54 protein-coding genes, 5 pseudogenes and 2 riboswitches are annotated in these 57159 nt (G+C 51.2%); of the genes and pseudogenes, 37 read left to right on the top strand and 22 right to left on the bottom strand.

The features are described from left to right. Positions 1-196: 196 nt before the first annotated feature. Positions 197-391, bottom strand: coding sequence for a hypothetical protein (locus CCB157_RS17590; RefSeq protein ID WP_077615274.1), 195 nt, complete (start codon positions 389-391; stop codon positions 197-199). A 290-nt stretch (positions 392-681) separates the two neighbouring features. On the opposite strand from CCB157_RS17590, the gene CCB157_RS07415 reads away from it, so the two are divergent. From CCB157_RS07415 to CCB157_RS07400, 4 genes are read left to right on the top strand one after another with little or no spacing between them, the layout of a single operon-like run. After that, entirely contained in the window at positions 682-2199 is a 1518-nt protein-coding gene (locus CCB157_RS07415) for a TIGR02677 family protein (RefSeq protein WP_077615328.1), read from the top strand. Then, positions 2183-3349: a TIGR02678 family protein gene (locus tag CCB157_RS07410; RefSeq protein WP_077615273.1), complete on the top strand. Its 1167-nt coding sequence runs from the start codon at positions 2183-2185 to the stop codon at positions 3347-3349. The genes CCB157_RS07415 and CCB157_RS07410 overlap by 17 nt, the downstream gene beginning before the upstream one ends. Next, positions 3339-7466 (top strand): TIGR02680 family protein, encoded by a 4128-nt coding sequence (locus CCB157_RS07405; RefSeq protein WP_077615272.1) that lies wholly within the window; start codon positions 3339-3341, stop codon positions 7464-7466. The genes CCB157_RS07410 and CCB157_RS07405 overlap by 11 nt, the downstream gene beginning before the upstream one ends. Continuing rightward, positions 7463-8752 carry a TIGR02679 family protein gene (locus CCB157_RS07400; protein ID WP_077615271.1) on the top strand — a complete coding sequence of 430 codons (1290 nt, stop codon included), beginning with the start codon at positions 7463-7465 and terminating at the stop codon, positions 8750-8752. The genes CCB157_RS07405 and CCB157_RS07400 overlap by 4 nt, the downstream gene beginning before the upstream one ends. A 326-nt stretch (positions 8753-9078) precedes the next feature. Here the strand turns inward: CCB157_RS07400 and CCB157_RS07395 are convergent, their stop codons facing one another. The 3 genes from CCB157_RS07395 to CCB157_RS07385 are packed head-to-tail and all read right to left on the bottom strand — an operon-like array spanning position 9079 to position 10121. Continuing rightward, positions 9079-9732: an HD-GYP domain-containing protein gene (locus CCB157_RS07395; protein WP_077615270.1), complete on the bottom strand. Its 654-nt coding sequence runs from the start codon at positions 9730-9732 to the stop codon at positions 9079-9081. A gap of 6 nt (positions 9733-9738) precedes the next feature. After that, positions 9739-9948 carry a response regulator transcription factor gene (locus CCB157_RS07390; protein ID WP_077615269.1) on the bottom strand — a complete coding sequence of 70 codons (210 nt, stop codon included), beginning with the start codon at positions 9946-9948 and terminating at the stop codon, positions 9739-9741. Next, complete coding sequence (locus CCB157_RS07385; RefSeq protein ID WP_077615268.1) at positions 9915-10121, bottom strand: hypothetical protein; 207 nt, start codon at positions 10119-10121, stop codon at positions 9915-9917. The genes CCB157_RS07390 and CCB157_RS07385 overlap by 34 nt, the downstream gene beginning before the upstream one ends. Before the next feature lie 231 nt (positions 10122-10352). On the opposite strand from CCB157_RS07385, the gene CCB157_RS07380 reads away from it, so the two are divergent. The 3 genes from CCB157_RS07380 to CCB157_RS07370 all read left to right on the top strand — a co-directional run bounded on the left by CCB157_RS07380 (position 10353) and on the right by CCB157_RS07370 (position 14861). Continuing rightward, positions 10353-11423: an HD-GYP domain-containing protein gene (locus tag CCB157_RS07380; RefSeq protein WP_077615267.1), complete on the top strand. Its 1071-nt coding sequence runs from the start codon at positions 10353-10355 to the stop codon at positions 11421-11423. A gap of 191 nt (positions 11424-11614) precedes the next feature. After that, positions 11615-12244: a TetR/AcrR family transcriptional regulator gene (locus CCB157_RS07375; RefSeq protein WP_077615266.1), complete on the top strand. Its 630-nt coding sequence runs from the start codon at positions 11615-11617 to the stop codon at positions 12242-12244. Positions 12245-12566: 322 nt separating this feature from the next. Then, entirely contained in the window at positions 12567-14861 is a 2295-nt protein-coding gene (locus tag CCB157_RS07370; protein WP_077615265.1) for a YhgE/Pip domain-containing protein, read from the top strand. Positions 14862-15073: 212 nt separating this feature from the next. Here the strand turns inward: CCB157_RS07370 and CCB157_RS07365 are convergent, their stop codons facing one another. Then, positions 15074-15406: a spore coat protein gene (locus CCB157_RS07365; RefSeq protein ID WP_077615264.1), complete on the bottom strand. Its 333-nt coding sequence runs from the start codon at positions 15404-15406 to the stop codon at positions 15074-15076. Continuing rightward, positions 15403-15690, bottom strand: coding sequence for a hypothetical protein (locus CCB157_RS07360; RefSeq protein WP_077615263.1), 288 nt, complete (start codon positions 15688-15690; stop codon positions 15403-15405). The genes CCB157_RS07365 and CCB157_RS07360 overlap by 4 nt, the downstream gene beginning before the upstream one ends. A 177-nt stretch (positions 15691-15867) precedes the next feature. Here CCB157_RS07360 and CCB157_RS07355 point away from each other — a divergent pair, with 177 nt between their 5' ends. The 9 genes and pseudogenes from CCB157_RS07355 to CCB157_RS07315 all read left to right on the top strand — a co-directional run bounded on the left by CCB157_RS07355 (position 15868) and on the right by CCB157_RS07315 (position 26347). Then, positions 15868-16785, top strand: coding sequence for a proline dehydrogenase family protein (locus tag CCB157_RS07355; protein WP_077615262.1), 918 nt, complete (start codon positions 15868-15870; stop codon positions 16783-16785). Positions 16786-16989: 204 nt separating this feature from the next. After that, a pseudogene (locus tag CCB157_RS07350) lies at positions 16990-19375 on the top strand (3-hydroxyacyl-CoA dehydrogenase/enoyl-CoA hydratase family protein). A 17-nt stretch (positions 19376-19392) separates the two neighbouring features. Further along, on the top strand, positions 19393-20565 hold the full coding sequence (locus CCB157_RS07345) for an acetyl-CoA C-acetyltransferase (protein ID WP_077615261.1): 1173 nt from the start codon (positions 19393-19395) through the stop codon (positions 20563-20565). Between the two features lie 27 nt (positions 20566-20592). Then, positions 20593-22376: pseudogene (locus tag CCB157_RS07340) on the top strand (acyl-CoA dehydrogenase FadE). 334 nt (positions 22377-22710) lie between these two features. Continuing rightward, positions 22711-23085, top strand: coding sequence for an arsenate reductase family protein (locus tag CCB157_RS07335; RefSeq protein WP_238594627.1), 375 nt, complete (start codon positions 22711-22713; stop codon positions 23083-23085). 92 nt (positions 23086-23177) lie between these two features. Continuing rightward, on the top strand, positions 23178-23561 hold the full coding sequence (gene gcvH, locus CCB157_RS07330; protein ID WP_077615326.1) for a glycine cleavage system protein GcvH: 384 nt from the start codon (positions 23178-23180) through the stop codon (positions 23559-23561). Positions 23562-23828: 267 nt separating this feature from the next. Next, on the top strand, positions 23829-24587 hold the full coding sequence (sigI, locus tag CCB157_RS07325; RefSeq protein ID WP_439951310.1) for an RNA polymerase sigma-I factor: 759 nt from the start codon (positions 23829-23831) through the stop codon (positions 24585-24587). Positions 24588-24630: 43 nt separating this feature from the next. Beyond that, positions 24631-25779: an anti-sigma factor domain-containing protein gene (locus CCB157_RS07320; protein ID WP_077615260.1), complete on the top strand. Its 1149-nt coding sequence runs from the start codon at positions 24631-24633 to the stop codon at positions 25777-25779. Between the two features lie 223 nt (positions 25780-26002). Further along, positions 26003-26347 carry an SCP2 sterol-binding domain-containing protein gene (locus CCB157_RS07315; RefSeq protein WP_077615259.1) on the top strand — a complete coding sequence of 115 codons (345 nt, stop codon included), beginning with the start codon at positions 26003-26005 and terminating at the stop codon, positions 26345-26347. 131 nt (positions 26348-26478) lie between these two features. Here the strand turns inward: CCB157_RS07315 and CCB157_RS07310 are convergent, their stop codons facing one another. Then, positions 26479-26943 (bottom strand): peroxiredoxin family protein, encoded by a 465-nt coding sequence (locus CCB157_RS07310; RefSeq protein WP_077615258.1) that lies wholly within the window; start codon positions 26941-26943, stop codon positions 26479-26481. A gap of 478 nt (positions 26944-27421) precedes the next feature. After that, a riboswitch (SAM riboswitch) is annotated at positions 27422-27534 on the top strand. Positions 27535-27640: 106 nt separating this feature from the next. Continuing rightward, positions 27641-27753, top strand: a riboswitch (SAM riboswitch). 144 nt (positions 27754-27897) lie between these two features. Between CCB157_RS07310 and CCB157_RS07305 the strand changes: the two genes are divergently transcribed. From CCB157_RS07305 to sufB, 8 genes are all read left to right on the top strand, one after another. After that, the gene (locus CCB157_RS07305; protein ID WP_077615257.1) at positions 27898-29214 is read left to right on the top strand and encodes an O-acetylhomoserine aminocarboxypropyltransferase/cysteine synthase family protein; all 1317 of its coding nucleotides are present in this window, start codon (positions 27898-27900) and stop codon (positions 29212-29214) included. A 10-nt stretch (positions 29215-29224) separates the two neighbouring features. Further along, on the top strand, positions 29225-30319 hold the full coding sequence (metX, locus tag CCB157_RS07300; RefSeq protein ID WP_238594626.1) for a homoserine O-acetyltransferase MetX: 1095 nt from the start codon (positions 29225-29227) through the stop codon (positions 30317-30319). Then, complete coding sequence (locus CCB157_RS07295) at positions 30309-31298, top strand: homoserine dehydrogenase (RefSeq protein WP_077615256.1); 990 nt, start codon at positions 30309-30311, stop codon at positions 31296-31298. The genes metX and CCB157_RS07295 overlap by 11 nt, the downstream gene beginning before the upstream one ends. 421 nt (positions 31299-31719) lie before the next feature. Then, entirely contained in the window at positions 31720-32508 is a 789-nt protein-coding gene (gene sufC, locus CCB157_RS07290; protein WP_077615255.1) for a Fe-S cluster assembly ATPase SufC, read from the top strand. A gap of 26 nt (positions 32509-32534) precedes the next feature. Continuing rightward, positions 32535-33845 carry a Fe-S cluster assembly protein SufD gene (sufD, locus tag CCB157_RS07285; protein WP_077615254.1) on the top strand — a complete coding sequence of 437 codons (1311 nt, stop codon included), beginning with the start codon at positions 32535-32537 and terminating at the stop codon, positions 33843-33845. After that, positions 33845-35065 (top strand): cysteine desulfurase, encoded by a 1221-nt coding sequence (locus CCB157_RS07280; RefSeq protein WP_077615253.1) that lies wholly within the window; start codon positions 33845-33847, stop codon positions 35063-35065. The genes sufD and CCB157_RS07280 overlap by 1 nt, the downstream gene beginning before the upstream one ends. After that, the gene (gene sufU, locus CCB157_RS07275) at positions 35055-35504 is read left to right on the top strand and encodes a Fe-S cluster assembly sulfur transfer protein SufU (RefSeq protein ID WP_077615252.1); all 450 of its coding nucleotides are present in this window, start codon (positions 35055-35057) and stop codon (positions 35502-35504) included. Before CCB157_RS07280 ends, sufU begins: the two co-directional genes overlap by 11 nt. A gap of 47 nt (positions 35505-35551) precedes the next feature. Further along, positions 35552-36949: a Fe-S cluster assembly protein SufB gene (sufB, locus tag CCB157_RS07270; RefSeq protein WP_077615251.1), complete on the top strand. Its 1398-nt coding sequence runs from the start codon at positions 35552-35554 to the stop codon at positions 36947-36949. A gap of 365 nt (positions 36950-37314) precedes the next feature. Here sufB and CCB157_RS07265 read toward each other — a convergent pair whose 3' ends face one another. Then, positions 37315-38214: an SDR family oxidoreductase gene (locus CCB157_RS07265; RefSeq protein WP_077615250.1), complete on the bottom strand. Its 900-nt coding sequence runs from the start codon at positions 38212-38214 to the stop codon at positions 37315-37317. A 216-nt stretch (positions 38215-38430) separates the two neighbouring features. Beyond that, positions 38431-39081 carry a cupin domain-containing protein gene (locus CCB157_RS07260; protein WP_077615249.1) on the bottom strand — a complete coding sequence of 217 codons (651 nt, stop codon included), beginning with the start codon at positions 39079-39081 and terminating at the stop codon, positions 38431-38433. A 205-nt stretch (positions 39082-39286) separates the two neighbouring features. Between CCB157_RS07260 and CCB157_RS07255 the strand changes: the two genes are divergently transcribed. Together CCB157_RS07255 and yunB are read left to right on the top strand one after the other, a co-directional pair. After that, positions 39287-39706, top strand: a complete 420-nt coding sequence (locus tag CCB157_RS07255) for an NUDIX hydrolase (protein WP_077615248.1) — start codon at positions 39287-39289, stop codon at positions 39704-39706. Between the two features lie 444 nt (positions 39707-40150). Next, positions 40151-40936 (top strand): sporulation protein YunB, encoded by a 786-nt coding sequence (gene yunB, locus CCB157_RS07250; protein ID WP_158077241.1) that lies wholly within the window; start codon positions 40151-40153, stop codon positions 40934-40936. A 144-nt stretch (positions 40937-41080) separates the two neighbouring features. Here yunB and CCB157_RS07245 read toward each other — a convergent pair whose 3' ends face one another. Then, a complete protein-coding gene (locus tag CCB157_RS07245; protein ID WP_077615323.1) occupies positions 41081-42007 on the bottom strand; it encodes a M23 family metallopeptidase in 927 nt (308 codons plus the stop codon). Positions 42008-42209: 202 nt separating this feature from the next. Further along, positions 42210-42821, bottom strand: coding sequence for a YhcN/YlaJ family sporulation lipoprotein (locus CCB157_RS07240; RefSeq protein ID WP_077615246.1), 612 nt, complete (start codon positions 42819-42821; stop codon positions 42210-42212). Positions 42822-42975: 154 nt separating this feature from the next. On the opposite strand from CCB157_RS07240, the gene CCB157_RS07235 reads away from it, so the two are divergent. After that, positions 42976-43284, top strand: coding sequence for a YutD family protein (locus tag CCB157_RS07235; RefSeq protein WP_077615245.1), 309 nt, complete (start codon positions 42976-42978; stop codon positions 43282-43284). A gap of 149 nt (positions 43285-43433) precedes the next feature. Here the strand turns inward: CCB157_RS07235 and CCB157_RS07230 are convergent, their stop codons facing one another. Then, complete coding sequence (locus tag CCB157_RS07230) at positions 43434-43727, bottom strand: cytosolic protein (protein WP_077615244.1); 294 nt, start codon at positions 43725-43727, stop codon at positions 43434-43436. Between the two features lie 140 nt (positions 43728-43867). On the opposite strand from CCB157_RS07230, the gene CCB157_RS07225 reads away from it, so the two are divergent. Beyond that, the gene (locus CCB157_RS07225) at positions 43868-44320 is read left to right on the top strand and encodes a DUF86 domain-containing protein (RefSeq protein ID WP_077615243.1); all 453 of its coding nucleotides are present in this window, start codon (positions 43868-43870) and stop codon (positions 44318-44320) included. 87 nt (positions 44321-44407) lie between these two features. After that, on the top strand, positions 44408-45172 hold the full coding sequence (nucF, locus tag CCB157_RS07220; protein WP_077615242.1) for a 5' nucleotidase NucF: 765 nt from the start codon (positions 44408-44410) through the stop codon (positions 45170-45172). A gap of 216 nt (positions 45173-45388) precedes the next feature. Here the strand turns inward: nucF and CCB157_RS07215 are convergent, their stop codons facing one another. Continuing rightward, positions 45389-45880 (bottom strand): phosphatidylglycerophosphatase A family protein, encoded by a 492-nt coding sequence (locus tag CCB157_RS07215; RefSeq protein ID WP_077615241.1) that lies wholly within the window; start codon positions 45878-45880, stop codon positions 45389-45391. A gap of 133 nt (positions 45881-46013) precedes the next feature. On the opposite strand from CCB157_RS07215, the gene CCB157_RS07210 reads away from it, so the two are divergent. Beyond that, positions 46014-46991 (top strand): 2-hydroxyacid dehydrogenase, encoded by a 978-nt coding sequence (locus CCB157_RS07210; RefSeq protein ID WP_077615240.1) that lies wholly within the window; start codon positions 46014-46016, stop codon positions 46989-46991. A gap of 95 nt (positions 46992-47086) precedes the next feature. Here the strand turns inward: CCB157_RS07210 and CCB157_RS07205 are convergent, their stop codons facing one another. Further along, positions 47087-47344 (bottom strand): NifU family protein, encoded by a 258-nt coding sequence (locus CCB157_RS07205; protein ID WP_193432269.1) that lies wholly within the window; start codon positions 47342-47344, stop codon positions 47087-47089. A 131-nt stretch (positions 47345-47475) separates the two neighbouring features. Between CCB157_RS07205 and CCB157_RS07200 the strand changes: the two genes are divergently transcribed. The 5 genes and pseudogenes from CCB157_RS07200 to CCB157_RS07180 all read left to right on the top strand — a co-directional run bounded on the left by CCB157_RS07200 (position 47476) and on the right by CCB157_RS07180 (position 50189). Continuing rightward, positions 47476-47784, top strand: a complete 309-nt coding sequence (locus tag CCB157_RS07200; protein WP_077615238.1) for a DUF1462 family protein — start codon at positions 47476-47478, stop codon at positions 47782-47784. A gap of 192 nt (positions 47785-47976) precedes the next feature. Further along, positions 47977-48213 (top strand): YuzB family protein, encoded by a 237-nt coding sequence (locus CCB157_RS07195; protein WP_077615237.1) that lies wholly within the window; start codon positions 47977-47979, stop codon positions 48211-48213. A 77-nt stretch (positions 48214-48290) separates the two neighbouring features. Continuing rightward, the gene (locus CCB157_RS07190; RefSeq protein ID WP_077615236.1) at positions 48291-48521 is read left to right on the top strand and encodes a hypothetical protein; all 231 of its coding nucleotides are present in this window, start codon (positions 48291-48293) and stop codon (positions 48519-48521) included. 306 nt (positions 48522-48827) lie between these two features. Continuing rightward, a pseudogene (dapF, locus tag CCB157_RS07185) lies at positions 48828-49711 on the top strand (diaminopimelate epimerase). Positions 49712-49835: 124 nt separating this feature from the next. Continuing rightward, the gene (locus tag CCB157_RS07180; protein WP_077615235.1) at positions 49836-50189 is read left to right on the top strand and encodes a HesB/IscA family protein; all 354 of its coding nucleotides are present in this window, start codon (positions 49836-49838) and stop codon (positions 50187-50189) included. Between the two features lie 92 nt (positions 50190-50281). Here the strand turns inward: CCB157_RS07180 and CCB157_RS17585 are convergent, their stop codons facing one another. Both CCB157_RS17585 and CCB157_RS07175 read right to left on the bottom strand, forming a co-directional pair. After that, complete coding sequence (locus CCB157_RS17585) at positions 50282-50431, bottom strand: hypothetical protein (RefSeq protein ID WP_158077240.1); 150 nt, start codon at positions 50429-50431, stop codon at positions 50282-50284. 260 nt (positions 50432-50691) lie between these two features. Beyond that, positions 50692-51069 (bottom strand): hypothetical protein, encoded by a 378-nt coding sequence (locus CCB157_RS07175; protein WP_077615234.1) that lies wholly within the window; start codon positions 51067-51069, stop codon positions 50692-50694. Between the two features lie 425 nt (positions 51070-51494). Here CCB157_RS07175 and CCB157_RS07170 point away from each other — a divergent pair, with 425 nt between their 5' ends. Continuing rightward, a complete protein-coding gene (locus tag CCB157_RS07170; RefSeq protein WP_193432271.1) occupies positions 51495-52733 on the top strand; it encodes an NAD(P)/FAD-dependent oxidoreductase in 1239 nt (412 codons plus the stop codon). A 248-nt stretch (positions 52734-52981) separates the two neighbouring features. Then, entirely contained in the window at positions 52982-53500 is a 519-nt protein-coding gene (locus CCB157_RS07165; protein ID WP_077615233.1) for a YbaK/EbsC family protein, read from the top strand. Between the two features lie 101 nt (positions 53501-53601). Here CCB157_RS07165 and CCB157_RS07160 read toward each other — a convergent pair. The 6 genes and pseudogenes from CCB157_RS07160 to CCB157_RS18450 all read right to left on the bottom strand — a co-directional run. Further along, positions 53602-54048: pseudogene (locus tag CCB157_RS07160) on the bottom strand (peptidoglycan-binding domain-containing protein); the annotation flags it as partial. Between the two features lie 606 nt (positions 54049-54654). Continuing rightward, entirely contained in the window at positions 54655-55440 is a 786-nt protein-coding gene (locus CCB157_RS07155; protein WP_077615231.1) for a hypothetical protein, read from the bottom strand. A gap of 122 nt (positions 55441-55562) precedes the next feature. Next, entirely contained in the window at positions 55563-56201 is a 639-nt protein-coding gene (locus tag CCB157_RS07150) for a hypothetical protein (protein ID WP_077615230.1), read from the bottom strand. Between the two features lie 120 nt (positions 56202-56321). Beyond that, entirely contained in the window at positions 56322-56582 is a 261-nt protein-coding gene (locus CCB157_RS07145) for a hypothetical protein (RefSeq protein ID WP_077615229.1), read from the bottom strand. A gap of 65 nt (positions 56583-56647) precedes the next feature. Continuing rightward, positions 56648-56791, bottom strand: a complete 144-nt coding sequence (locus tag CCB157_RS18325; RefSeq protein ID WP_369688664.1) for a hypothetical protein — start codon at positions 56789-56791, stop codon at positions 56648-56650. 215 nt (positions 56792-57006) lie between these two features. Then, a pseudogene (locus CCB157_RS18450) lies at positions 57007-57159 on the bottom strand (IS256 family transposase); the annotation flags it as partial.

Below are 57159 nucleotides of genomic sequence, written 5' to 3'. Positions count from 1 at the left end.
CTTGAATTTCGAGCGGGCGATCGGTCAAAATCTTTAGCGAAGATTTTGGAACCTGACATAAAATATTACGCATGACATGTACACGGCCGGGGAAGTCACAGCCTTTTCGCAATTTAGGGATAAGGTCAATCGTTCCGACCCATGTGCTCCGATATTCGGTTCGATCATTCTTTCGGTTTTCGTTCGTTCATACCGTTCAGCACCAATGTGCTTGACTCACCTCTGCATCCATCAATGCTTCAGACGTAACTTTCAGCCCTTCCTGTAAAAAGTCGACATCCCCTTTTAAGCCAACTTTTCGAATCCATTCCAACAGGGTAAACTTGTCAATAGAAACCATCGAGTTACACTTCTTACTATTGATTTGCTTGTCACTTTTTGTAAATTGCACTCGATGGCTTCTTTGTTAATAATGAGATTAAAATTTACATCGGCTACTTTAGCCTTTAACTTTGCCATGCCGGATCAGAACAAAAATTCTTTTTCTTAGAAATGATTCGATAAACTTCCGTTTTCTCAAAATTCGACATAAATATGGATGAAAATGTAAATAGCGATGCATAAAATAAGGGATGGCAACACAAAAGGCAAAAGACTGCGTCGATGGTATAGATTTTTAGCAGAGTTATCGTAAATGACGTACAACAAATAAAAAGATGACAAAAGGTAAGGAGAATGGCGATGGATACTTCGTGGCTCAAGCCGATTTCGGAAGTAAAGTATTTAGCGGCTGACAATGCCTATCGTTATCGCGCGATTTTGCGCTATTTTTACACACAGCACGAACGGATGCGTCAATACTTGTTTCCGGAAGAGGTGTATGCTTTTTTAAAGCAGCATGATGAATTCCGCGATTATACGGAAGACGATTTGCAACAAGACTTGGATCAGCTTGTCAAGTGGAAAAACTTAATTGCGAGACAGGAGACGGCGTACATTCGCACGATTGAGGAGTTTAAAAAGAAACGGTTTCGCTATCAGTGTAGCCCGTACACGGTCGAAATCGAGCGCATGATCCGCACGCTCGAGCAGCTTGGCGATTCGTTTGGCGGCTCACTAGAGAAAACGCGCTTTGACCGCTTGTATACCTCGCTTGTGCGCATCGAAACGATTATCAAAAACGAATTTTCGGAAAAACAAGATGAGATGAACCAAGTATGGGAAGAAACGTTTGATTATTTCAAAAAAATTATTCAAAACTCCGCCGACTATATCGCTTATTTAAACAGCGAAAACATGGAAGAACAAATGATGTCGGATGCGTTCCTCGTATACAAGGAAAAGTTCACGACATATTTGCGAGATTTTATCGTTGCCCTGCAAAAAACATCGATGCAGATTGAAAAGCTGCTTGAAGATTTGCCGGAAGAAAAGGTGCGCCAGTTTGTCCACTTTGTCGTTGAATACCAAATGACGATTCCGCGCTGGGAAGATCTTTCGCTTACAAGAGAGCAAATGGTGGAAGAACGGATGGAAACGTGGCGCAGCTTAAAAGAATGGTTTTTAGGGCGGAACGGTCATGACAGTGAATTGGCGTTTTTACAAAAACAAACAAATGAAGCGATCCGACGTATCACAAGGGTCGTGCAGCGGCTTGGTGAGCGGCACCACCATCTTCGTAGCCGCAAAAACGACTATTTATATTTGGCACAATGGTTTGCGCGCCTTGATTCGATCGAAGAAGCGCATAAATTGTCAGCGGTTGTGTTTGGCTGTTTTCATACGAAACATGTCGTGACGGACAACGATGCGACGGAAGATATGTATCGCGACATTTGGGAGGAAGCGCCGAGCGAATGGACGGTGAAGCCGCGCGTCCGCCATTACCAGGAAAAGAAAAAGCCGCAGGCCATCGTGGACAATGAAGACAAAAAGAAACAAACAATGTGGGAGTTTTTGCAGCAAAAACAGCGTGAAGAAGAAGAGCTCAAACAGCTGGTTCAGGACGGCAAAATTATTTTGCGAGAATTGCCGGTCGTCGCTTCCCATGTTCGCAAAACGTTATTAAACTGGATTGCCAAAGCGATGTCGCGCGAAGACCGCGTTGTCAAAACGGAAATGGGCTGGAAAGTGAAAATTGTGCAAAAGGATGAGGAGCTCATTCCAATATATTCAGAGGATGGAACGATGATCATGCCAAATTATGAAATTCTTTTTTTAGAAAACGAGGAGGTGCCAGCCGGTGGAGCGCGACTTTGATGAAAAGGCGAAAGCAGCGCTAACCGCGCTATTCGAACGCTTTTGGATTGTCCGCGAACATGATCCGGAATTGTTTCAGCTCGTTCGTGAACGTGAAAACGCCATTAAGCGTTATGTGCTAGACAAATTCGGCTACCGCCTCATTGTCCACCGGTATTTCGCCAAATTAGAAAAAATACCGGCCGAACCGGAGGCATGGATGGGCATTGAGTCGTTTCAAGAGCCGCTCGATTACGTGCTGTTTTGCTGTTTGATGGCCTATTTGGAAGGGAAGGACGTCGAAGAAAAGTTTTTATTGTCCGATGTGTGCGAGGAAATAAAAACAATGAATCCTGGAGAAGTTCCGCTTGACTGGACGAATTATCAGCAGCGTCGCGCGCTGATTCGCGTCTTGAAAACCGCCGAGCAGCTTGGCGTTGTCAAGCGGGTCGACGGCGAAATTGAAGGGTTCGCCCAGCGCGAAGATCATGAAGCGCTTTACGAAGTTCCGGTGCTTGCCCGTTATTTTATGCGATCTTATCCGAAAGATTTGCTCCAGTTTACAACGGTCGAACAATTGCTGGAAGAGGAATGGAAAACGTCCCCGGAAGATTATCGGCGCCATCGCATTTTCCGGCAGCTGTTTTTATCGCCGGTCATCTACCGCCGGCAAAAGGATGATCCCGATTTCTATTACTTGCGCAACTTCCGCCACCGATTGCGTGTAGATATTGAAGCGCATAGCGATTTCCGTTACGAATTGTACAAAAACGCCGCACTGCTCACCTTTCCGGAACGGGAAGCCGTTTATACATTGTTCCCTGATCAAAAAGGAACATCCGATATTATTCTTCATTTGTCGGCAATCATTCGTAACCATCTTTCCGATTATCCGCCTGATGAATACGGAAACATTCGCATGACGCGCGCCGATTTTCAGCAGCTGCTTACATGCTGTAAAGAGCAGTACGGTGAAGGATGGGGAAAAACGTACCGCGACATGACTCCCGCCCAACTGGCCTCCGTGCTTTTGGAAGTAATGAAACAATGGAAAATGGCCGATATCGAACAAGAAACGGAAATGATTATACTATATCCGCTGCTCGGACGTATTGTCGGACATTATCCTTCTGATTTTGTTAAGAAAGGAATAGATGATAATGACGAATAAATGGCTGCTCCATCGCGCAGGGCTATTAAACTTTTGGTATTACGATGAAGAATATTTTCATTTTGCAGACGGCAGGTTGTTTCTCCGCGGCAGCAACGGCTCGGGGAAATCGGTGACGATGCAAAGCTTGATTCCCGTTTTGCTAGACGGGAAGAAAACTCCCGACCGGCTCGATCCGTTCGGGTCTCGCGCACGGCGCATGGAAGATTATTTGCTTGGCGAAAGGGAATTGGTCGATCGTGACGAACGGACAGGCTATTTGTTTTTGGAATATAAACGAAAGCATAGCGACCATTATATCACAACCGGAATCGGTTTAAGGGCGAAACGGCAAAAAGGGATGGATTTTTGGGGATTTGTCATTTTTGACAACCGCCGCATTGGCAAAGATATATGTTTATATAAAAAAGAAAAAACAGGGGAAAAATTCCCGCTTACGAAACGGGAACTCATTACCCTGCTTGGTGACGGCGGCACGGTTGTCGATACGCAAAAAGAATACATGGAGCTGGTCAATAAGCATATATTCCGTTTCGAATCGCTCGAAGCGTTTCAAGAGCTGATCGAGCTTTTGATTCAGCTGCGCAGTCCAAAACTATCGAAAGATTTTAAGCCGACCGTCATTTATGAAATTCTCGAAAGCTCGCTGCCGCCATTGACTGATGAGGAATTACGCCATTTATCGGAGACGATCGAAAACATGGATCAGGCAAAGCAGCAGCTGGAACAGCTTGAACGGGATGAAACGTCGCTGCGCCGCCTTTGCCAGCACTATCAGCAATATAACGAATACATGATATGGGAAAAAGCGAACGAATGGCTAAAAACGGTTAAGCAAGAAGAGGCGTTGACGGAAGAACAAGAACAATGCTGGCGAGATCAGCAGCAATCCACCGCTCGGCTTGAAGAGCTCAAAGCGGAAATAAAAAACTTGCAAAACGAGCAAGCGGTGCTGCGCAAACGGGAGCTGGATTTAGCGAGCCACGAAGTATTTCGCGCCGAAGAAAAATATCGGGAAACGAAACAGCGGTTTTCCGATGGGCGAATGCAAATAGAGAAAAAAGAGCGGCAACTCGATGAAAAGCAGCGTCAAGAGAGAAAATGGAAGCAGGAAATTGCCGCTGCCGAGCAAGAACTCGATCAGTCCGAACGGGCGATGGAGGAACAACTGGAGGAATTGCGCTATAGTGCGGAAGAAACCGCGTTTGCCGCCCACGATTTAAATGAGGCGGATTTTGCGCGCCATCGGGGCAATGCGTTTGATTTCGCCCTTTGGCGCAAAGAAGCGGAAGCCCATGAAAAACGGCTGGAGGAAATCGTATCGCTTTGGGCGCGCCATGACAATCTAAAGCTCCGCTATGAGGATGCTTATCATGAGCTTGGCGAGCAGCAGCGCCTGTTAGACGATCTGCATCATGAGGCGAAAAAATGGGCCGAGCTTTTGGAAAGCGAAAAATCAAGCTTTCAAGAGGCGGTATTTGCCTGGAAGGAAACGTATCCGGACCTTCCTGTCGAGGAGGAAACGATGCGGTCTTTCCTCCGCTATTTGCATGAATTGTATGAACGCTACCATTTTGAAGATGTTAAAAAATTGTTTGCCGATCGCTATTATGAAGCGCTAGAGCGGCGAAAAGCAGAAAAATTGAGATGGGAGCACGAAATCGGATTAGTCCAACAAGAAATCGCTGAAACCGAAGAAGAGCTGCGCCGTTGGAAAACAGAAAAAGATCCTGAGTTGGAACATGATGAACAAACGGCGCAGGCGCGTGCTGCTTTGCGGACGCAAGGAGTGGCGTACGTGCCGTTTTACGCCAGCGTCGAGTTTTATGACCATGTGCCGGAAGCGGTGCGCGAACGCATCGAATCATCGCTGTACCATGCCGGAGTGCTTGACGCGCTTGTGACTGAAACCGACGTACCGATTGTTCACGACCGCATTTTGCGGCCAAACCCGGTGGAACTGGCACACACGCTTGCCGACTATTTGCGGCCAGACATCGATGAACGCGCCGGCGTCTCGGCCGCGCGCGTCGAGTCCGTTCTCCGCAGCATTATCATTGCCGATGAAGCGGAAGAAGGGCATTTTGTGATCAATGAGTCAGGGAGCTACTCGTTCGGGCTGCTAAAAGGCCATGCTCCGCAACGGGAGCAGGCGCTGTTTATCGGGCGAAACGTCCGCAAACGCTGGCGTCTCGCCAAAATTGCGGAATTTGAAGCAAAATTGGAGCATCTTCACCATCTTCTCGGACAAAAACTGGAGCAGCTTGCCGATGTGGAAGCGAAAATCGCCGCGCTGCACGAAGCGATGGAATCTTTTCCATCCGACCGCGATGTGCGCACCGCTTTTGACGAATGGGATCGAAAACAGCGCGCTATTGCAAGCAAGCAACAAGAAGTCGAACAAAAAAGCGAAAAGTTGAATCAGCTCGTCCGTGCCTGGCAGGAAATCAAGCAGACGCTTCGCGAACAAACCGAGGGGCTCGATCTAGAGTGGACAAAAGCGCGTTATGAAGAAGCGCGGCAGGCGATGAAAGAGTATGTGCGGCACTTAACGAAATTAGAGCTCGAGCACCGCACGTACCTCCATCGTGCCCAAGCCTTGCGTTATCATCAAGACCAGCTTGCGGCCGTTCAAGAGGAAATCGATGAAATAAAAGGGGACCTCAGCATTTTGGAGGGCAGCCAACAGCGCATCCTATTGGAACTGCAGCATATGGAACAAACGTTAAGACAGATGGGGGCAGATGACCTTCGCGCGGAAATTTCCCGCGTGCGGGACCGTCTCGAATGGGTGAACCAGACGCTGCCGGACAAGTTGAATGAGAAAGCGCGCATTGAGCAAGCGCTGCAATCCATCGAGCGCCAACAACGAGGGCTCGAACGAAAGCTGCGGTTTACCCGTATACTTCTAGCCGCCTGGCAGCGTTCATTTACCGCGGAATTAGAGCTTGGGTTCGTGGAAGTGACGGAAAAAGAAAGTTTGCGGGAACAAGCAAAAGAGATCGTCCGCCGTTATGGATCAAGCGGAAAGGAGCAAACCCGTTCCGCGGTGATGACGAAATTAAGCTACGCGTTTTTCCAAGAAGGAGCCAATTTGGTCGAATACCGTTTAACAAAAGAATCGATCGTGATAGAAGAAGATCCGTTCGCCGCAGTCGGGATGGACGAACAGATGGAAATAAGGGCAAAAGATTGGCGGGAAAAGCGGGACAGAGAAGTGTTGCTTCTTGATTACAAAGGAGAGCGCGTCACGCCGTTTTACGTGCTAAAAGAAATGGAAAAAGAGATCATGCTGCAGCGTGAGTACATTAACGAGCGCGACCGTGAATTGTATGAAGACATTTTGTTAAAAACGGTCGGCCGCATTTTGCGCAGCCGCATTCAGCGCGCTGAACGCTGGGTGAAAGAAATGAACGCGCTCATGCAAAAGCGCAACGCTTCCATGGGCCTGCTGCTGTCGATTCAATGGAAGCCAAAAACAGCGGAAACCGAAGAAGAGATGGATACGAAAGAACTGGTGGAATTGCTGCGGATGAATTCAAGGCTGTTGCGCGAGGAAGATTTGCAGCGGGTAACGATGCATTTCCGTTCGAAAATTAACCGTGCGCGTGAAATGTTAGAAGAAAAAGGGCAAGGCAACACGCTCCATCAAGTCATCAAAGAGGTGCTCGATTATCGGAAGTGGTTCACCTTCACCCTCTATTATCAAAAAACGAACGAACCAAGACGGGAGCTGACGAACCAGCGCTTTTATCAGTTTAGCGGCGGAGAAAAAGCGATGGCGATGTACATTCCGCTCTTTGCCGCCGCTTACGCTCGCTATCAGGAAGCGAGCGAGGATGCGCCGTATATTATTTCTCTTGATGAAGCGTTCGCCGGTGTCGATGAAAACAATATTCGCGACATGTTTGAGCTTGTCGAAACGCTCGGCTTTAATTACATCATGAATTCGCAGGCGCTGTGGGGCGATTACGACACCGTGCCGTCGCTCTCCATTTGTGAACTCGTGCGCCCAAAAAACGCTTCGCATGTGACGGTCATCCGCTACTACTGGAACGGAACAGCCAAGCGGCTTGTGACTGATCGGGACGAACAAGAAATGGCGGTGAAACAATGACGCGGCCATCGGAACCGGCGGTGGAAGCGGCGCGATTTTTTCGCAACGAGGCGGGCTTCCGCCGCCTTTTTTGCGAAATGAGAAAGAAATACGAATCGCTTGGTCGCGTCGGCGGCACGATTTCTCTCGTTTCTTTTACGAAAGATGAAAAAGAAGCAGTTGCGGCGTTTTTTGGGAAGGAAATGACGCGCGTTTCCCTGACAGCGTTTGCCAAGCAGCTGGAAAAGACAAGGTTTGCCGGTGTTACGTTGGAAGAATTGTTAACCCATTATTTTGGTGCACCGCTCATCGCAAACAAAGAAAGGCGGGAAGCGGAACAACAGGAAAAAGCGGCATTTTTCCAGCGGCTGATCGCCGCCTATCCGAGCGGGGCGGAATGGCTTGCGGCAGCGCTGGAGAACCCGAACGAATACCGTCTTCTTCATCAAGCCTACGCTCAGCAGCGCGAAGAGCTGTGTACTTCACTTTGCGCGGTTTGCGAAGCGTTGCGCCAGCTTCCTGAAAAAGGGGTATACGAACGCCTGCCGTTATTCGCGCAAAAAGTAACCGGAGATCCGCACGCATTTGATTTGCACACGTTTCAAGGAAAGCTGCTACTATCCGCGTTGGAATTTTACTCAAGGAAAAAATATCAGCTTTCGTCAGTAGAAGAAGTCAATGAATTATTGCAATCGTTCGGCATATTGCGCGAGGACATACTCAATTTCGTGACGTGTGCGGGGATTTTGGCAGAAACAGAAAACGGCGTTCATCCCGTGTTTGCCGCCGCGAGTGAAACGAATATGCCGCTGAATGTGCCGTTAAGGGAGATTGTTAAGTTGAAGCGAGCACATCCTTCCAAAGGAACCATCGTTTTTGTCGTAGAAAACGCCGGCGTTTTTTCTGAACTGTTGGACGAAGCGATGCCGCTTGTCAGCACAAACGGCCAACTGAATCTAGCGACGATGCTGCTCCTTGACTTGCTCGCCGAGTCGGGTGCTCGCCTTTACTATTCAGGCGACTTTGATCCGGAAGGACTGAAAATGGCGGACCGGCTTGCCGGGCGATATGGAAAAAAACTTTTTCTTTGGCATTTCACACGCGAAGACTATTTCGCCTCGATGCCGAGCGTTTCGCTTTCTGAGGAGCGGCTGGCAAGACTCCAATCCGTATCATCTAGAATGCTGCAACCTGTCAAGATGGAAATGGAGCAGTTAAAAAAAGCAGGATACCAAGAGGCAATTTTGCTGATGCTTAGGACAGATATGAAAAGACGAACTGATCTGGGAAGACAAGCAAGGACATAAATGCGTTTTTGTCTTTTCCATCCATTGGCTTGGAATAGAAAAACGGCTGAAAACGAAAGAGTAAGAAACTCGTTCGGTGAAGGAAGAAACTCCGGCGATGAATAGGATAACCTCTTTGCCGTGTCAAGGAGGACACGGAATACCCGGAAGCGAGGATATGCCGAGAAAGCTCCTTGACACGCTTGTTCCTTGACAACATATGAGTTTGTCCGGCAAGGCTGCCGGCAGGGAGGTTTGCCGGGCCTAACCACCAGGCGTCAAAATTTCAAGTTCATGGTATTTATCATAGGGGAATATACAAAAATTTGGATTTGACCCGATAACCGTCATGAGGCGAACACATGACTTGAAAGATAGTGGCGGATGTCCTCCAACAGGCGGGCTCCATCGGTAAATATATCGGCCATGATCGCCGCGAGCTCCGCTTCGGAAAGTCGACAAAAGATCTCGACCGCGGCCGGAGAAAATTGAGTGCCGCTGTTTTTGCGAATTTCTTCAAGCGCTTGCCGCACGGTTAAGACGTCGTTGTAGGCCCTTTTGGAGGTCATCGCGTCAAAAGCATCGACGATCGAAAACAAAAACGCGTAATCCGGCAGAAGATCGCGCCGGATGCGGGCATAACCGTTTCCGTCCCAACGTTCATGGTGGTATAAAGCAATGTCCAGGCATTCGCGGATCGGTATCGCTTCTTTTAAATAAAGGTAGCTTTTCAGCGGATGGGTCTTTATCAAACGCCATTCGTCATCCGTGAGCGGGTCTTTTTTGTCGAGGATGGATGTCGGGATGTCCAATTTCCCGATGTCATGGAGGAGAGCGCCCAAAAAGAGCGGTTTTTCTAAGCCGGGAAAACAAGACGTCTCGCGCAATAAATGACGAAAGAGCCAGGAAACCCGCAAACTGTGACTAAAGGTGTCGGCGTGGTAGCTTCTTAACTTTTCCAACAAAACAGAGGCGGTGTTCGAAAGCCCGTCCATGCCCATCTTGCATCAATCCTCTCGATAAAATTGAGTGATCAGTTCCCAGCGGTTTCTTACTCCTAGCTTTTTATAAATGTTTTTGAGATGGGCTTTTACCGTATTGTTTGAGATCTTAAATTTATTGGAAATCTCTTTGTTGGAAAGGCCGTGGATAATTTCGCGCAAGATTTCAAATTCCCTTGAGGTTAGTTTTTTTTTACATTTGTCCAGGGCTCCCATTCGACTGGGGCCCCTGTCAATCGCGCAAATTCCCTAATCAGGCGGCTGACGACGCGCCGGCGCTCTTCGCTGAAAATGGATTCCTGCGCGTCGCGTTTCTGCGCCCATTTCAGACAAAATAAGATGCTTTGAATCTCCTCATCTTCCAATTGCACGCCTTGAATGATCTTCAATAATGTCTTCCTCCTCCTGAAAATGCGACATGTTTTGACATCTTGATAAAACTATCAATTCATTTCCCGCATGGCTATTCCCCTTAGGTTGGTATAATTCACCCTTTATGGTGATTCAATCCGTCATAAGTCTGTGTTATACATCAACTAGTACTAAATAACTAAGTCTAAATGCCTATTTTGACGAACCGTGTCGGGCGGTGAATATTCTCGAAAGCGGGGGACAGGCTTATGGCGGTCGTTTCGTTAAAAGAGGTTAAAGCGGGAGATGTCGTCGCTACGGATTTGTATGCCAATAAGGTGCTCATATTGAAAGCCGGGACGGCTTTGACCGCGGAGAACATCAGGCGGTTAAAAAAATGGGGAATCGAACACATCGATATCTTGACGGTGCAAGACAAGACCATTTCCCGTCCCGACAAGGCCGGCATTGAAAAACCGTTGGGGATCAGGCGTCTTTTCTATGAATCGCTATACAAAGTGGCCTCCGAAAAGAGGTACGGCTACGCTCTCCATAATATGGAGGATTTTAGCTACGTCGAGTCGCTTTTTTATAAGATCATGGCGGACGAAGCGATCGCCCGGTTGGTAAAGGCGCTCAAGCAGTGGAATGAGGATTCTTATTTGCATTCCTTCGACGTCTTTATTCTCGGTGCGCTGTTGTCCAAACATCTTCAGATGCCCGATCCGCTTTTCTTCGTCACCTGCTGTTTGTTGCATGATATCGGCAAATTAAAAGTCCCGATCGGCATTTTACAAAAAGAAGGCGAATTGACGGACAGGGAAAAGCTTCTGTTAAAATATCAAATTTTAAACAGCGATGACGTGTTTCGCCAGTTGTCGGGAGTGGAAGCCATCAAAGGGTTTACGCAGGCGCACCATCGGCGCCTGGATGCCGGAAAACTGAAAAACGGGGAAGCCGGTGATTGGGTGACGCTCGATTTGTTGATGATCGCCGACGTTTATTCGGCGCTGACCCTTGATCGGCCCTATCGGGAAGCGTACTCGTCTTTCCAAGCGCTTGAGATATTGACCAAGGATGACCAAAAACCGCTCGATCGCTCGTTTCTGATCGATTTTATGGAAATGCTCAACATTTACCCTAAAAACGCGATCGTTCGCCTATCTAATGGCCAGACGGCCCGGGTGGTTCAAGTGACCGATGAACTGCCGGGCATGCCGCGTTTAAAACTTTTCGGCTCCGGGAAAGAAATCGAGATTCCCCCCAATCTTTCAACGGGCATTGCGTCATTTGTACAATTCGGCCATTTGCAAAAAACGATGGACGTCAAAAGCGGATGAGCTTGTCAACTTGACAGCGCGGAAGCCCCTGGATGGGGCCTACCTGGTCATAAGGGACCGCCGGGATCGGCGGTCTTTTTTGCCATGAGAGGTGTCTTCCGCCGCGTCAGCGAACCTTTGTGGATCAAAATGGACACGGGCGTTTTTCCTTGTGCTTTTTCATCGGATGTGCTATATTCCTGTTTGAACAAATGACTTTTTTGGTTTTTTGGTCAGCCGAGAGGGTGGTCCCCATCGACAAGCGGACAAGAATCCTAGCCGCCGCGGAGCGCTCCTTCATGCTTTTTGGCTACAAGGGAACGACGATGGAGCAAGTGGCGAAAATGGCGAACGTGGCCAAAGGCACGATTTATCTCTTTTTCAAAAACAAGGAAGACCTCTTTGGCGAGATTGTCCAGAAATTCATTGCGATGATGCGCCAACGCGCCGAGGCGGCCATTGATCCGAACGATACGTTCTTTAATAACCTGCAGCGGGTTTTGTACGACGTGTTATCGTTCCGCAAAGAGCATCAATTGGCGCTCAAATTGACGCAAGAAGTCAGGGATATTGGAACGGATGCCGCTCGGGCGGCGCTGGACGAATTTGAAAATGCCGTCATATCGTTTATTGAACAATTCATCACCAAAGCGATCAATAATGGAAAAATTACGCCTTGCCATCCGCGATTGACCGCATTTGTTATGTTTAAACTGTACATCGCGCTTGTCTTCGAATGGGAAACGAAATATGGACAGCCGTTGTCGGAACAAGAAATCGCGGAGCTGTTTGACCGATATCTTGTGCATGGCTTGCAACCGCGACAAGCGGAGGAACGGTGACGGCGTAAAAAACAACGGCATGGATTGGACGGCACAGCCGTGGCGCGTTAGGTCGCAAAATCGGTAAGCAGAAAAGGGCGACACAGACCGTGGCGTGCCGTTTTTCAATGCAAAGACCGCATCCATTGCGCGAGAAGGCCATACAATGGTAGAAGTAAAGAAAAAAGCATGGAAAAAAGAGCCCTTTTTTATGGCGAAAAATGACCGATTGACCAAAACAGTCAATGGTTTTATCCAAGACCGCGTCTGAGGCGTTGACCGGACAACCCCAGATGTATCGGAGTGTGAAGTACTTTATTATGATAAAGGGCGGGTGAATCAGATGTTCGAACTGTTTTTATCGGAATGCCGTTCTTATTTTCGGGATAAAAAACATTATGTTTTTATCGCGGGGATTGCGCTCATCCCCATCATTTATGCCGGCATGTTCATCTGGGCGTTTTGGAATCCTTACGACCATACGGAACATTTGCCGGTCGCTGTCGTGAATGAAGACTGCGGCGCTAAACTGGCCGGAGAAAAGATCAACTTGGGGAAAGACCTCGTCGATGATTTAAAACACAACGACGGTTTTGACTGGCATTTCGTCTCCCAAAAAGAGGCGGAAAAAGGGTTCGACCGCAACCGTTACTATATGACGATCACCATTCCGAAAGATTTTTCCGAACAGGTCACAACGGTGATGGAAAAAACGCCTGAACGCGCGCGCCTTTATTACAAGTTAAACAGCGGCTACAACTACATCGCCTCCATCATCACCGACACCGGTGCGAGGAAAATCAAAGAAAAATTAGATCACGAAATCACGAAAAGTTTTACGGAGAACTTGTTCGATAAAATTGACGAGCTTTCGAGCGGTTTGAAAAAGGCCGCCGACGGTGCCGGCGACTTGAATGACGGCGCCAAGAAAGAGCTTGACGGTTTGACCGCATTAAAATCCAATCTGAAAAAGCTGGGAGATGCCGGGATCGAACTGGAAGAAGGCGCCGACGCGCTCGCCGCGGGAGCGGGCGACTTGAAAGACGGTTTGGATCAGGCCGAAGCCGGCACGCAGACCCTTTATGATGCGACCAAAAATAATGCCGCGAAGGTGCAACGTTTGGCTGACGGCGCCGGTGACCTGGCGAAAAACATCCATGCGTTAAACAGCGGCATCGAGAAGATGGTCAACGGCAATCAAGAAATGGTCGACCAATTAAACGGCAAACCATTGAGCGACGCCGTCAAACAGCTGTCCGCCGGCCTTAATCAAGAATACGACGGCCTCCGCGACTTGAACGAAAAATTGCAAGCCGCGGATGATGAGACGGCACAGCTCCAATCGTTTTTGAACGGCCTCCAACAGCTCTTTACCGCGATCGATCAATACAACAACTCGCTCCCACCGGAGCAGCAAAATAAATTTCAGGGTGTTATGGATTTAAAAAATGCTCTGGCACAAGCGTTGAACGCAAACACCGGAAACAATGATTTCATCGGACAACTGGATGACCTCAAAAGCGGGGTCCAACAACTGACGGACGGTCAAAAACAGTTGGTGGCCGGCTTTCATGAGCTGGATGTGAACTTGCAAAAACTCGCCGCCGGCCTCACCGCCTTGCAGGAAAACATTCAAAAGCTCCCGCAGGCAACGGGGCAATTGGCGGCCGGCGCCGATCAGCTCGCCAAAGGCGCCGATGCGTTGAACGGCGAGTGGGGCACGCTCGTTGCGAGCATCGGCAAGGTGAACGAGGCGCAGCACCAATTGGCGGAAGGCGCCGGCACCTTGGAGAAAAACCTCGCGGCTCTAAAAGACGGGTTGAAAAAGATGAATCACGGGCAAGAGCAAATCGCGGACGGATCCGGACAACTCGCCAGCGGGATGAAAGACATTCAAGGCGGCGCCGATGAACTGGACAAAAAACTTCATGATGCCTACGGAAAAACCGCGGATGGCCATCGCGCCAACGACAACGCCGCCATGTTTGCCGAGCCGGTAAAAGCCCATAAAGATGCCGGACCGGTCGACAAATACGGCGTCGGCTTTACGCCGTATTTCCTGTCGCTCGGCTTGTACGTCGGCGCCTTGCTGCTTTCGGTCATTTACGACATGAAAGAACCGGCGATCCGGCCGAAAAACGGGGTGGTTTGGGCGTTCGGCAAATACTTGTTCCTCATCAGCGTCGGTTTGGCGCAGGCGCTTATTGCCGATGCGATCCTGTTGGGCGTCCTCGGCGTCGACGTTTCGAATCCGCTCGCTTTTATCGCATTCAGCATTTTGACGAGCTGGACCTTTATGGCGATCGTCCAGTTTCTCGTCTCGGCGCTCGGCGATCGCGGCCGGTTCCTTGCCATCATCATTCTGGTGTTGCAATTGACGACGACGGGAGGCACCTATCCGATCGAATTGTTGCCGCCGGCCCTTTACAATGTCCATCACTGGCTGCCGATGAATTATAGCATCGCCGGTTTCCGAAACATTGTCGCCGGCCATCAAACCGACTTGCTTTGGCATAACGTCCTCGTTCTCGCCGTGTTTTTGGTCCTGATGGTCGCCGCGACGACGTTGCTCTTGACGGCGCTTCACAATAAACAGAAAAAGCAGCTCGACGCAGCGGCCGAAGAGGCCACGGCTTGACGGACGCAAAGCCTTCAGCCTAAACGAAGCCCGCCCCCCCGATCGGGGAAGCGGGCGAAATTTTTTGCGCTGGGCGGTTTTATGCCGCCGGTCCGCCGCCGCTTGTTGGAGCGCGGCCGTTCATCATGCAAACGGTGCGCCCATGCTTAATGCATGCGATGGCGTCATGCGGATCTTCACCATGGCCCGTTCTCCAGCCGAACGTTTAACCTTTACTGGATGTTGCCGCCGTGCGGGAATTGGGTCGCCGCATATTGGGAAAATTTTTGATACGCCTGTTGAAGTTTTTGTTGATCCTCGGCTTCGACGCTGTACCAGCCTTTTCTGAACATCAAATTGTAAAGATTTCTCTGGCATTCCTCGGTCTCTTGATAGAGGGTCACCACCTCTTGGTGCAAGGCGTCGTGGCTCATTTCGTGGCTGGCGGTAGCATAAGCGATCGTCAGATACTTTTCCGTCATTAGACAGTCGTTGACAAAATCGCGGTCATTCATGGCCGGCGTTTGGGGCACATTCGTTTTTGGATTTTTGATCGGTTGCGTCATGATTCCATCCCCCTGTTCATCGGGCTTTGCGCCGTTTGCAGATGTTGGGCAAGATGGTTCAACAGCTTTTGGTAATGGCGCTCGTGCAAGGTGCAGACGGCGTGCAGGGCGTTTTTCACTTCTTGATCTTGCGCTTGGTTCGCAAAAAAATGGGTTTTTTTCATCGCGTTCAAATTCCACGACATCATGTCTTGCAAATACAAAAGGTCCTTTGTGCTGATGATGAATGGCGGCTTCTGCATATACGTTTGGCCGCTTGCTTGTTGTTGCGGTTGTCGATTCATGGCGAACCTCCTCATTTTTATTTCTAGCATTTGCGTTCGCACGCTTCGATATTCAACGGGCGGCAAAGCATCCGCCTTCACGTTGGGGCGAAATGGTAATATTCAAATAACGCGATAAAGCTCGATTTGTGCTAGAATAAAGATACAAATTGGAAGCGTTTTATGGAGGGGCATTAGATGGAACAACTCATGCGCAACTTCTTTTTGTTTTTGGCAAATAACAAAAAATTGACAAAAGCCGCGAAACGCTACGGGCTCCGCTTCGGCGCAAGGCGCTTTGTCGCCGGAGAGACGATCGCGGAAGCAGTCGAGGTCATCCGAAAGCTGAACGCTGAAGGGTTTTCCGTCACCATCGACCATTTGGGGGAATTTGTCGACACGGAAAAAGAAGCCAATGAGATGGCCGACCATTGCATCGAGGCCATTCATGCGATCAGCGACCACGGTCTGGATTCCCAATTGTCCTTAAAGCTGACGTCCATGGGCATGGACATCAGCGACGATCTCGTTTTCCGAAACATGCGCCGGGTCCTCGACACCGCGAAAGAGCGCGGCGTTTTCGTCACGATAGATATGGAAGATTCCGGGCGTTGCCAAAAGACGCTCGACATCTTTACCGAGCTCAAAAAAGAATACGATAACGTCGGGACGGTCATTCAGGCCTATTTGTACCGGTCGCTCGACGATTTGGACGCCTTAAACGCCTATTCTCCAAACTTGCGGCTCGTGAAGGGCGCGTACAAGGAGCCGGAAACGGTCGCCTTCCCGAACAAGCGCGACGTGGATGAAAACTATAAAAAGATGATCAAGAAACATCTCATGAACGGCAATTATACGGCCATCGCGACCCACGATGACGCGATCATCGAATATACCAAGAATTTGGTGAAGGAATTGAACATCCCGAAAGACCAATTTGAGTTTCAAATGTTGTACGGCATCCGGCCCGAACGCCAAAAGGAAATCGTCAAAGAGGGTTACAAGATGCGGATTTACGTGCCCTATGGTTCGGATTGGTATGGCTATTTCATGCGCCGCCTCGCCGAGCGGCCGGCCAACGTCGCATTTGTTTTGAAGGGCATTTTCGGAAAATAAACATATACTCATATTGAAAGAAATCGGCGGAAGTCCACGACGGCTTCCGCTTTTTCTTCATGCCGTCCCGTCGCGTGAAAACTTTTCTAAAACCAATATTGAGAACATTTTAAAGGTGGTGTATATTATTTATTGGAAAATAAATTTTTTTAAACGGTTATGAATGAGTATTCATTCAAGATCTACGGAGGAGGTATCGGCGAGATGGAGACGATCCGCAAGGCAGCGGTTATCGGATCCGGGGTGATGGGATCGTCGATCGCGGCCCATTTGGCCAACGTCGGCATTCCGACCTTGCTGTTGGACATCGTGCCCCGTGAATTGACCGCCGCCGAAAAAGCCAAGGGGCTGTCGCTTGCAGACAAAGCGGTCCGCAACCGGTTGGCACAAGATGCCAAGGGCAAATTGTTGAAACAGAAGCCAGCACCCTTGACCTTGCAGGAAAACGCGGCACTGATCGAAGCGGGCAACCTTGAAGACGATTTGGACCGGCTTGCGGAAGCCGACTGGATCATCGAAGTGGTCGTCGAGAATTTGGAGATCAAGAAAAGCGTGTTGGAAAAAGTCGACGCCCACCGGCGCCCAGGGTCGATCGTCAGCTCCAACACATCGGGGATTTCCATTCACGCGATGGCCGAAGGGCGTTCCGCCGATTTTAAAGCGCACTTTCTCGGCACGCACTTCTTCAATCCGCCCCGCTATTTGAAGCTTCTGGAGATCATTCCGACGCACTATACGGATCCCGACGTCGTTCGCTTCATGAAGGCGTTCGGCGAGGACACGCTCGGAAAAGGCGTCGTCATCTGCAAGGATACGCCGAACTTCATCGCCAACCGCATCGGCGTCTACGGCCTTCAGGTGTCGCTTCGCGAAATGCTGGCGCGCGGATTCACCGTCGGCGAAGTGGATTCCGTGACCGGACCGCTCATCGGCCGCCCGAAAAGCGCGACCTTCCGCACGCTCGATGTCGTCGGCATTGACACGTTCGTGCATGTCGCCGACAACGTCCGCGAAAACGTCGACGACCCGAAGGAAAAAGACGTCTTCGCCGTGGCGGATTTCATTCGTGAGATGGTCGACCGGGGCTGGATCGGCAGCAAATCGGGTCAAGGCTTCTATTGGAAACGGGGAAGCGAAATCCTTCAGCTCGATCCGAAAACGCTGACGTATTCGCCGCGGGAAAAATTGAAAGCGCCTTCCATACAGCAGGCCAAACAGCTGAAAACGACGCGGGAAAAAATCAAATGGTTGGCATACGCGAACGATCGCGCCGGCGAATACATCTGGTCCGTGTTAAAGCCGACCCTTCTGTACACGGCCGAAAAGGTGTACGACATCGCCGACGATCTCCGCGCCGTCGACTTGGCGATGAAGTGGGGGTTTGGCTGGGAGCTTGGCCCGTTTGAAACGTGGGATGCCATCGGCCTTGAAAAATCGGTCCAGCGCATGCGCGACGAGGGCGAAACCATCCCGGCCTGGATCGAGGCGATGATTGAAAGCGGTTTCCAATCGTTCTATAAAGAGGAAAACGGCCGCCTCTATTACTACCATGACGGGAAATACGTCGAGGAAGAGGCGAACCCCAAGGTCATCCATCTCCATCTGCTCAAGGGAGAAAACCGCGTGATCAAGAAAAAACGCGGGGGCCAGCCTCATCGACATCGGCGACGACGTCGCCTGTCTGGAGTTCCATTCGCCGAACAATGCGCTCGGCCCGGATGTCCTGCAGATGATGAATCTGGCCGTCGAGGAAGTTGAAAAGAATTATAAGGGCCTGGTCATCGGCAACCAAGGCAAAAACTTCTGCGTCGGTGCCAACATCGCCTTGATGTTAATGGAAGCGCAAGACGAGAATTTTGACGAATTGGATCTCGTCATTCGCGAATTTCATAAGACGATGCTGCGCCTGAAATATTCCAACCGGCCGATCGTCGCGGCGCCGTTTCAAATGACGCTCGGCGGCGGTGCGGAAGTGAGCCTCGCCTGCAGCGCGATTCAAGCGTCGATGGAAACGTACATCGGGCTCGTCGAAGTCGGCGTCGGCCTCATTCCCGGCGGCGGCGGCAATAAAGAGCTGCTGATCCGCTATCTCGAGCGCCTGCCCGAAGGCGTCCCGGTCGACCTGACCGCCGTCAGCAATCAAGTTTTCAAATTGATCGCGACCGCGCAGGTGTCCACGTCGGCGGACGAGGCGAAAAAACTCGGATACTTGCGGGAGTCGGACGGCATCAGCGTGAACAGGGATCATCTCCTCCACGACGCCAAACAACGCGTCCTGTCGCTTTATCATAACGGCTATCGCCCCCCCGTGCCGCGGAAAATTCCGGTTTCGGGAGAAGCGGGCTATGCCGCGATGGTCATGGGCGCCGAGACGATGCGGTATTCGGGCTACGCCTCCGATCACGACGTCAAGATCGCCAAAAAGCTGGCGTATGTCCTGGCGGGAGGACTCGTTCCCCAAGGCACCGAAGTCGACGAACAATACTTGCTCGATTTGGAAAGAGAGGCGTTTCTCAGCCTCCTCGGCGAACCGAAAACTCAGCAGCGCATGCAGCACATGCTCTTAAAAGGCAAGCCGCTGCGCAATTAATGAAAAGGGGTGAGCACATGAACGAAGCGGTTATCGTCGCCGGCGCGCGCACGCCGGTCGGCAAAGCGCACAAGGGAAGTTTTGCCCACACCCGTCCGGATGACCTCGGCGCGATCGCGGTGAAAGAAACCCTCAGACGTTCGGGTTATGAAGGCGACATCGACGACATCATCATCGGCTGCGCGATTCCGGAAGCCGAGCAAGGCTTGAATGTCGCCCGCCAGATCGGCGCTCTGGCCGGTCTGCCCGAAAGCACGCCCGCGATCACGATCAACCGGTATTGTTCTTCCGGGCTCCAAAGCATCGCTTACGCCGCCGAACGCATCATGGTTGGCCACGCCGAAGCGATCATCGCGGGCGGCACCGAATCGATGAGCCTCGTGCCCATGGGCGGTCACGTCGTGAAACCGAATCGGAAACTCGTGGAAGCGGCGCCGGCCTATTACATGGGGATGGGCCATACGGCCGAGGAAGTGGCGCGCCGTTACGGCATCACGCGCGAAGAACAAGACGCCTTCGCCTTGCGCAGCCACCAAAGGGCGGCCAAGGCGATCGACGAAGGCAAATTTGCCGAAGAAATCGTCCCGGTCGAAGTCGTCAAGCGCTGGGTTGACGACAACAACAAAGTTCATGAAGAAACCGTCACGGTGGCGCAGGATGAAGGCGTTCGCCGCGACACGTCGATGGAGGCGCTCGCGAAACTGAAACCGGTCTTTCATCGGGAAGGCACGGTGACGGCCGGCAATTCGTCGCAGACGAGCGACGGAGCGGCCGCGGTTCTCGTCATGAACAGGGAAAAGGCCGAGGCGGAAGGGTTAAAACCGCTGGCGAAATTCCGGTCCTTCGCCGTCGCCGGCGTCCCGCCGGAAATCATGGGCATCGGCCCGGTAAAGGCGGTGCCGAAAGCGTTGAAGCTCGCCGGATTATCCCTTGAGGATATCGGCGTCATCGAATTGAACGAGGCCTTCGCCTCGCAATCGATTCAAGTCATTCGCGAACTCGGCCTGGATGAAGAGATCGTGAACATCAACGGCGGGGCGATCGCGCTCGGACACCCGCTCGGATGCACGGGAGCAAAGCTGACATTGACGTGCATCTACGAGATGAAGCGCCGGGGCGCGCAATTCGGTCTCGTGACGATGTGCATCGGCGGCGGCATGGGCGCCGCGGGCGTCTTTGAACTCCTTTGAAAATCTATCCATTTGGAGGGATGAAAAATGGGAAGCACGGCGGAACAAGCGGTAAAAGGCGGCTCCTTTCTCGTCGAGGAGATCCGTCCGGACCAAATCTTCGTTCCGGAAGAGATCACCGAAGAACAAGAACTGATGGCTAAAACCGCGGAGGAATTCATCAATAAGGACGTTCTGCCCCATTTGGAACAACTGGAAAAACAAGACCTTGAACTGACTAAAAAGCTGCTGCGCAAAGCCGGCGACTTGGGCCTCCTCGGCGCCGACGTTCCCGAGCCTATGGCGGTCTCGGTCTTGATAAAATCACCTCGTCGCTGATCACGGAAAAATTCGCGCCGGCGCGCTCCTTTTCGCTGAGCTTTGGCGCCCACGTCGGCATCGGCACCCTTCCGATCGTTTTCTTCGGCACGGAAGAACAAAAGAAAAAATATTTGCCGGACTTGGCGACCGGGAGAAAATTTGCCGCTTATGCGCTGACCGAACCCGGTTCGGGATCGGATGCGCTCGGGGCAAAGACGACGGCCAAACTGAACGAAGCCGGCACGCACTATATTCTGAATGGCGAAAAACAATGGATCACCAACTCCGGTTTTGCCGACGTGTTCGTCGTCTATGCGAAGATCGACGGGGAACATTTCACCGCTTTCATCGTCGAACGCGATTTCCCCGGCGTTTCAACCGGCGCCGAAGAAAAGAAAATGGGCATTAAAGCTTCCTCGACGCGGACGCTCATCCTGGAAGACGTTCCGGTGCCCGTGGAAAACGTCCTCGGCGAACCGGGCAAAGGCCACAAGGTCGCGTTCAACATTTTGAACATCGGGCGGTACAAACTCGCCGTCGGCTGCGTCGGCGCCGCCAAAAGGGTTTTGGAAGTCGCCGTCAAATACGCCAATCAAAGAAAACAGTTCCAGCGGCCGATTTCGAGCTTCACGCTCATCCAGAACAAATTGGCCAATATGGCAATCAAGACGTTTGCCGCTGAAACGACGGTTTACCGCACCGTTGGGCTGTTCGCCGACCGTATGGACCGCTTGACGGAAGAGGAGATCAACGACGGCGCAAAAGTCGCCGCCGCGATCGCCGAATACGCAATCGAATGCTCCTTGAACAAGGTCTTCGCCTCCGAAGCGCTCGATTATATCGTCGACGAGGCCGTGCAAATCCACGGCGGCTACGGCTACATGGCCGAATACGAAGTCGAAGCGGCTTATCGCGATTCGCGGATCAACCGCATTTTCGAAGGGACGAACGAAATCAACCGCTTGCTCGTTCCGTCGCAATTGCTCAGGAAAGCGATGAAAGGCGAGCTGCCTTTGATGGAAAAAGCGCAAACCCTTCAAGAAGAGCTCATGTTGATGATTCCCGAGGAGCCGGGGAACGCCCCGCTCGAAAAGGAAAAATATCTGCTCAACAACGCCAGGAAAGTCTTTTTGATGGTCGCCGGTCTTGGCGTGCAAAAATTCGGCAAGGCGTTGGAAAATGAACAAGAACTCCTCGCCAACGTGGCGGATATCGTCAGCGACATCTATGCGATGGATTCGGTCATCCTCCGCACCCAAAAGGCGATCGACAAAAACGGTGTCGAGCCCAACCGTCAAAAATTGTTGATGACCGAAGTCCTTTGCCAAGAGGCGTTCCAACACATCGAAAGCCTGGCGAAAGAAGCGCTGCTCATGATTGAAGAAGGCGATCAGCTGCGCATGATGCTGACGGCGTTGCGCAAGCTGACCCGCTTCACCCCGTCCAATACGACGGCGAAAAAGCGGGAGATCGCCGCGAAGCTGATTGAAGCCGAAACCTACGTCGTGTGAACATTGAATATCCCGCACGTTCCACTCACGCATTGCGCTTTTCGACTCCCCCGCGGGGGGAGTTTTTTTGTTTCGGTCAGCCGTGACCGGTTCAGAGGCGAAACGGGAAACGGATGCAGGAACGGCCGATCTGCTGCCTAGCCTAGACGGCGGACGCTTTCGGAGCGATTCCTCCGGTTTTCGACTTTTTTTATCCGTCCGGGTGCGCATACTTGACCAAATTTTGCTATAATAAAAAAATAGACAGGCTCGCGCTGAACCGATGCGCCTCGGGGCGAACGTCTTTCAGAACACGGTTTAAAGGCGGCCCTTTGCGATAAAAGAAGGGAGAATCGTGAACGTGTTGACATTTTACGGGTATTCGGGTTGCGGAACGTGTCGAAAAGCGAAAAAATGGTTGGATGCCCGCGGCATAGAGTATCATGAAGTGCCGATTCTCGAATCGCCGCCGTCGAAAGTCGAATTGGAAAAATTTTATAAGATCAGCGGCCTGCCATTAAAAAAGTTTTTTAATACGAGCGGAAAAAGGTACCGTGAACTCGGCATGAAAAATAAGGTGGAGACGGCTTCGGAGGACGAGCTTTTAAATTGGCTTGCATCCGACGGCCGCCTCATCAAACGCCCGATCGTGACCGACAACGAAAACGTCACCATCGGGTTCGACGAAACCGCTTTTGAGCGGGTATGGGGGAAATATGCCGAACGGTGATCGGACGGGGGCATGCCCCTCGGTGACACCTTGCACCCGGTGTTTTTCTGAACTAGGATGGATTTGAATGGATGAGACAGGAGGTCATCATTTTGAACGTACCGAAGCACCTGCGTTATACCGAAGAACACGAATGGGTCAAAGTGGAAGACAATAAGGTCAAGATTGGCATCACCGATTTTGCCCAAGACGAATTGGGAGACATCGTCTTCGTCGAATTGCCGGAAGTCGGCGACGAAGTGACGAAGGACGAACCGTTTGGCAGCGTCGAATCGGTCAAAACCGTCTCGGAACTGTACGCCCCGGTCAGCGGGAAAGTCGTCGCCGTCAATGAAGAACTGGCGGATGCTCCTGAACTGGTCAACGAATCTCCGTACGAAAAAGCGTGGATGATCGAAGTCGAACCGAGCGATATCTCGGAAGTGGATACGCTTCTTTCACCCGAAGATTACGAAAAACACATCCAAGAGGATTGAAAGGGAAGCCCGTTGGTTATGCCGACGGGTGCTTTTTTGCGGCGGCGGATCTTCATGCCGGCATTGCCACAAAATACTAATCTCATTACAAATATTAAGAGACGAGCTGTCATTGTTATTAAATTGTATATTTATTAATGGCTTTGCCGTGGTATAAAGAGATTAGGAGAAGTTCGGCCGGATGGCCGGTTCGGTTGCTCAAAATCGAACGCCGAAAGTCCGAACGGAAGATCCCTTCGGAACTTTTGAAAGGTGAGAGGTGAAACCATGACGATGAGCAACGCACCATCTTTAATGACAAAGACAGCTCCTGCTTTTACGCTTGAAGATAAAATTTATCAAATCCAAAACGGTGACGAACGTTTACGGAATAAATTGATCGACAGCTACCAACCGTTTATCAAAAAGGTTGTTTCCAAAGTGTGCAACCGTTTTATCGACCAGTCTATGGATGAATACAGCATCGGCCTTTTCGCTTTCAACGAGGCGATCAATCAATATCAAAAAGGCCAAGGCAGCCGCTTTTTGACGTTTGCCGACATGGTTATCCGCCGCCGCATCATCGATTTTCTCAGAAAGGAAGCGCGCACGGCGAATACCGTTTATTTTGACCAGCCGGAGACCGATGAAGACGGCCAGCAAGAGGAAAGCTACATCGAACAGCAGGCCGCCATTGATTATTATGAGGAACAACAGCAAATCCAAGAGCGCATGGAACAAATTGAATCCTATAAAGAATTGCTGCTCCAATACGGCATTACTTTCAAAGTATTGAGCAAGCAATGCCCGAAGCACATCGATGCCCGCGAGAACGCGAAGCAGATCGCAAGAATTTTGGTAGAAAATGAAAAATTGGCCAACTATTTGTTGGAGAAAAAGCAATTGCCGATCAAAGAGCTGCTTCAATACGTCTCGTGTAGTCGCAAAACGATTGAAAGGAATCGAAAATATATTATAGCCGTCTCGCTCATCTATCTCGGCGGATTTACGGCCCTCAAGCCGTACATTGAACCGGAGACGGTGTAATGAGCGGCCGTATGGCCTCTGTGGAGTAAAGGGAGGGAAGCGATTGATCCGTGGGGTTTTGATATCCAAGCGGGGCCAAAAAGCGGTCGTTTTGACGACGGACGGCGCATTTCAAGATGTGCGGCTGAAGCGAAGCGCCCGCGTTGTCGTCGGCCAGACGGTGCTGGATTACCACATTCAGGCCGGCATCCCGTTTATGCGCAAAGTGACCCTTTCGCTTTCGGCCGCCCTCATCTTATTGTTTTCTTCTTTCGGCTCGATCGGGCCGGGAGGGTTGCGGCACGCGGTGGCTGCTTACGTGAGCTTTGACGTGAACCCGAGCATTGAAGCCGCCATCGATCGAAGGATGCATGTCGTCACGGTGAAAGCGCTTAATAAAGATGCGGAAAACATTCTTAAAGAGTGCCGGAATTTCCGCGGCATGTCACTGAACGCATTCATGTATTATATTTCCAATCGGTTGGCCCGCCATGGTTATTTGACGGACAAGAATGAAGTGGTCGTCAGCACGGCGGTCACCGGTGAAGTGCCCCATTCTGAAAAAAAGGCGTTTCTAACCGCTTTAAACCGAAAGATTGAAAAAATTGCCAACGACCGTTCTTTTAAACGCTCGGCTGAAGCGGTGAAGGTCATCCATACGACGCTTCACCGGCGCAATCAGGCGGCGAAATTCGGTTTAACCGCCGGCAAGTACGTCCTGTATTTAAAGAAGTCGAAAGAGCAGCGCGGCTTGACGATCGACCAAGCGAAAGCGATGAGCGTGAAGGAGCTGCGCAATGAAATCCCCCGGGAAACCGTGAAGAAGAAACCTTCGGTCCATACCGGGAGCCGTTTCAAAGCGCTGTCCATCCGTGAGCAAAGTCTAAAAACGCCGAAGGCAGTCCAAAAAGGAAAATCTTCAGTTATCATGAACCTTGGAAGGCAAAGATGGCGTCACCCGCGCCGGCAACCGAATCACGTCGTGAACATGAAAGAGAAGGAAGAGAAACTTTTCTTAACGAAAAAGCGGGAAAAATCATTCAAGCCGTCCGAAAATGGCATCCGAATCAAGCCGTCCGCTCATGGTCACCACACGGATAATAGGCGTTTGAGAACGGAAAGATGGCCTTTTCATCATCGGCCTGTTTCCGTCGATCGTCACGGTCCGCTTCCAAAGCGGCATCACCATGTGCACACACATGAACACCGATAAAATGGGTTCGATGAGGACTTATTTTATATTTATTCATTATCCGATTGTCTTAAAGGCGAAAACCGTAGGCGTACGGTAGCGCCTTTATTTTTTGTATAGGAACGAGGTGTATGTAGAAAAAATGAAGGATGTTATGCTTAATCCGACGGTTCGAATGGCATGTGTTTTTTTATCCCACACGACTCTTGTGATACATAGGGCGGAAAAAATGAGGTGAAGCGACATGTTGATTGAGGCATCGGAACGGTTTGTTGCGGTTTTATCGCAAAAACCCGCACTTGTGCCGCTGTACAAAAACAAGCGCATGGACGTGGAGATCAACGGCGGCGAGGAACGCGTTTGGATTCGCTTTGACGACGGCCATTGCGAGCGGTTGGTGGCGGCTCCCGAACGCGTTGACGTCACGGTGAACGGAAGCATTGAGGACGTGACGGCGCTCGTCAACGGCAGCGAACGGCTCATGCTCCTCGAAGAAGAAGGCCGTCTTAAAGTCGAGGGACATCTTCGCCATTTATTGGCTTTGGAATCCTTATTCCTTCTGACTGAAAGCGGGGCCGCCGCGAAGTAACGGCGGCGGCCCTTGCCTCGTCTGCGATGGATGAAACCGACCCCTTGCGCTCGTTTGAGAGGGGAATTTTCAATACTTGGTCGGTTCCGCCGATCTTGCTCGGATCACCGCTTCCGGTTTTTTCGGGATCGTCACTCCCGGCCCGATTCCGCTTGTTCTTGCTCGGACAACAGCGGGCCAAGGGCTTCAACGATTTCGTAAAAGGCGGCTTTGTCGCCGAAGCGCTGCACGATGTTGCCGTCCGCGTCGATGATGAACGTCGACGGGACGCACGTGCATCCGTATGCTTCATAGGTTTTCAAACCCTCATCCAACAGGACGGGGAAGGTCAGCTTTTGCTCTTCAATAAAACGAATGCCATCGTCCGGCGCGGCTTCGCGGCCCGTCGCGTTGATCGTCAAAAAGCCGAGGGCGTCTTTGTCCATGGTCCGGTAAAACGCTTCTTTTTGCGGCAAGTCGCGTTGGCAATCCGGGCACCACGATACCCAAAAGGTGAGCAGGACGGGTTTTCCGGCAAAGTCGGACAAGCGGACGGTTTTTCCGGTTCGTGCCTCTTTCAGTGAAAAGTCCGGCGCTTTCATCGCTTTTCGGTGCAAGAGACGGCGGTTGTGCGCCTCTTGCCTGGCCTCCTTTCCTAATAATTCGACGGTGTCGGATTTTCTTCAGCAATCGCCGGCCGGCATCGGGATCATTGCTTCCCGAACCGGGACGGCTTCCCCTCCATTATAGCCGCTATCGCCCGGTCTGTCGTTTTTGGCGATGCCGGCTCCGTTTCTCCCCGTTTGCGGCCTCGCTGTGCCTCGTTTTGCGCTTGGAAAAATTTTTACAGCGGTTCAAGGCGGTTCGACGTTTCCAATAGCATTGAGCCGGCAGGGCGATGGCACGACGCTCCTCCTCACGGTTGACAAGTCCTCCTTTTTCCCGCCAAGGCGCGGTTTTTCCGTCCCGTTTGCAGGAAGGCGCTTTGGGATGGCGCGCAGACGGGATCAAAGTTTATTCTTGACATACCGATGAATCCTTGATAACATTCAAAATAATCATTTTGGAATTTAAGAATTGAATCGTCGTAAAAGTCGCTTATCCAGAGCGGTGGAGGGACTGGCCCGATGAAGCCCGGCAACCTGCTGGTGTGATGACACCGGTAAGGTGCCAATTCCTGCAAGCTTTTCCGGCTTGATAGATAAGGGATTGACGCTGTCTACAATCCTCTGTCTATCAGAGGTTTTTTTCTTGGCGCCAGCGTGAACGCTCACGCGTCGGCAATTCCGACAACTTAATGAAAGTGGAATGAATCTCTTATCCAGAGCGGCGGAGGGACTGGCCCGATGAAGCCCGGCAACCCCGAAGGAACCCCTTCGGATAGGTGCCAATTCCAGCAGGATGCGTGCCATCCTGAAAGATAAGAGCGGTCTAAACCCCTTCTTATCCTTCGGATGGAAGGGGTTTTTTAGTTCCCGGAAAAACCCGGGGACAGCCCTCTTATTTCATTCATTGTGCGGCTTCGGCAACAACGGGTTTCACCCGTTAATACTTTCAAGGGGGATGTTGACATGTCAAAATCATTGGAAAATCAAGGATTTGCCACGGTGAGCGTTCACGGCGGGCAAACGCCCGACCCGGCAACCCATGCCCGAGCGGTGCCGATCTATCAAACGACGTCGTATGTCTTTGACAACACGGAACACGCGCGCAAATTGTTTGGTCTGGAAGAAGCGGGGAATATTTACACGCGCATTATGAACCCGACGACCGAAGTTTTAGAAGAACGCGTCGCCGAACTGGAAGGCGGCATCGGCGCGCTGGCGCTGTCGTCGGGCATGGCGGCGATCGCTTTGTCGATACTCAACATCGCCGGCCCTGGCGATGAAATCGTCGCCTCCACCGATTTGTACGGCGGAACGTATAACTTGTTTGCCGTCACGTTTCCGAAAATCGGCATCCATGTCAAATTCGTCGACGGCACCGATCCCGAAAAATTCAGAGAGGCGATCACGCCGAGAACGAAAGCGATATTCGGGGAGATCATCGGCAATCCGAGCTTGAACGTGCTCGACGTCGAAGCGGTCGCCCAAATCGCGCACGAAGCCGGTCTCCCGCTCATTATCGATAACACGTTCGCCACGCCGTACCTTTGCCAGCCGATCAAATGGGGAGCCGACATCGTCGTCCATTCGTTGACGAAATGGCTCGGCGGGCACGGCACGGCGATCGGCGGCATCGTCGTCGACAGCGGCCATTTCGACTGGGCTTCCGGCCGTTTTCCGGAATTTACCGAACCCGATGCGAGCTATCATGGCCTCCGCTACGCCCAAGATATCGGAGCGGCCGCGTACATCACGAAGCTGCGCGTTCAGTTGCTTCGGGACTTCGGCGCGTGCCTGAGCCCGTTTAACGCCTTCCTTATTCTCCAAGGCATTGAAACGCTGCATTTAAGGATACCGGCGCATCAAAAAAACGCGGAAAAAATCGTTGATTTTCTGCTGGATCACCCGAAGGTGTCATGGGTGTCCTATCCCGGTTTACCGGATCACCCGTCGCATGAATTGGCGAAAAAATATTTGAAAGGCGGCTTTGGCTCCATCGTCAATTTCGGCATCAAAGGAGGGCGGGCGAGCGGCAGCAAGCTGATCGATTCGGTGAGGTTGTGGTCCCACCTCGCCAATGTCGGCGACGCGAAGTCGCTCATCATTCATCCCGCGACGACGACCCATCAGCAGCTCAGCGCCGAAGATCTTGCAAAAACGGGCGTGACGGAAGATTTGGTGCGCTTGTCGGTCGGCATCGAGGACGTCAACGACCTCATCGCCGACTTGGAGCAGGCCTTGGAAAAAGTCGATGAAGCCGCTTCAATCGGTGTGAAAAGTTGAGGGAGGAGCCGTGCGCGTCATCGCAGATAGGGCAGCGTTGCGTCCGATTCACGGCGATGTCGATCTCGGCGCGGTGGCGCTCGAGTCGGGCGCGACCCTTCGGCGTGCGTCGCTGCGCTTCGAGATGGTCGGCAACCCCGATGCGCCCGTCATTCTGGTGTGCCATGCGTTGACCGGCAACCACGAAACGGTGGGATATGCCGGGGACGGCTGGTGGAGCGGGCTCGTCGGCGCCGGACTTCCGATTGACACCGAACGCTATCAAGTCATTACCTTCAATGTTCTCGGCGGCTGCAGCGGCTCAACGGGCCCCGCATCCACCAATCCGGACACGGGAAAGCCGTATCAGACGGATTTTCCTTTTGTCACGGTTCGTGACATAGCCAAGGTGCAGCTGATCGCGCTGAACCGGCTCGGCATCCGCCAAGTCGAGGCGGTCATCGGCGGGTCGCTCGGCGGCATGCTTGCGCTCGAGCTCGGTATTTCAGCGCCGGATCGCTTCAATAAAGTAATTTGCCTGGCGGCGACGCCGTATGTGACGGATTACGCCATGGCCTTCAACGCCATCGGGAGAAAAGCGATCATGGATGACCCGGCGTGGCGCGGCGGGCGTTACGATCCCGAGCGCCCGCCTTCCGCCGGTCTGGAAACCGCGCGCATGGTCGGCATGGTCACATACCGTTCGCAGGCGCTGTTCAATCGGCGCTTCCAAAGAGAAAGGAAAGACGGTTGGGGAAACAGCCATGATGAAACGGCTTTTCAAATCGAATCCTACCTTCGCTATCAAGGGAAAAAACTGGCCCGCCGCTTTGACCCGAACAGTTATCTCTACTTGTTGAAAGCCATGGACAGCCATGACATCGGCCGGGGACGAGGCGGATGGCGCCGGGCGATCAAAGAGCTTAAAGCCCCGCTGCTCGGCATAGGGTTCCGCGGCGATCTCTTGTATCCGCCGGAGATGATCCGGCAAATGGTGGAGGTTCACCGCACCGTCCAGCCGGCCTCCGCCTTTTTTGAAGTGGAGACAGAGTACGGGCATGACGGCTTTTTGACCGAGTTTGAGAAGTGGGGCGGACGGATAAGGGAGTGGTTGAATGGCGATTAATATCGCCTTGCTCGGTTTCGGGACGGTTGGCTCAAGCGTCTGGCGGCTTCTGGCACGGCGTCGGAAAGAAGTTGAAGCGTTGCTCGGGGATGAGGTGCGCATCACGGATGTCGTGATTAAAGATGAGCGAAAGCCCAGGGATTTGCCAAAGACGACGCGCGTTTCCACCGACTTTTCTCAAGTGTTGAACGATCGGGACATCCATGTCGTCATGGAGGCGATCGTCGGCGTCGAACCGGCCTTTTCTTATCTCAAAGAAGCGCTTGAGCGGGGGATTCCGGTCATTACGGCCAATAAGGCGATGTATGCCATCGAGGGGAAAAGGCTGCAGGATACGGCAAGAACCAAAGACGTGCCCATCGGTTATGAAGCGACGGTGGCCGGCGGCGTGCCGATCATCCGGACGATCCGCGATCTCCTGCATGTCAATCGCGTGAGGAGCGTGGAAGGCATTCTCAACGGCACGAGCAATTATATTTTGACGGTCATGCGCGAAAACGGATGCCCTTTTTCCGAGGCGCTCGCTGCGGCGCAGGAAAAGGGCTATGCGGAAGCCGATCCGTCCTATGACATCCAAGGCATGGACGCTTTTTATAAATTGATGATTTTGTGCGGCACCGTCTTCGGGAGCCAGCCGGACTGGTCGGAAGTCGTGTGCCGAGGCATCGACCGCATCCGCTTGTCCGACATACAGGATGCGGAAAGCAAGGGCCAGCGCATCAGGCTGATCGCGGAAGCGCGCCTCACCGATGACGGGAGGATCGCCGCCAAGGTCGAACCGCGTTCGGTCGGCCGCGACCATCCCTTGTACGGCATCGAAGGGGTCGACAATGCGATTGCGCTTGAGACGGATTGGCTCGGTCGTCTCACGTTGATCGGCCCCGGGGCGGGAGGGTTTCCGACGGCAAGCGCAATGATCGAGGATCTCGTCGCCATCGTGGCCAAGCGGCGCGGGACGCTGGCCTTGCCGAGGGGATAAAAGGGATTGGCAGAAAGATGAATTTATATGAAAACAGTTTAAGATGCTAACAAACCAGCGAAAGGCTGGTTTTTTTATTTTTTAAGAACAAAATGAGTGGAGCCGAGGCTGTTACCATGTACAGGGGGATAATTATAAATTAACGCTGCATAAAATCTGCAAGGTTTTCGGGAAACGTACTCGGCTGCATCTGATTTTGAAAGTCCATTCTCGTTTAAATTATAATAATATAGATCATCAAGAAGTAAGAAGTTCGTGTGGTGGACGGGATTAATGGACTCCGCCTTAAACAATATATATTTTGATGTTTTGCCTTGCTTTGGATTAAATATTAGATTAGAATGAGAATAGATTGAGAATATTATTCCGGCCAGGAAGCACAATTTTAAATAACCATGTAAAAAATGGAGGTTATAGGCATATGGCACAACCGACTCTCAAGATTGAAGATCTGCACGTTTCCATCGAGGGTAAAGAAATCGTCAAAGGCTTCAGCCTTGAAATAAAAGGCGGGGAAATTCACGCCGTCATGGGTCCGAATGGTACCGGCAAATCGACGCTCGCGTCGGCGCTCATGGGTCATCCGAAATATGAAATTACCGGCGGTAAAGTCACCTTTGACGGACAAGATCTTTTGGAAATGGAAGTCGACGAACGCGCCCGCGCCGGCTTGTTCCTCGCGATGCAATATCCGAGCGAAATCAGCGGCGTCACGAATGCCGATTTCTTGAGAACGGCCATCAACGCTCGCCGCGGCGAAGGCAATGAAATCCCGGTGATGCAGTTCATCAAAAAGCTCGACGAAAAAATGAAACTGCTCGACATCGACGAAGAATTCGCCAACCGCTACCTCAACGAAGGCTTCTCCGGCGGCGAGAAAAAACGCAATGAAATCCTCCAATTGATGATGCTCGAACCGAAGATCGCGATTTTGGATGAAATCGACTCGGGCCTTGACATCGACGCGCTGAAAATCGTCGCGAAAGGCGTCAACGCCATGCGTTCGCCGGAATTCGGCTGCCTGATCATCACGCACTATCAACGCTTGCTCAACTACATCAAACCGGATAAAGTCCATGTCATGATGCAAGGCCGCATCGTCAAGTCCGGCGGTCCGGAACTCGCCGAACGCCTCGAAGCCGAAGGTTACGACGGTTTGAAAAAAGAGCTCGGCATCGAAGACGATGAAGTCGTCGAGCAAGAAGCGTAATTTCGGACGGACAAAGGAGGAGCAAAATGGCAACTGAAACCAAAGGGCTTCATTACGATGCCTCGTATATAGAGAAGTTTTCTTCCAGCCGCGGCGAACCGGCATGGTTTACCGAAATGAGAAAGCAGGCGCTCGCTCTCGCGGAAGAACTTCCGCTCCCGCAACCGGAAAAAACCCGGATCATCGGCTGGAATTTCACCGAATTCGAGCATGAGCTGGAATCGAAGGCCGTCGATTCGCTCAATGATCTTCCGGAATATATCCACCGCCTGATCGGCAAGGAAGAACAAGCCGGCAACCTGCTGCTCATCCACAACGGCCGATTGGCCTACCAATCCTTGTCGGACGACCTGAAAAGCAAAGGGGTCATTTTCACCGATCTTGAAACCGCCTTGCGCGAGCACGGCGATTTGGTGAAAAAATATTACTTTGCGAAAGCCGCCAAACTCGACGCCAATAAATTGACGGCGCTGAACGCCGCCCTGGTCAACAGCGGTTTGTTCCTGTACGTTCCGAAAAACGTCGAGATCGAAGTGCCGCTGCAAACGGTCTTTTGGCAAGACCATCCCGACGCCGGCCTGATCAATCACGTCATCGTGGTCGCCGATGACAACAGCTCGATCACTTACGTCGAAAACTATTTGTCGACGGAGCATGAAGGCAGCCAAGTTGCCAACATCATTACGGAGGTTTACGTCGGGGACAACGCAACCGTGCGCTTCGGCGGTGTCGATCAGTTCACGAAAGACGTCACGACCTACATCAACCGCCGCAGCTACGTCGGGGCGAACGGGCGCCTGGAATGGGCACTCGGTCAAATGAACGACGGCAACACGCTTTCCGAGACGTTCACTTCCCTTGTCGGCGACGGCGGCGTGACGGACATGAAAGCCGTCAGCATCGGGCACGGGGAGCAAAGACAAAACTTTGAAAACCGCATCCACCATTTCGGCCGAAACACCGAAAGCGACATGCTCATTCACGGCGTGCAGTTGGATAAAGCGCAATCCATCTTTAACGCCATCACGAAAATCGAACACGGCGCTTCGAAATCCGACGGTGAACAAACCCAGCGCGTGCTCATGTTGAGCGAGGGGGCGCGCGGCGACGCCAACCCAATCTTGCTCATCGACGAAAACGACGTCATCGCCGGTCACGCCGCTTCGGTCGGCCGCATCGATCCCATCCACCTTTATTATTTGATGAGCCGCGGCATCTCCCGCAAGGATGCGGAACGCCTGATCGTACACGGCTTCCTGAACCCGGTGGTTTCGCAGCTCCCGATCGAGGGAGTAAAAGACCAATTAACCGAGGTCATTGAAGGGAAAGTTAAGTAATGGATGTCAAAGCCGTTCGGAAACACTTTCCGATCCTAGACCAAAAAGTCAACGGCCATCCGCTCGTTTACTTGGATAGCGCGGCGACGTCGCAAAAGCCGGATGTCGTCATCGAGGCGATGGACAGCTATTACCGGAAAATCAACGCCAACATCCATCGCGGCGTGCATACGCTCGGTTCCTTGGCGACGGACGCTTATGAAGAAGCGCGCGAAAAGGTGCGCCGCTTCATCAACGCGGGCAGCACGGAAGAGGTCATCTTTACGCGCGGGACGACGACGTCGCTGAACACCGTCGCCTACAGCTACGCCCGGGCGTTTCTCAAAGAAGGGGACGAAATCGTCATCACTCCGATGGAGCATCACGCCAATCTCATCCCATGGCAGCAAGCGGCGAAGGCGACGGGGGCCACATTAAAATACATTCCCCTGCAGAAGGACGGGACGATCGACCTTGAAGACGTCCGCAAGACGGTGACCGAGCGGACGAAGATCGTCGCGATGGCGCACGTCTCGAATGTGCTCGGCACCATCAATCCCGTCAAGGAAGTGGCGGCCATCGCCCACGAGAAGGGTGCCGTGATGGTCGTTGACGGCGCGCAAAGCGCGCCGCACATGAAGGTGGACGTGCGGGCGCTTGACGTCGATTTTTACGCGTTTTCCTCCCATAAAATGATCGGCCCGACCGGCATCGGAGTTTTGTACGGCAAAAAGGCGCTGCTCGAGAAGATGGAACCCTTTGAAACCGGCGGCGAGATGATCGATGTGGTCGATCTCTATGAATCGACGTGGAAACAGCTGCCGTGGAAGTTCGAAGCCGGGACGATGCCGATCGCCGAGGCGATCGGATTGGCCGCCGCCATTGATTTTCTCGAACAAATCGGCTTGGAAGCCATCCACGATCATGAAATCCGGTTGGCGAACTATGCGCTTGAACGGCTCTCGGCGATCGACGGTCTGGAAATTTACGGGCCGCGCAAACGGGTCGGCCTCATTACCTTTAACCTGAAAGGCGTGCACGCCCATGATGTCGCCACGGCCTTGGACAATTTGGGCATCGCGGTCCGGGCCGGCCACCACTGCGCGCAGCCGCTGATGAAGTGGCTATGTGTCCCCGCCACTGCACGAGCGAGCTTTTACGTGTATAATACAGAGGAAGACGTCGATCGGCTTTACGAAGGATTACTGAAAACGAAGGAGTTTTTTGCTGATGTCCTTTAGTCAACTGGATCAACTCTACCGCCGCGTCATTATGGACCATTATAAAAATCCCCGCAACAAGGGGACGATTGATGCGGACGGAAAGTTGACCGTGAACATGAACAACCCGACGTGCGGCGACCGCGTCGAGTTGCACATGATCGTGGAAGACAACAAGATCAAGGATGCGAAATTCCTCGGGGAAGGGTGTTCCATCAGCCTGTCTTCCGCTTCGATGATGACCGAGGCGATCAAAGGCTTGACGGTCGAAGAGGCCCTTCATATGTCGGAACTCTTCTCGCGCATGGTTCAAGGCAAGGATTATCACGAAGAGGGCGTCGATTTCGGCGATATTGGAGCCCTGCAAGGGGTCGCAAAGTTTCCCGCCCGCATCAAATGCGCGACGCTGCCGTGGAAAGCGATGGAAAAGCTCTTTTTGAACGAACGGAATGCGGATTGATTATAAGTAGATTGGCTTGAAGAACAAATTTTAAGGAGGGGACTCGCATGGCGAAACAAATGCCGGAAATCGGCGAATACAAATACGGCTTCAGAGATCGGGACATCGCCGTTTATCGCGCGGATCGCGGTTTGACGCGGGAAGTCGTGGAAGAAATTTCGCGCATGAAAAACGAACCGAAATGGATGCTCGAATTCCGCTTGAAAGCCTTGGAGCATTTTTATAAACGCCCGATGCCGCAATGGGGCGGCAACCTGAACGATCTTAATTTTGACGACATCACCTATTACGTCAAGCCGACGGAAAAAACCGGCCGTTCGTGGGACGAAGTTCCGGAAGAAATCAAGCGCACTTTTGACCGGCTCGGGATTCCGGAAGCCGAACAAAAATATCTGGCCGGCGTTTCGGCGCAATACGAATCGGAAGTCGTTTACCACAGCATAAAAGAGGATCTTGAAGCAAAAGGCATCATCTTCAAAGACACCGATTCCGCGCTGCGCGAAAACGAAGAGCTGTTCAAAAAGTATTTCGCGACGGTCATCCCGTATTCCGACAACAAGTTCGCGGCGTTGAACTCCGCGGTTTGGTCGGGCGGTTCGTTCATCTATGTGCCGCCGGGCGTCAAATGCGAAACGCCGCTCCAAGCTTACTTCCGCATCAATTCCGAAAACATGGGCCAATTTGAACGGACGCTCATCATCGTCGACGAAGGCGCATCCGTCCACTACGTGGAAGGCTGCACGGCGCCGATTTATACGACGAATTCGCTGCACGCCGCAGTCGTTGAAATCATCGTGAAAAAAGACGCCTATTGCCGCTACACGACGATCCAAAACTGGGCCAACAACGTTTATAACCTCGTCACGAAGCGGGCGATCGCTTACGAAAACGCGACGATGGAATGGATCGACGGGAACATCGGCTCGAAATTGACGATGAAATATCCGTCCGTCATCTTGGCCGGCGAAGGCGCCCGCGGCAACACGCTGTCGATCGCGATCGCCGGGAAAGGCCAACACCAACACGCCGGGGCCAAAATGGAACACGTGGCGCCGAATACGTCGTCGACGATCGTGTCCAAATCGATTTCGCGCAACGGCGGCAAGGTCACCTATCTCGGCAAAGTCCATTTCGGGCCGAAGGCGACCAATTCGCGGTCGAACGTGGAATGCGACACGTTGATCATGGACAATCAATCGACGTCCGACACCATTCCGTACAACGAAATCTTGAACCCGTACATTTCGTTGGAACACGAAGCGAAGGTTTCCAAGGTGTCCGAAGAGCAGCTCTTCTATTTGATGAGCCGCGGCATTTCCGAACAAGAAGCGACGGAAATGATCGTCATGGGCTTCATCGAACCGTTTACGAAAGAACTGCCGATGGAATACGCCGTTGAAATGAACCGCTTGATCAAATTCGAAATGGAAGGCAGCATCGGTTAAGCCCATCATATCAAGGTTTTTCGCGAAAAACGGGCGAAATGTCCAAGAAATGTCCAACCACAAATGGGTGCCCACCTTTTGGGCACCCATTAATTATTTGTACGAAAATAATTTTCTAGAGATCGGTCCATCATTTTTCGATCTTTTAGCGCCATGTTGGCAGTTCCTTCGCGTTGGCGTGTCCGTGCCTTTCGGACACGTCTTTTATTTTGCTTCTCTAAAAGATGGTCGCATGTGCGTGCTGTTAAAAGTGTGGCGAAAAAAGGACGTCGAGCTTATATGAATAGCGGATAGGAACCAATATTTTAAAATCTTATCAGTCGGTGTTTGAACCGGAAGGCGTGCGGGAAATGCATCGAATGCTTTCAGGTTTCCGTCATTATGCCGCCATTGACATGAAGCACCTGTCCCGTTACATAGGATGAATCAGCGGATGCCAAATAAATGTAGGCGGGTGCCAGTTCGTACGGCTGTCCGGCGCGTTTCATGGGCGTCTCCAAACCAAACGTCTTGACATGCTCGGCCGAAAAGCTGGATACGATGAGCGGGGTCCAAATGGGGCCCGGAGCCACGGCGTTGACGCGTATCCCCTTACCGATCAATTGGAGCGACAAGGAACGGGTGAAGGAGACCACAGCGCCTTTTGTCGCGGAATAATCGACAAGTAACGGGGCACCGGCATAGGCGGTGACGGATGCCGTCGAAATAATCGAGCTCCCCGGTTTCAGATAAGGAAGCGCGGCCTTAGTCATGTAGAAAAGCGGAAAAATGTTGGTGCGGAACGTATCTTCAAGCTGTTCGTCGGAAATATCCAATAAGCTTTCCTGAACGAATTGAACGCCTTGGTTCAAAACAAGTACGTCGATCTTTCCATAATATTCAAGCGTTCTTCTTATCACCTCTTTGGAAAAACCGGAATGCCGCAAATCCCCTTCGATGAGCAGGCAGCGCCGCCCGTAACTTTCCACCATCCGTTTGGTCGCTACGGCATCTTCGCGTTCATACAAGTAAACGATCGCGATATCCGCCTCTTCTTTGGCGAAGCCGATTGCCACGGCGCGGCCGATACCGCTGTCACCACCGGTGATGACAGCGACTTTACCGACTAATTTCCCGCTTCCCTTGTATTCGGGATTGTCGGATATCGGAATCGGGCGCATTAAATATTCCAGACCGGGTTGGACGTTCTGATGCTGGGCCGGAAAAGTAATCGGCACCTGCCGGCAGCGCACTTCATAATCGTAATACGGATACATTGGAACCATGGCGAGTCCTCCTCGTTGCACTTTAGCCCAACAGCAAAATATTCGCCCACTCTCCGGTTGGTGTCGGTCGGTTCCATCTTTTCATCATTCGCGCTGCATTTTTTTAAGGTGATGCCGGAACAAATAAAAATACGCATCCGTACGGCTTGGATGCCAAAGCGTCGAAAATGCAGCGGACACGGAAACGGGAGAAGAGAGTTGTTTTCTTTCAGTTTATTAATAGCCTGAATAACGCGGTTGATGATAGGGGGAATAATAGGGGGTTTGAGGGTAATAAGGAATGCCGTTCTGATTTTTTTCGGTCGATCGATCTTGATCGTGTTGAGCCGGTTCGCGATGACAGTCTTTTGGCGGACCTATAAACATATTGGGGCGAATGGGAGCGGTCGTCCTTTTCCATTCGTTTTCATCGAGGCAATAGGTGTGCGCGATGATATTGGCGGGCGTAAGCTTCAAGAGATCCGAACCTAAAATCACTTCAGGAGTCGGTGCATTAAATATGGCCAGAAGGTGTGTATGATCGCTCGTCGCGACTTCATAATGCCACCAGCCTTGTGGCACGTTGACCACTTGCCCCGGTTTGATCGGATAGTTGTGAATGTGTTTCGTAAACGGGTTCAGCATCGATACCATGGCGGAACCGGATATGCAGTAGACGAGCTCGGCGGCGTTTTGGTGATAGTGAGGCTCGATCACATTGTTGTTGCTTAAGAAAATATCCAATAAAGATATATTTTCCAACGTGTTTAACTGTTGAACGCCTAAGACGTTGATAAAATTGCGGTGATCCTTTGCGACCGACTTGCTTTTGTTGACGTCGAACGTGAACCGGGTATCCGGCGACGTGTAATCCAAATATAAAACCATGCCGCTCCATTCCTTTGTATGAAAGACTTCACAATAGCCTATGCCAACGCGTTGCCGCTGTGCAAGTACAAAGGAACGCTTGAGCGGACAAGCGTGAAGGACGAGCAAACAGGTCGACGGACGTAGAACAAGGGATGAGAAAATAGATATAGAATTTAACCATATAGTAGAAATAACGTACAGAGAAATAGATAGGAGGGTTGAAATGGAACCAATTAGAAAGGTTTATGGCTATGTAACAAGAATAAAGGAAGGTAAACCACAAGTATTAGTTTTCCAACACCCGATCGCAGAGGCAGGGATACAGATACCAAAAGGTACAGTAAAACCAGAGGAAGACACTTATCATGCGATTATTCGAGAAATTGAAGAAGAAACAGGGCTGAAAAATTTTGAAGTTGAGGATTTACTTGCACAAGATTATTGGAAAAATGACGATGGAGCTATTCATCACCGATTTTTTTATAAAATAAATGTATCAAATGTTCCTAATGAATGGGAATACCAACCAACAGGTGGTGAAGAAGAAGAGGGATTAACATTCCGTTTCTTTTGGATTTCATCCAAAGAAGAAGTTGAACTAGTACGGGGGCATGGAGATTATTTAGATCGCATTTTTACTTAAAACTTGTTGAACTAGAAGGGTGCGATAGTCGAACAAGACATACTAAATGCATGGGAACTATCTATATGACAGACATTTTTATTATGCCCTCGAGAACTTCTCAACTTGATAAGTGTTCACAGTGATACGTACAAGCAGTGAGCGGAGCGAAAGCGGCAAATCATTGTTGAGATTTGACGATTGACGCGATATTACGAAGAAGAATGGCATCAAGTCGCCGTTTACAATCTATTCGAGGCAAACATATTGCCGACCGCGCTTGATACCTTCCCAAGCACCATCCCCAGGGGAGGGATGTATCAGAGGTCGTTTTTTGCACGCCGTCTGCGTTAAAATTTTTTAGAGCTTGCTTCCGAAGCGGCCGCCACTCGGAAAACACGCTTACCCCCGCTTGTTTTAGCATATACATGCAATAAGAGCCGTGCACGAGCGGGGGTGGTCTTAGTGGTTAAACGTCGGCGGCTGGGCGGGCGGCGGACCTTGCCGTTTCGCCACGTCTTTGTTTTTTCCGTCGTTCTCTTCATCGCAGTCACCGTGTGGGGCCTCTGGCTGATCAATAACGGCATTAAGCCCGTGTTGTTAAACATGGCCGAGACGAAAGCGAAACAGGTCGCCGTGACCGCCATCAATTACGGCATAAAAAACAACGATCTTCGCGAAATGAAAAAATACTCCAGCGAAGGCGGCGGAACCGATAAACTCATCAATATCAAATACGATAAAAACGGCGAGATCACATCGGTCACCATTGATACGTATGCCGTGACGAAGTTGTTGACAATGACGACCCAAGACATCCAAGAATATTTAAGATTGGTGGAGGATGGGAAGGTGCCCGCCGAGCCCGGCCTCAGCGACGCCGGTTCGAAAAACGGGATCATCGCCTACATACCGCTCGGGCAGGCGGCCAACAACGTTCTCCTTTCCAACCTCGGGCCGAAAATCCCCGTCCGCATCGATCTCATCAGCAACGTGAAGACCAACCTCAAGAGCGACTATCAACATTTGAACATCAACAATACATATATCCAATTGTTCATTCACGTCAAAGTCGACGTCCAGGCCGTCATCCCGTTCGGAACGAAGCCGGTAACGGTCGAACAAAACATTTTCCTCGTGTCCCATTTTATACCTGGTGAAGTTCCGATTTATTGGGGATCGGGCGGCAACAACTCATCCATCGTCTTGCCCGACGAAAAGAGCAAAAAAAGTACGCCGAAAAACCCGTGAACACAAACGGCGTCAATCCGGCCCTTAGGCCGGAAAAACGCGTCAAAACGACCGGTGCCAACGCGCGGAGATGGGCATGATGTTGCCGTGTGCTCCATTCCATGTCTTCCGAGGGCGCGCCGGCCGGCTGCGGAGGCTTTTATTTTAACGGCGCCGCGACAAACGTTCCCAGGTTTTCAAATACGGAAACGGGTCGAAGGAATACTCGGTCTTGCCGTTGTATTTGTACATTCCGTAATGCAAATGGGGCGGAAATTTCCCTTGCGTTCCTTTCGGGCCGTACCCGGAGCTCCCGACGTAACCGACGATTTGCCCGGGCATGACGATGTCCCCTCGCTTCAGCCCTTTGACATATCCGCTGAGGTGGGCGAAATAATGATAAATGTTTTTCGGATCGCGGATGCCCAGGCGCCAACCGCCGTATTGATTCCAACCGATCGTCTCGATGAAGCCGTATGTCGTCGCACGCACCGGCGTGCCGTAATCGGCAAAGATGTCGGTGCCTTCGTGAATGCGCAAACCGCCCCACCCGCGTCTTGCTCCCCATGTCGAACGATAATCATAACGGTAAGAGTTTGGAATGGGAAACGCGCGCTTGTCCAAATCGATGCGGCCGAAGCGGCGGTAGAGCTCGGCGATTTCCGAAATGATCGCCACCGCTTTATCCCGTCGATAATAGTCCCATAAACCGATGTACACGTTCTCCAGTCCGGGACCGTATGCCGCCAAATAGTCGGCCATCGCGTAGAGCGCGTCTTCCAAATTGGCACGCTCGGCTTTGCCGTCGCCGTTGCCGTCTTTTCCAAACCCGTTGAAAAGCGTGATGAAGTAAGGATCGTTGTCATCCGCTTTCGGATTCAGCGCGCCGCTCCACTTTTTTTCGGGGATCTGGATGCCGCCGGGACTCAAAGCGCCGGACTTTTGGATATTCCGTTCATATTGATCGATGGCCGCCAAAATGTACCAGGGCACGCCGGTCACGGTGGCGGTTTTCATATAGAGCGTCTGCCTCGTCTGCTCGCTGCCGGAAGCCGCTTCCGCGGTCACGGCCGAGTACGGGAAAAAAAGCATCAGAGCAAGCGCCAACCCCGCGCGGATCGATGGACGTTTCAATTTGATGGCCTCCCTTCCAACGGTCAATGCCTGAGCTTTGAAAGCGGATGAGCTCCGCCTGAAACGTGGGCATGCCTCCGGAATACCGATGCGTTTTCGAAAGTTAAATCAGAAAGACGGGCGGCGCCTCCAACTCGTTCGTGGGTAAAGCGGATTCGGCTTATTTGTCCATTTCCGGGCTTCGCGGCGAGACGCTGCCTTGGGGCGCTTCCTTCATCCGGTTGATGACGTGTTCCAACCATTGATGAACCCGGGGCGTGTTGGTCGACAAGTCCTTGTAATTGGCGATGTCTTGTTGCGCAAAAGGCAGATCGGAAATATAGACTTTATAATAATTCGGAACGACGGACAAGGCCGTCCGTTTCACTTGTTGGGCCGCTTCTTGACGGTTGTTGTTCGATGTTTTGTAGGCGATGAGCACATATTGATCGGTGACGAGCGTGCCGACGTCATAAATGTCCGGCAGGCTGAGCTCCAATCGCGTGATGATGTCGGCGAGCGCCTGATAATCGGTCTTCGGTAGATGGTCGACCGATAACGCGTATTCGCGTCCGGGTTTCCGCGAATAATGCATGAACCCGAACGCCCCGATGCGCGCGTCGCTCTCGGAATTTTTTTGGATGTTTTTGGACGGCCCTTTATATGTGACATCCTGCGTCGGATCCGGCATCCGGTTGAGCCCTGAAGAATGGTGATTGTTGCGGGTATCCAAACCGCATCCCGACAAGGCTAAAACCGTCATCAAGGCTGCGGCGATCCATCTGCGTTTCATCTTTTATCCCTCCTAGCTTTAGAATGGCCGTTTCTTGTTCGATATTGCTTAGCAAAGACTGGCAAGCCCGCCATTTATGAAGGGGGGACGACAATTTTTGCTGAGTTTTCTTTAATTTGCCCGCTGTGTTAAGATAAGGGCGGGGGGAAAGCGAATGAACGGAAAAACAGGGGTCACTGTCGCCGTCAATCAAAACGTCTATGAACTCGTCGAAGAACGTCACAACGGCTGGAACGAAGAGGCGTTTTTAAAGCGATACAGCGATATCCTGGCCAAATACGATTACATCGTCGGCGACTGGGGTTATGAACAACTGAGATTGCGCGGTTTTTATGAGGACACGAATTTAAAAGTCCCCTTTGACGCGCGCATCGGATCTCTGGATGAATATATACTCGAATATTGCAATTTCGGCTGCGCTTATTTTGTGTTGAAAAAGATTAAGCCTGCCGCAAACAAATAAAAATCCGTAGGGATTGCTAGGCCGACAGCATCGTTCGCAGAATCGGCGGTTCCCGCATTTCTTTTGGTGTCTCTTCTTTAAAGCGAAGGGATCTCTTGCTTGTTTGACAAATCTTCGCCAAATGGCATTGAAAGAACACCCCCTGCACATCAGGGGGTGTCCTCTTCAGACGTGGGTTCGCTCTCCGCGGAAGGGTCAGCGTGCGTCGGATGGGCGCCGGGATATTGGCGGGGGATGTCCGCGTGCAAACGGCGAAATTCATAAGCGAAACCGCTCGTGTATTGCTGGCCGTCTTTCCATGGCGTATGCTTGTTTTCGACCGGACTTTCCGCCCCCATCGGCGAACCGTACGGCCCTTCGGGAAATTCTTGGGATGTGAGAAACGCGTTTTGCGCCACGACATTCGCGAAATCGCTATATTGATCCTCTTTTTTCTTTGCCATTTCAATCATCCCCCTTGTCGATAGGGTGAACCGTCCCGGACGATATTATGCTGAAAGTCCGGAAGGGGACGCCAAAATGGAGTATCCGTCCGCCTTGCGGTAATATAAGGGATGGAAGCATTCAGTTGGTGGTGTCGTTTATGTACTTTGTTGACCGGCAACGGTTAGAGAAAACCTTGCGCCAGATGGAAGCCCATATGGCGCTGTTTCAGAGTCAAAAGCAATGGGAAAGCGCGGTGGAAAAACTTGCGCTGGAACGCCTGGTGCATGTGGTGATCGAAGCGTTTCTAGATGTCGGCAACCAGATGATCGACGGCTTCATCATGCGCGATCCCGGCAGTTTTAACGACATCGTCGACATTTTGATCGATGAAAACGTCGTGCCGAAAGAAAGCGAAACCGGGTTAAAGGCGGTCATCGCTTTGCGCAAAGCCCTCGTTCGCGATTACGCCAATATCGATCACGGCGCGCTCATCGACACGTTCGCGCGTCATTTTGCCGTGTGGTCCGACTTCCCCGGCCAGGTTCGCCGCTACTTGGAAAACGAACTCGGCCCCGTGTCGGCGTTTAAGCCGGATGGGGATGCCCCCTAATCCGCAACCGGCCGCCGATCTTGGCGGCCGGTCGGATTTGGAAGAACGAAATGGGCGAGTGAGAGACAAGCTGGAGGTCATGCAGACATGAAAAAATACAAAGGTTATTTATTTGATTTGGACGGCACGATTTATCGCGGGAACCAGGCCATTCCGGAGGCGGTCCGCTGCATTCGCCGTCTGCGGGAAGCGAACATTCCTTACATCTTTGTGACGAACAACGCGTCGCGCACGAACGTGGATACGGCCCGCAAGCTGGAAGATATGGGCGTTCCGGCAGAGCCGGAAAACGTTTTGACGTCCAGCATGGCGACCGCACAATACCTGAAGGAAAAAATGCCCAACGCGACGATTTTTCCGATCGGTGAAAAAGGGCTGCTGTCCGTCCTTGAAGAATCCGGTTTCCATTTCAGCGAAACATCGCCCGATTGTGTCGTCATCGGTCTGGATCGCAAGCTGACGTATGAAAAATTGACGACGGCTTGTCTTGCGATCCGCGGAGGCGCGACGTTCATCTCCACCAATCCGGACCGGGCCTTTCCGAGCGAACGCGGACTGCTTCCCGGCAACGGCGCCTTGACGGCGGCCATTGCGACGGCGACCGGCGTGGAGCCGATTTACATCGGCAAGCCGGAACCGATCATCATCCGCCAAGCGTTGGAAATCTTAGGGATTGAAGCGAAAGACGCCCTGATGGTTGGCGATAATTACCATACGGACATCTTGGCCGGCATCCGCGCGGGGGTGGACACGCTGCTCGTCGAAACCGGCGTGACGACGGCCGAAGAGCTGGAGCGGATTGACGAGCGTCCGACTTATGTCGCCAAGTCGCTCGATGTGATTTCGGTGTAAGGCGATTTCGTTTCATCGCGGAAAAAGCGATTAATGAGCCTGTCGCCCTGTTTGCTTCGCGCGGAGTGCGGCAATCCGCGTGCCGGATGGAGAGATTGGGGCCGGCAGGGGGGAGTGCTCGCTTAAGAAAATGGGCTTTGTTAAAGCCCATTTTTTGCAAGCGGCTGTGAGAATTTATCCGCATCTACGCGGCCGTTTAAAAGGGATTTCCGCCGGTTACGGCCGGCCGGCGCCGTTCGCATGATGGGCGATCCGACTCGAAGCCGCAGCGGCGATCGCTCCCACGATGTCGTCCAAAAAGGTGTGGCATTCTCCCGTTGTCCGATCATTGAGCCGCTTTAAAATGCCGGGTTTCATTTTGTCGATATACCCGTAGTTCGTCAAACCGATCGATCCGTACACGTTGACGATCGACAGCGCGATGACTTCGTCGACGCCGTATAGGCTTTCATCGCGTCGGATCATTTCCAGGAGCGGTTCGTCCAGACGGCCTGTTTCCGCGAGGCGATCGAGGTGGATGCCGGTCAGGACGGCGTTTTGCACCTCGCGTTTGGCAAGGACGCGCCGGACGTTATCCGTACAGATCTCCAACGTTAAATTTTTTATATAGTCTTTTTGCAGGAAATGGACCAATTCGGCAAGATGGTCGATGGTCACGCCCCGCTCATTGAGCCATTGCAGGGCGTTTATGTGGATGGTTTCCGTCATCTCGGGACAGCCTCCTATTTATTCCCGGTGTGTTTGTCGTTCAAGCGCTGCGGCGATGAAGGATTGCGGGTTTTATTCTTTGTTATAATCGGGTTGGAGATACATCGCACATCAATGCACGAGGTGAACCGCCATGGCTAAACCAACGGTGTTTGTGACTCGCCGCCTGCCAAACGCACTTTTACAACCGCTCAAGGATGCCGTCCATCTCCACATGTGGGAGGAAGAACTCGAACCCGTGCCGCGCGAGACGCTGCTCGAAGCGGCCGCCGCTGCCGACGGCCTTTTGACCATGCTATCGGACCGCATCGACCGCGCGTTGATCGAGCGGGCTCCGCGTCTAAAAGTCGTTGCGAATCTGGCCGTCGGATTCGACAACATCGATCTCGCGGCATGCGAGGAACGCGGCGTGATCGTTTGCAATACCCCCGATGTGCTGACCGAAACGACCGCAGATTTAACGTTTGCCCTGCTCATGGCGACGGCGCGCCGCTTGATCGAAGCGGCGGACTACGTCAAGAACGGGCAGTGGAAAGAATGGGGCCCTTATTTGTTGGCCGGAAAGGACATTCATCATCAAACGATCGGAATTTTCGGGATGGGGCGCATCGGCGCGGCGGTCGCCAAGCGGGCGAAGGGATTTGACATGGATGTCATCTACCATAACCGTTCGCGAAACGAAAAGGCGGAAAAGGAACTGGGCGCCCGCTATGTCGGTTTTGACGAGTTGTTGGAAACCGCCGACTACGTCGTCTCGCTCTTGCCGTTGACGGAGGAGACGCGCGGATTGTTCGGGCGCGCCGCTTTTAAAAAAATGAAAAAGGACGCGATTTTTATCAATGCGGGCCGCGGTGCGGTCGTCGACGAAGACGCCCTCTATGAAGCCTTGGTGCAAGGGGAAATTGCGGCCGCCGGTCTGGATGTGTTTCAACGCGAACCTATCGGCAAAGACCACCCGCTTTTAAAGCTGAAACAGGTGGTCGCCCTTCCCCATATCGGGAGCGCAAGCGTCGCGACGCGGACGAAGATGATCGAGCTTTGCAGGGAAAATTTGCTCAATGTGCTTGTCCGCGGCCAATCCCCGTTGACGCCGGTGACGGCCTCGCGTTGAAGCGCCGGGCCCAACGGGTGCAGCCTTGCGCACGCCGACCGAAGCGCACATAAAAAAGCCGTTCCGTTAAAGGAACGGCTTTTGCATGTGTGGTTTTAAAACACTTGTTCCAATTCTTTAAAACCGGGCACTTCTTCGTGCAGGATGCGTTCAATGCCCGCTTTTAACGTAATCGTCGAGCTCGGGCAGCCCCCGCAGGCTCCCATGAGGCGCACGCGCACGATGCCTTCGTCATCCACGTCGACAAGTTCGACATCTCCGCCGTCGCGAAGCAAAAACGGGCGGAGCTTTTCCAATACTTCTTCCACTTGTTCGCGCATTTCAGACGTCCCCTTTCTCATTCTTATTCTCATTATATAAAATCAGGCGCAAAAAATCGACAACAGAGCATCATACAAGGCATGTTTGGTTTATTCATGTTCTCATCTATTGTAAAATGGAATTAATGATTGAGCAACCTTGACGGTTCAGAGGGGGAGTCGACATGGTCATCACCGTCTACGGCGCCGAAGCCCCGTGCCCGAGCTGTTTGCACGCTCCGAGCTCCAGGGAAACGATGGAATGGATTGAAGCGGCCGTCCGCCGAAAGTTTCCGGATGCGCCGATCCACGTCCGCTATATCGATATTTATGAACCGGAAACGCCGGAGGATGAAGCGTTTTCGCGAAAAATCCTGAACGATGAATATTTTTATCCGCTCGTCGTCGCCCGCGGGCAAGTCATCGGCGAAGGCGACCCGCGTTTGAAAACGATCTTTAAGTTTATCGAAGAAAACTTGACGGAAACCGCTTGAACTGAGCCGCGGGCCCGCCGGCTTGCGGCGGGTTCCGTTGCGCACGCCGGGCCGCCGTCGCTTTGGCGGCTCGGTTCATCACCGCCGAGCTTCTCCTTCCCTTTTTGTCCGACGCCGCGTTTGCTGCCGGTCAAATCGATTGACGGGACGAACGAAGGCAGGTAGTATAGATGAGGACAAGAGGTGAGTCCTATGAATCCCATTATCGAATTTTGCATGAGCAACCTCGCCAGCGGCTCACAGGAAGCCTATGAGATTCTTGAGAAAGACCCGAATCTCGACGTCATCGAGTATACCTGCCTCGACTATTGCGACTTGTGTTACGAAGGGCTCTACGCTCTGGTCAACGGCGAGTATGTCTCAGGCGAAAACGCGGAAGATCTCGTGAATAACATCTATCGGTATCTCGAAGAAAATCCGATGTTTTGATCATAGACGCATGCACCGCTTTGGGCGGTGTTTTTTTACAACCCGTTTGGGATTTAGAAGAGAACGGAGGCTTGCACATGTACCAATTTTCCCACACCTGGCCCTATGAGCGCGTGATGGGGGATCTCTATTTAACCGAATGCCCGTTTTGCGGGAGCCGCGCGGTTCCCTTGCACTTAAAAAAGGAGGCGTTCGAGCGGGCAAAAGAAGGCATCAAAACGGAGGCTGTTTTGCCGTGCTGCCATGAAAAATTGACGATTCTCCGCATCGACGACGATTATCTTTGGACGGATCGCGCGCTCAGGTGAGGCGAGGGAGGTTGGATGCAAGCCGATAAACGCTTGAGTGCATGCTGAGTGGACGCGTCAGGCGGTGGAGGTGCCCGGATCGCCGCTTCGAAAAAATGGATTATACTTGAAAGGGCGTCTTAAAAAAGCGATGGCGAACGGTTCTCGTTGCCGCCGGCGTCGGTAGGTGCAACAACCGTTTGCACGCGCCGTCGGCCGGGCGCCTAAAAACTATATGATTTTCCCGCCGTTTTAAAGAACTGATCGGCCTGCGCGGGGCATTGATCGAAAGGGAGAACGGCGGCATGCACCACAAAAGAAAGGACGATGTGCGTGGGAACGGCGATTCCTTTTATTAAAATGCACGGTCTCGGCAATGCTTATATTTATTTGGATTTGTTTCGCGAGGACATCCGCGTGAGCGATTATGCGGAGCTGGCGCGGCGCGTGGCCGATCCGAATACGGGCATCGGCAGCGACGGGCTCATCCTCATCGCGCCGTCGGAGACCGCGGACGTAAAATGCGGATTTTCAACAAAGACGGGTCGGAAGGAAAAAATTGCGGCAACGGGCTGCGCTGCGTCGCCAAATATGCGTACGAAACGGGCATCGTAAAAACGGAGCGTTTCACGATTGAAACGTTGGGCGGCCCGGTGGCGGCCGAAGTTCATCCGTCGGGCGGAGCGGTTGAGACGGTGACGATCGATATGGGCGCTCCGGCCTTAAGCCGCCGCGCGATTCCGATGGCCGGGGAAGGGGAAGGGCGCGTGATCGATGAAGCGATCGAAGCGGGCGATGCGATTTACCGCGTGACCGCCGTTTCCATGGGCAATCCCCATGCCCTGTTTTTTGTCGAGGACATCGACGAAGCGCCGATCGAAACGGTCGGGCCGCTTTTGGCCGACGGCGGCCACCCGCTGTTCCCGGAGGGCGCCAACGTCGGCTTCATCGAGCCCGTCGGTCCGCGCGAGTTGATCTACCGCGTTTGGGAGCGCGGTTCCGGGATAACGCAAGCGTGCGGAACGGGCGCCTGCGCCGCTGTGGTCGCCGCGGTCTTGAATAATCAAGCCGAAAGAGGGAGCCGGGTGACGGTTCACCTCGCGGGCGGCGATCTCTATATCATGTGGGACGCCGCCAGCGATCACGTTTTCATGACCGGGCCCGCGGAATTCGTCTGCCGCGGAATGTATTTTGCGCCGGCTGATCTGTAACGCGTGCGCCGCCTCCGGCAATATGGAAGGGTAGGCGGGCGGTTCCGAGCGGGCCGTTCGCTTGAGCGCGTCGATTGGCAATGTCTATAATAAAAATAAGAACATGCGAGAGGAGTGTGAAAGCATGATCACGATCACGGAAGCGGCGAACAGCCGCATTAAAGAAATGATGGCGCAAGAAGAAGGCGAAGGCTTGTTTTTGCGCCTTGGCGTGCGGGGCGGCGGTTGTTCGGGGTTGTCCTACGGCATGGGCTTTGACAATGAAATAAAAGAAGGCGACCATAGCTTCGAGTTTGACGGGCTAAAAGTCGTCATCGACAAAGAGAGTTACCCGCTTTTGCAAGGCGTGAAGATCGACTATAAACAAAACCTGATGGGCGGCGGCTTTACGATCGACAACCCGAACGCCATCGTCACGTGCGGCTGCGGCCACTCCTTTAAGACGGCGACCAATCCCGGAACCCCGACGAAATGCTGATCGGCGCAAAGCGGTCTTCTCTTTTTCAGAAGACCGTTTTTTTATGCGCTGAAAACTTTAGAAGACGAGCGCGTTTTGCCCATCCGGAAGGGTCAGTATGAATGCCAAAGAATGAAAAGAAAAAGGAGAATGATGAGGATCCAAAAGACCGGGCTGACGAAGAGGTGTAAAAGCGCGCTGACGAGCGCGAACAAAATCACGCAAGCGATGTAAATGAACAGCACGACAAAAAGGGGATGCATAATCACACTCCATCCGACCGTTTCATTTAGTCTATGATGAGCGGACGGAGAAGGTGCGCGGAAATCATAGACACTTTGGCGGCATCCCGGCGGTATGGCTTTTCGCCGCGATCCGCCCGACCGGACGGATTTCGCTTTTCGGTCGGCCGTTTAGGCTAACCGCGAATGGGCGTTGAACGAAAGGCTGTCTGCAAGGCGCCGTTCATCAACATGAGCGCTCTATCACACTGAAAGGAGAAATCTTAGGGATATCGCCGGCCTTAGCGGGAATGCGGTTGCTTCAACTTGAAGAAAATCGCCCGCAAGCCTTTATAAAATGAGTCGGGTTCGACGACGACGAGGCGCATGCCGGCGCGGCGAACTTGTTTTTTCAAACGCTGAAGTTCAGCACGCTCCAGCGGCCCCGTTTCCCAGTCCAGACAGCGGATGAACAAGCGGTCTTCCGGAAGAAAAATGTCGACGCAAAAAGGGCCGAAGCGCACGTCCAGTTCGACCGGATACCCTTTCATTTCCAACGTTTGAACGATGTATCGCTTGGCGGGCGGCATCAGGGCCGCCGCGTCCGTGCTTTGGCTTTCTTTGTTGATCGGTTGTGTGCGGCCTGATTTTACGGTGATTTTTTTCAACCATTTTTTCATGTTTCCGTCTCGTCCCGTCCTCATGCATTTCAGTCTCTATGCGAGACGCCATGTGCGTTACCAGAAATAAAATAACCAAGCGGCGCGGTCTTTAAACCGAGAAAGTGCATTCCGGAACGGTTGCTCGAGCGTTCCGCCATTTTTTATTGGGAAAATTAGTAATTTATTCATCCGGAAACAAAAATTGACACACATCGGGCGCAAATAATGTGGAATCCGGACGGACAACTTATTCACAAAATCGCACAAAACGGACGATAGAGATGGGGCGACTTTCATTGACAACTGCGTTACGATTTTTTGCAAATAGGCTTGAAAAATGTATAGGAAAGTCCTAATATTGTCTATGGACTGATAGACTGAAGATATTCGTGAAGTTTTTCACAATCTTTCTTCAGGTAACGAGAAATTTATAAAAGGTGGAAGTGATCCAATTGAGCAAGCCGAGAATCCTTATTTTGGGAGCCGGTTACGGCGGAATGATGACCACGACGCAACTGACGAAACGCCTTGGCGTCAATGACGCCCAAATTACATTGGTCAACAAGCACAACTACCATTATCAAACGACATGGCTGCATGAACCGGCGGCGGGGACGCTGCCGGTCGATCGGACGCGGATGTTGATTAAAGACGTGATCAACACGAACCGTGTCGAATTCATTCAAGACACCGTCGTCTCCATTAAGAAAGATGAAAACAAAGTCGTTCTGAAAAACGGCGGTGAAATCGACTACGACTATTTGGTCATCGCGCTCGGATTCGAGTCCGAAACGTTCGGCATCAAAGGTTTGAAAGAAAACGCTTTGGCCATCGAGGACGTCAACTCGGTCCGGCTGATCCGGGAGCACATCGAATATCAATTCTCCCGTTATCACAATATGGAAGAAAAGGACGACAGCCTGCTCACCATCGTCGTGGGCGGCGGCGGCTTTACCGGCGTCGAATTCCTTGGCGAATTGGTCAACCGGCTGCCGGAGCTGTGCCGTGAATATGACATCGACCGGGAAAAAGTGCGCGTGATCAACGTGGAAGGCGCGCCGACTATCTTGCCTATGTTCGACAAAGAATTGGTGGAATATGCGATCCGCCGTTTGGAAAGCAAAGGCGTCGAATTCCGTCTTGGCACGCTCTTGAAAGAATGCAAAGAGGACGGCGTCGTCGTCGGCAAACCCAATAGTGACGAAGTCGAAGAAATCAAAGCCGGCACCGTCGTTTGGACCGGCGGCGTGCGCGGCAACCGCGTGCTGGAAGAATCCGGATTTGAAGTCGCCCGCGGCCGCGTCAACGTCGGCGATGATTTGCGCGTCCCCGGCTATGACAACGTTTTTGTCATCGGCGACTGCGCAAACGTCATGAACCCGGAAACGGGCCGTCCGTATCCGACGACCGCCCAAAATGCGATTCAACAAGCCTACTCGGTGGCGCGCAATATCAAGCATCTGCTTCGCGGCGAACCGACCGAGAAATATGTCTTCCACAATAAAGGGACCGTGGCCTCCCTTGGACACGGCGACGCGATCGGCGTGATTTTCGGCAACATCAAGCTGAAAGGGATGTCGGCCGCCATCATGAAAAAAATTATCGACAACCGTTATTTGTTCTTGCTCGGCGGCATCGGCCTGATGTTGAGAAAAGGCAAATTGAATTTATTCGGTAAGTAATGGCATTCACCATATAAAAAAACGGAGCTTAGGCTCCGTTTTTTTAATGTGCCAACGCTTATGGCTTAAAGAACTTTTTCTAATCTATTAAAGGAAATGACAAAATGATCGCGAAGCGTCAAAAGTTGCCATTTCTCTTGAAATTTTTTATGATCATTTTTAATCAATACGATGTCGGGGAGCTTGCGTCATTTATTTTTCTCCCGCCAAAGCAGGAAATTTAAAAGGGACAAGGAAGGGTGAAGCACATGTCGTTGGAAAGCGTAAAAGCTTATTTTAAACAATGGAATCGTGATGCGGACATAATGGAATTTGACACGCCGAGCGCCACGGTTGAACAGGCGGCCGAGACGATCGGCGTCATCCCCGCGCGAATCGCGAAGACCTTGGCTTTTAGGGGGAATGAGGATAAAGCCCTTTTGGTCGTCACGAGCGGGGACGCCAAAATTGATAATAAAAAATTTCGCCATACCTTTGGCTTCAAAGCCCGGATGCTGACCCCCGATGAGGTGCTGGAACAAACCGGCCATGTTATAGGGGGAGTTTGTCCGTTCGGATTGAAAAATGAATGTGATGTCTATCTGGATACCTCTTTAAAACGTTTTGATACCGTCTTTCCGGCTTGCGGCAACACGAACTCCGCCATTGAACTGACCATTGATGAACTCTATCAATATTCATTGGCAAAAGAATGGGTGGATGTTTGCAAAGGTTGGGAAGGGGCGGATTCCCAAGAGATGGCGGCTCTAAGGAACGACAGCGTTTAAAACGGGGGGGGGGAGGGATCGGTCTGCCGTCATTCTGACACCCAAGTTCTTAGGGCAATATCGCTGACGCTTATACAAGCCGGCCGAAAAAAAGCGGCGTCTATCAAGCTATCTCCACCGGGAACTAAGACAAAAGCACTCATATTTAACAAGGCTTTCATCATGGGTGTTGTGACAATTCCATCCAAGTTTGTCAATCCAGCGTCTGCTTGAAAGTTTTTTACTGTTTGAACCGTAGCTTCGTCAAAAATGCCCATCCAAGATCCCGGGGGGATTCCCTTACACCATAGGGCACCTTGAAGAATAAAAATCATATTGCTTGGTTCATCTTGATAATCACTTGGAACAAGCGGTTGGAAAAGCGCTTCTGTTTGAGGACCAAAATTATCCGCGGGTTCCTCAATGCCCAGTTCGATTTGTAAGGCTCTCGTTAGCGCATACACCGTCGTCCAGCCGGTTTTACCGTCCTCAGGTATCTCTTCGTAACCGTGTCTGCCACCATAAGTTCTGTTCAACCATTGTTGTGTGAGCAATACCATTTGATCCATTTGTTTTTGCTCCTTTCATTAATTTTAATTGCAATTAAAGAGTAACATTCTAATAAGTTTAAAAAATGTAATGATTGTGCAACATTGAAATGAAATTTCCTAAAAATGGATTACCAACTAATGAGTTATTACCATGTTGTTTGTGTGTACATGTTTCGACAAGGTTTCTCAAAAAAGAAAAAACATGCACATGATGCTATGTGCATGTTTTTTATACTAACTTTTCTAACTTTCATCCCGTTTTTTATATTCATTTGATAATTTCGCGATTATAGAGGCTTCCTTCATGAGTACTCCATAGAATATGTATTAGTTATTAGCTCTTATGTGGTATCTCCCTACGAGTATAATAGACAAATTTCCCGATCAAAACTGAAAACTGTTGGTTAAAACGTCTTAACCAAGAGATCATCGCCAGATAGAAGGGGGCGGTATTCACCTGTAACGCGGTCGTTTATCTTCTCTAAGCCAACATAAGGATGATGTGGGACGGTGTTAATTTAGCAAAGAGTCGATGGTAAAACAAACTGGAGCAAACTTTATTGACCCTAACATCCATCATTTGAAAATCAATCTTGTCATCAAGCCGAGGTACTTAAATCCCATTCAATTTTTTAATTCTCGTCCAACTGCAAATGCTTCGCTTAATTTTTTTGCTTTTTCGCACCCTTGATGATAAAGGTCTAATGCTTTTTCGATGGTATCTTTGGATTTCCCATATTGTTCCGCTTGTTCGAATGTGGCTTGGATGTCTTTAAGTTTTGCTAAAATAATCGGGTAGCCTTGGGCATAGGGGATGATTTCATTTAGTCGTTTATATTTATGGGCCAGATCTGCTGGTTTTCCGTCGGTTTGGGTATTCCAGTCTTTAAAATATTGCTCTCTTTTTTCTTCTTGACTTAAAACGCCGGGATTTAGTAGGAGACCTTTGAAATCGAGCTCGTCAACGATATCGTCCACCATCGCCATGATTACGCCGAGATATTGTCCTTTCGTTGGTGGTTGGATCGTGGGGTGGTCTTTGGTGGCTATTCGGCTGTCAAGGCGGCCATCGTTTTGAAAGACATAAAGATTGTCATAAATGATGACGCCGTCAGGCTCGTATTTGTATAAATCCGGCCGTTCTTTTTTTGAAATCCTTCCTTCTTTGGGAAGTTGATAATCCCGTGCGATGATGGCGATGCGGCGATAATCGCCCGTCAATTTTTCGAGTGCGCTTTGATTTTCTTCTTTTATGTTTTTTTGTTCAGATGTTGTTGGATATTTGACGGCTTTCGTTTTCGTTTCAGCCGCCGCGACCCGATTATCTTTGCCATGGTTGTTATGACTGCATCCTGTAAGCAATACACTGATTAACAAGGCGAAAGCGATAAATTTAAGGACTTTTTTCATCTTATATTTTCACGTCCTTTTTAATAATCTTAGTAATTATAACATAATGTTGATTATTTGTAAAAACAAAAAGCTACCTCTTAAGGCACCATTTAATGCCTTTTAGAGGTAGCCTCTAAATTTTAAAATGTATTGATGGAATAGTTTGATGGAGACTGAGCTATATTTTCATAAACATACTCGTTAAATGTTTCGTGCCATTTTCCATCTGGGTCATAATATCCATACATTCTAATCCAAATAGAACCTGAATCGTAAATTTTATTATTCATGAGATAACCTTGGCCTGAGCCACAGGCTACACCTTTTTTACTCGCATAAAGAGTTTTACTTGATCCTTCTGCTACTCTATGATAAGTATTGCTCCTTAGCGAATAATGGGATCCGTGAGAATACGGGCAATACCAGTTAGAGCCATAGATGACATCGTTCATTCGAACAATATTAATTAAACGCCCGTCACACCAATCATTAAAATTTTTCAATATCCTGAACTTTTTAGTCTCCGATGCATTATTCCAATCATATCCTTCGCATCCGTTGGTTAATTTCCATTTGTTATCTCTCAAATCAAACCATTTAATGACTGCTCGTTTGCCTCCACCGCCACCGGACCACTCATCATCCCCAACATAAATGACGATCTGACCATTGTAGATATATCCTGTGCCATCATAGTTGCCAGAACCCAAAGGTGCAAAGTGCACATATTCGTAAGTGTGTGGCGAATGAAAGATGTAAGCTGTATATTTCAGAGTCATATGAAAAAACCACCTTTTATGTTTTATAGTGATGTTTATAATCCCTTTCCTATACGATTTGATTGTTGTTACGCTTCTTTTTCAGCATCAAAAACTGGAGAATCGCTTTCTCACCTTCTTTCAAAAGTTTAGGATACTTTGTCGTTGTTGTTTTGTAGGAAATTCTTTGTTCCTGAATACAAGCCTACGGCCGATAAACCTAAAACGATGCCATATAACACCCCCTTTAAAAGATCGCCTGGTGTCAAATAAAAAAACGCCTCCCAAGATACCGTAAACGATGGCCATAATCGGGCTGTACTTTTTCGGAATGCCAAGTGAATGGGTTGCTTTCACAAGTCCTGTGATGACGGGCACTAAAATCATGTCTATGCCACCCATGTTTTTCCTCCTTACTAAAAGATTTTATCAATGTATAATGAAAATTCTGTAATATAAGTTATAAATTAATGCCATTCGCCTAATTCTCTGGCGATGGCATAAAGTATTCGTGTTCTAATATTGTAGGCAGTTCGTCTGCTCACATGAATTTTGAGCGCAATTCCATCCATCGTTAGTTCTTCGTGTTTATTCCAATATTTTAGTTGAATAAATTGGTCAAGTCCATTTTATTGTGTAAATTTCCCTTTGATAGAAAGATGGACCTGATGACCTGACGTATGGCAGGTAAGTCCGGCAAGTCTCCCTGCCGGTCGCCTTCCCGGACTAATGATCATTGTTGTCAAAGTACAGGTGTGTCAAGGCGCTTTCGCGGCAACTCCTCGCTTCCGAGGTATTTCACGTTCTCCTTGACACGTCGAAGAAATTATCCCACTTTCTTGATCGCCGAAACTTCCTGATTCATCGTTTGAACGCCTAACTCTTTCGTTTTCCGCCACTGCCAATAGTCGGACATATCCAGGTATTTGCGTCCCGATATCCATTTTTCGTCCATTTCGATCAACACGGCGCCTACGAG

Origin of the sequence: Caenibacillus caldisaponilyticus, assembly GCF_002003465.1 — a bacterium.
In the GTDB taxonomy this organism is placed as follows: domain Bacteria; phylum Bacillota; class Bacilli; order Bacillales; family Sporolactobacillaceae; genus Caenibacillus; species Caenibacillus caldisaponilyticus.
Note: the sequence above shows the minus strand (reverse complement) of the source record. Positions and strands in the feature narration are given on the sequence as shown.

What these genes read in the sequence shown, in the direction of transcription:
- CCB157_RS07200 (WP_077615238.1), top strand. Translation starts at nt 47,476, where the DNA reads ATGGTCATCACCGTCTACGGCGCCGAAGCCCCGTGCCCGAGCTGTTTG.
- sufC (WP_077615255.1), top strand. Translation starts at nt 31,720, where the DNA reads ATGGCACAACCGACTCTCAAGATTGAAGATCTGCACGTTTCCATCGAG.
- CCB157_RS07370 (WP_077615265.1), top strand. Translation starts at nt 12,567, where the DNA reads ATGTTCGAACTGTTTTTATCGGAATGCCGTTCTTATTTTCGGGATAAA.
- sigI (WP_439951310.1), top strand. Translation starts at nt 23,829, where the DNA reads ATGACGATGAGCAACGCACCATCTTTAATGACAAAGACAGCTCCTGCT.
- CCB157_RS07180 (WP_077615235.1), top strand. Translation starts at nt 49,836, where the DNA reads ATGATCACGATCACGGAAGCGGCGAACAGCCGCATTAAAGAAATGATG.
- CCB157_RS07195 (WP_077615237.1), top strand. Translation starts at nt 47,977, where the DNA reads ATGAATCCCATTATCGAATTTTGCATGAGCAACCTCGCCAGCGGCTCA.
- CCB157_RS07390 (WP_077615269.1), bottom strand. Translation starts at nt 9,948, where the DNA reads ATGGGAGCCCTGGACAAATGTAAAAAAAAACTAACCTCAAGGGAATTT.
- CCB157_RS07365 (WP_077615264.1), bottom strand. Translation starts at nt 15,406, where the DNA reads ATGACGCAACCGATCAAAAATCCAAAAACGAATGTGCCCCAAACGCCG.
- sufD (WP_077615254.1), top strand. Translation starts at nt 32,535, where the DNA reads ATGGCAACTGAAACCAAAGGGCTTCATTACGATGCCTCGTATATAGAG.
- CCB157_RS07380 (WP_077615267.1), top strand. Translation starts at nt 10,353, where the DNA reads ATGGCGGTCGTTTCGTTAAAAGAGGTTAAAGCGGGAGATGTCGTCGCT.
- CCB157_RS07305 (WP_077615257.1), top strand. Translation starts at nt 27,898, where the DNA reads ATGTCAAAATCATTGGAAAATCAAGGATTTGCCACGGTGAGCGTTCAC.
- CCB157_RS07415 (WP_077615328.1), top strand. Translation starts at nt 682, where the DNA reads ATGGATACTTCGTGGCTCAAGCCGATTTCGGAAGTAAAGTATTTAGCG.
- CCB157_RS07295 (WP_077615256.1), top strand. Translation starts at nt 30,309, where the DNA reads ATGGCGATTAATATCGCCTTGCTCGGTTTCGGGACGGTTGGCTCAAGC.
- CCB157_RS07145 (WP_077615229.1), bottom strand. Translation starts at nt 56,582, where the DNA reads ATGGGTGGCATAGACATGATTTTAGTGCCCGTCATCACAGGACTTGTG.
- CCB157_RS07240 (WP_077615246.1), bottom strand. Translation starts at nt 42,821, where the DNA reads ATGAAACGCAGATGGATCGCCGCAGCCTTGATGACGGTTTTAGCCTTG.
- CCB157_RS07360 (WP_077615263.1), bottom strand. Translation starts at nt 15,690, where the DNA reads ATGAATCGACAACCGCAACAACAAGCAAGCGGCCAAACGTATATGCAG.
- CCB157_RS07355 (WP_077615262.1), top strand. Translation starts at nt 15,868, where the DNA reads ATGGAACAACTCATGCGCAACTTCTTTTTGTTTTTGGCAAATAACAAA.
- sufU (WP_077615252.1), top strand. Translation starts at nt 35,055, where the DNA reads ATGTCCTTTAGTCAACTGGATCAACTCTACCGCCGCGTCATTATGGAC.
- CCB157_RS07165 (WP_077615233.1), top strand. Translation starts at nt 52,982, where the DNA reads ATGTCGTTGGAAAGCGTAAAAGCTTATTTTAAACAATGGAATCGTGAT.
- CCB157_RS07395 (WP_077615270.1), bottom strand. Translation starts at nt 9,732, where the DNA reads ATGGGCATGGACGGGCTTTCGAACACCGCCTCTGTTTTGTTGGAAAAG.
- CCB157_RS07225 (WP_077615243.1), top strand. Translation starts at nt 43,868, where the DNA reads ATGTACTTTGTTGACCGGCAACGGTTAGAGAAAACCTTGCGCCAGATG.
- CCB157_RS07315 (WP_077615259.1), top strand. Translation starts at nt 26,003, where the DNA reads ATGTTGATTGAGGCATCGGAACGGTTTGTTGCGGTTTTATCGCAAAAA.
- CCB157_RS07280 (WP_077615253.1), top strand. Translation starts at nt 33,845, where the DNA reads ATGGATGTCAAAGCCGTTCGGAAACACTTTCCGATCCTAGACCAAAAA.
- CCB157_RS07255 (WP_077615248.1), top strand. Translation starts at nt 39,287, where the DNA reads ATGGAACCAATTAGAAAGGTTTATGGCTATGTAACAAGAATAAAGGAA.
- CCB157_RS07230 (WP_077615244.1), bottom strand. Translation starts at nt 43,727, where the DNA reads ATGGCAAAGAAAAAAGAGGATCAATATAGCGATTTCGCGAATGTCGTG.
- CCB157_RS07260 (WP_077615249.1), bottom strand. Translation starts at nt 39,081, where the DNA reads ATGGTTTTATATTTGGATTACACGTCGCCGGATACCCGGTTCACGTTC.
- nucF (WP_077615242.1), top strand. Translation starts at nt 44,408, where the DNA reads ATGAAAAAATACAAAGGTTATTTATTTGATTTGGACGGCACGATTTAT.
- CCB157_RS07400 (WP_077615271.1), top strand. Translation starts at nt 7,463, where the DNA reads ATGACGCGGCCATCGGAACCGGCGGTGGAAGCGGCGCGATTTTTTCGC.
- CCB157_RS07245 (WP_077615323.1), bottom strand. Translation starts at nt 42,007, where the DNA reads ATGCTTTTTTTCCCGTACTCGGCCGTGACCGCGGAAGCGGCTTCCGGC.
- CCB157_RS07190 (WP_077615236.1), top strand. Translation starts at nt 48,291, where the DNA reads ATGTACCAATTTTCCCACACCTGGCCCTATGAGCGCGTGATGGGGGAT.
- CCB157_RS07235 (WP_077615245.1), top strand. Translation starts at nt 42,976, where the DNA reads ATGAACGGAAAAACAGGGGTCACTGTCGCCGTCAATCAAAACGTCTAT.
- CCB157_RS07210 (WP_077615240.1), top strand. Translation starts at nt 46,014, where the DNA reads ATGGCTAAACCAACGGTGTTTGTGACTCGCCGCCTGCCAAACGCACTT.
- CCB157_RS07375 (WP_077615266.1), top strand. Translation starts at nt 11,615, where the DNA reads ATGACTTTTTTGGTTTTTTGGTCAGCCGAGAGGGTGGTCCCCATCGAC.
- CCB157_RS07405 (WP_077615272.1), top strand. Translation starts at nt 3,339, where the DNA reads ATGACGAATAAATGGCTGCTCCATCGCGCAGGGCTATTAAACTTTTGG.
- sufB (WP_077615251.1), top strand. Translation starts at nt 35,552, where the DNA reads ATGGCGAAACAAATGCCGGAAATCGGCGAATACAAATACGGCTTCAGA.
- CCB157_RS07205 (WP_193432269.1), bottom strand. Translation starts at nt 47,344, where the DNA reads ATGAGAATAAGAATGAGAAAGGGGACGTCTGAAATGCGCGAACAAGTG.
- CCB157_RS07150 (WP_077615230.1), bottom strand. Translation starts at nt 56,201, where the DNA reads ATGACTCTGAAATATACAGCTTACATCTTTCATTCGCCACACACTTAC.
- CCB157_RS07215 (WP_077615241.1), bottom strand. Translation starts at nt 45,880, where the DNA reads ATGACGGAAACCATCCACATAAACGCCCTGCAATGGCTCAATGAGCGG.
- CCB157_RS07345 (WP_077615261.1), top strand. Translation starts at nt 19,393, where the DNA reads ATGAACGAAGCGGTTATCGTCGCCGGCGCGCGCACGCCGGTCGGCAAA.
- CCB157_RS17585 (WP_158077240.1), bottom strand. Translation starts at nt 50,431, where the DNA reads ATGCATCCCCTTTTTGTCGTGCTGTTCATTTACATCGCTTGCGTGATT.
- CCB157_RS07155 (WP_077615231.1), bottom strand. Translation starts at nt 55,440, where the DNA reads ATGAAAAAAGTCCTTAAATTTATCGCTTTCGCCTTGTTAATCAGTGTA.
- CCB157_RS07175 (WP_077615234.1), bottom strand. Translation starts at nt 51,069, where the DNA reads ATGAAAAAATGGTTGAAAAAAATCACCGTAAAATCAGGCCGCACACAA.
- CCB157_RS07265 (WP_077615250.1), bottom strand. Translation starts at nt 38,214, where the DNA reads ATGGTTCCAATGTATCCGTATTACGATTATGAAGTGCGCTGCCGGCAG.